Origin of the sequence: Pseudomonas syringae CC1557, assembly GCF_000452705.1 — a bacterium.
GTDB lineage: Bacteria > Pseudomonadota > Gammaproteobacteria > Pseudomonadales > Pseudomonadaceae > Aquipseudomonas > Aquipseudomonas syringae_F.
On the sequence record NZ_CP007014.1, the window covers coordinates 5,203,872 to 5,261,542 of the forward strand.

General features: G+C 58.9%; 35 protein-coding genes and 2 pseudogenes (2 of these 37 cut by a window edge). 15 read left to right on the forward strand and 22 right to left on the reverse strand.

The genetic code is table 11. The annotated features are described in order from the left end of the window. A protein-coding gene (locus tag N018_RS22970; RefSeq protein WP_025390837.1) for a carbamoyltransferase family protein crosses the window boundary here: on the reverse strand, positions 1 to 1,722 show its 5' portion. 36 nt of this gene lie to the left of the window's left edge; the window shows 1,722 of its 1,758 coding nt (coding positions 1-1,722); it begins with the start codon at positions 1,720 to 1,722; the stop codon falls past the left edge of the window. A gap of 303 nt (positions 1,723 to 2,025) precedes the next feature. Here N018_RS22970 and N018_RS22975 point away from each other — a divergent pair, with 303 nt between their 5' ends. Next, positions 2,026 to 8,139 carry a membrane-targeted effector domain-containing toxin gene (locus tag N018_RS22975; protein WP_025390838.1) on the forward strand — a complete coding sequence of 2,038 codons (6,114 nt, stop codon included), beginning with the start codon at positions 2,026 to 2,028 and terminating at the stop codon, positions 8,137 to 8,139. Between the two features lie 18 nt (positions 8,140 to 8,157). Here the strand turns inward: N018_RS22975 and N018_RS22980 are convergent, their stop codons facing one another. From N018_RS22980 to glnE, 8 genes are all read right to left on the reverse strand, one after another. Next, on the reverse strand, positions 8,158 to 9,603 hold the full coding sequence (locus N018_RS22980; RefSeq protein WP_025390839.1) for a lipopolysaccharide kinase InaA family protein: 1,446 nt from the start codon (positions 9,601 to 9,603) through the stop codon (positions 8,158 to 8,160). Next, on the reverse strand, positions 9,603 to 10,382 hold the full coding sequence (locus N018_RS22985) for a lipopolysaccharide kinase InaA family protein (RefSeq protein ID WP_025390840.1): 780 nt from the start codon (positions 10,380 to 10,382) through the stop codon (positions 9,603 to 9,605). The genes N018_RS22980 and N018_RS22985 overlap by 1 nt, the downstream gene beginning before the upstream one ends. Further along, on the reverse strand, positions 10,379 to 11,113 hold the full coding sequence (locus N018_RS22990; protein WP_024644743.1) for a lipopolysaccharide kinase InaA family protein: 735 nt from the start codon (positions 11,111 to 11,113) through the stop codon (positions 10,379 to 10,381). Before N018_RS22990 ends, N018_RS22985 begins: the two co-directional genes overlap by 4 nt. Further along, on the reverse strand, positions 11,113 to 11,919 hold the full coding sequence (gene rfaP / locus N018_RS22995) for a lipopolysaccharide core heptose(I) kinase RfaP (protein ID WP_025390841.1): 807 nt from the start codon (positions 11,917 to 11,919) through the stop codon (positions 11,113 to 11,115). Before rfaP ends, N018_RS22990 begins: the two co-directional genes overlap by 1 nt. Then, entirely contained in the window at positions 11,919 to 13,040 is a 1,122-nt protein-coding gene (locus N018_RS23000; protein WP_025390842.1) for a glycosyltransferase family 4 protein, read from the reverse strand. The genes rfaP and N018_RS23000 overlap by 1 nt, the downstream gene beginning before the upstream one ends. Then, the gene (waaC, locus tag N018_RS23005; protein ID WP_024644740.1) at positions 13,040 to 14,104 is read right to left on the reverse strand and encodes a lipopolysaccharide heptosyltransferase I; all 1,065 of its coding nucleotides are present in this window, start codon (positions 14,102 to 14,104) and stop codon (positions 13,040 to 13,042) included. The genes N018_RS23000 and waaC overlap by 1 nt, the downstream gene beginning before the upstream one ends. A 2-nt stretch (positions 14,105 to 14,106) precedes the next feature. After that, positions 14,107 to 15,141, reverse strand: a complete 1,035-nt coding sequence (gene waaF / locus N018_RS23010; RefSeq protein ID WP_025390843.1) for a lipopolysaccharide heptosyltransferase II — start codon at positions 15,139 to 15,141, stop codon at positions 14,107 to 14,109. Between the two features lie 130 nt (positions 15,142 to 15,271). After that, a complete protein-coding gene (gene glnE / locus N018_RS23015; RefSeq protein ID WP_024644738.1) occupies positions 15,272 to 18,229 on the reverse strand; it encodes a bifunctional [glutamate--ammonia ligase]-adenylyl-L-tyrosine phosphorylase/[glutamate--ammonia-ligase] adenylyltransferase in 2,958 nt (985 codons plus the stop codon). Between the two features lie 384 nt (positions 18,230 to 18,613). Here glnE and aceE point away from each other — a divergent pair, with 384 nt between their 5' ends. The 5 genes from aceE (at position 18,614) to yccS (ending at position 28,482) form a co-directional block, all read left to right on the forward strand. Continuing rightward, complete coding sequence (gene aceE / locus N018_RS23020) at positions 18,614 to 21,259, forward strand: pyruvate dehydrogenase (acetyl-transferring), homodimeric type (protein ID WP_024644737.1); 2,646 nt, start codon at positions 18,614 to 18,616, stop codon at positions 21,257 to 21,259. A 142-nt stretch (positions 21,260 to 21,401) separates the two neighbouring features. After that, a complete protein-coding gene (gene aceF / locus N018_RS23025; protein ID WP_024644736.1) occupies positions 21,402 to 23,042 on the forward strand; it encodes a dihydrolipoyllysine-residue acetyltransferase in 1,641 nt (546 codons plus the stop codon). Positions 23,043 to 23,415: 373 nt separating this feature from the next. After that, entirely contained in the window at positions 23,416 to 24,795 is a 1,380-nt protein-coding gene (dbpA, locus tag N018_RS23030; protein ID WP_007252001.1) for an ATP-dependent RNA helicase DbpA, read from the forward strand. Between the two features lie 175 nt (positions 24,796 to 24,970). Continuing rightward, on the forward strand, positions 24,971 to 26,149 hold the full coding sequence (locus tag N018_RS23035) for an NAD(P)/FAD-dependent oxidoreductase (RefSeq protein ID WP_024645410.1): 1,179 nt from the start codon (positions 24,971 to 24,973) through the stop codon (positions 26,147 to 26,149). A 134-nt stretch (positions 26,150 to 26,283) separates the two neighbouring features. After that, entirely contained in the window at positions 26,284 to 28,482 is a 2,199-nt protein-coding gene (gene yccS / locus N018_RS23040) for a YccS family putative transporter (protein WP_032632815.1), read from the forward strand. On the opposite strand, the gene N018_RS23045 is transcribed toward yccS, so the two are convergent. Next, a complete protein-coding gene (locus N018_RS23045; RefSeq protein ID WP_024645412.1) occupies positions 28,445 to 29,200 on the reverse strand; it encodes a substrate-binding periplasmic protein in 756 nt (251 codons plus the stop codon). The genes yccS and N018_RS23045 overlap by 38 nt on opposite strands. Positions 29,201 to 29,425: 225 nt before the next feature. Here N018_RS23045 and N018_RS23050 point away from each other — a divergent pair, with 225 nt between their 5' ends. The 3 genes from N018_RS23050 (at position 29,426) to N018_RS28225 (ending at position 30,578) form a co-directional block, all read left to right on the forward strand. Beyond that, a complete protein-coding gene (locus N018_RS23050; RefSeq protein WP_024675930.1) occupies positions 29,426 to 29,884 on the forward strand; it encodes a GNAT family N-acetyltransferase in 459 nt (152 codons plus the stop codon). 40 nt (positions 29,885 to 29,924) lie between these two features. Next, positions 29,925 to 30,221 carry a winged helix-turn-helix domain-containing protein gene (locus N018_RS23055; RefSeq protein WP_024645414.1) on the forward strand — a complete coding sequence of 99 codons (297 nt, stop codon included), beginning with the start codon at positions 29,925 to 29,927 and terminating at the stop codon, positions 30,219 to 30,221. 123 nt (positions 30,222 to 30,344) lie between these two features. Beyond that, positions 30,345 to 30,578, forward strand: coding sequence for a DUF2845 domain-containing protein (locus N018_RS28225; protein ID WP_267872196.1), 234 nt, complete (start codon positions 30,345 to 30,347; stop codon positions 30,576 to 30,578). Positions 30,579 to 30,695: 117 nt separating this feature from the next. On the opposite strand, the gene N018_RS23065 is transcribed toward N018_RS28225, so the two are convergent. Both N018_RS23065 and N018_RS23070 read right to left on the reverse strand, forming a co-directional pair. Further along, positions 30,696 to 31,220 carry a M48 metallopeptidase family protein gene (locus N018_RS23065; RefSeq protein WP_024645416.1) on the reverse strand — a complete coding sequence of 175 codons (525 nt, stop codon included), beginning with the start codon at positions 31,218 to 31,220 and terminating at the stop codon, positions 30,696 to 30,698. A 31-nt stretch (positions 31,221 to 31,251) separates the two neighbouring features. Further along, positions 31,252 to 33,390: an EAL domain-containing protein gene (locus N018_RS23070; protein ID WP_025390844.1), complete on the reverse strand. Its 2,139-nt coding sequence runs from the start codon at positions 33,388 to 33,390 to the stop codon at positions 31,252 to 31,254. 320 nt (positions 33,391 to 33,710) lie between these two features. On the opposite strand from N018_RS23070, the gene N018_RS23075 reads away from it, so the two are divergent. Continuing rightward, complete coding sequence (locus N018_RS23075; protein WP_024645418.1) at positions 33,711 to 34,382, forward strand: polysaccharide lyase family 7 protein; 672 nt, start codon at positions 33,711 to 33,713, stop codon at positions 34,380 to 34,382. A gap of 82 nt (positions 34,383 to 34,464) precedes the next feature. Here N018_RS23075 and putP read toward each other — a convergent pair whose 3' ends face one another. Beyond that, positions 34,465 to 35,952, reverse strand: coding sequence for a sodium/proline symporter PutP (putP, locus tag N018_RS23080; protein WP_024645419.1), 1,488 nt, complete (start codon positions 35,950 to 35,952; stop codon positions 34,465 to 34,467). A gap of 145 nt (positions 35,953 to 36,097) precedes the next feature. Here putP and N018_RS23085 point away from each other — a divergent pair, with 145 nt between their 5' ends. The 5 genes from N018_RS23085 (at position 36,098) to mscK (ending at position 47,950) form a co-directional block, all read left to right on the forward strand. After that, on the forward strand, positions 36,098 to 36,289 hold the full coding sequence (locus N018_RS23085; RefSeq protein WP_024645420.1) for a hypothetical protein: 192 nt from the start codon (positions 36,098 to 36,100) through the stop codon (positions 36,287 to 36,289). 93 nt (positions 36,290 to 36,382) lie between these two features. Continuing rightward, on the forward strand, positions 36,383 to 40,336 hold the full coding sequence (putA, locus tag N018_RS23090; RefSeq protein ID WP_025390845.1) for a trifunctional transcriptional regulator/proline dehydrogenase/L-glutamate gamma-semialdehyde dehydrogenase: 3,954 nt from the start codon (positions 36,383 to 36,385) through the stop codon (positions 40,334 to 40,336). A gap of 260 nt (positions 40,337 to 40,596) precedes the next feature. Then, positions 40,597 to 42,399: an acyl-CoA dehydrogenase gene (locus N018_RS23095; protein ID WP_024645422.1), complete on the forward strand. Its 1,803-nt coding sequence runs from the start codon at positions 40,597 to 40,599 to the stop codon at positions 42,397 to 42,399. Between the two features lie 380 nt (positions 42,400 to 42,779). Then, positions 42,780 to 44,522 carry a potassium/proton antiporter gene (locus N018_RS23100; protein ID WP_024645423.1) on the forward strand — a complete coding sequence of 581 codons (1,743 nt, stop codon included), beginning with the start codon at positions 42,780 to 42,782 and terminating at the stop codon, positions 44,520 to 44,522. A 38-nt stretch (positions 44,523 to 44,560) separates the two neighbouring features. Beyond that, entirely contained in the window at positions 44,561 to 47,950 is a 3,390-nt protein-coding gene (gene mscK / locus N018_RS23105) for a mechanosensitive channel MscK (protein WP_025390846.1), read from the forward strand. A gap of 65 nt (positions 47,951 to 48,015) precedes the next feature. Here mscK and N018_RS23110 read toward each other — a convergent pair whose 3' ends face one another. The 9 genes and pseudogenes from N018_RS23110 to N018_RS23150 all read right to left on the reverse strand — a co-directional run. Then, positions 48,016 to 48,399: a hypothetical protein gene (locus tag N018_RS23110; RefSeq protein ID WP_229631190.1), complete on the reverse strand. Its 384-nt coding sequence runs from the start codon at positions 48,397 to 48,399 to the stop codon at positions 48,016 to 48,018. 125 nt (positions 48,400 to 48,524) lie between these two features. Then, a pseudogene (locus N018_RS23115) lies at positions 48,525 to 48,792 on the reverse strand (hypothetical protein). 1,109 nt (positions 48,793 to 49,901) lie between these two features. Further along, positions 49,902 to 50,255, reverse strand: a pseudogene (locus N018_RS28730) (DUF6861 domain-containing protein); the annotation flags it as partial. A gap of 339 nt (positions 50,256 to 50,594) precedes the next feature. Beyond that, the gene (locus N018_RS23125; RefSeq protein WP_025390849.1) at positions 50,595 to 50,921 is read right to left on the reverse strand and encodes an immunity protein Tsi6 family protein; all 327 of its coding nucleotides are present in this window, start codon (positions 50,919 to 50,921) and stop codon (positions 50,595 to 50,597) included. Further along, positions 50,918 to 52,384, reverse strand: a complete 1,467-nt coding sequence (locus N018_RS23130; RefSeq protein ID WP_025390850.1) for a polymorphic toxin type 46 domain-containing protein — start codon at positions 52,382 to 52,384, stop codon at positions 50,918 to 50,920. The genes N018_RS23125 and N018_RS23130 overlap by 4 nt, the downstream gene beginning before the upstream one ends. 780 nt (positions 52,385 to 53,164) lie before the next feature. After that, positions 53,165 to 54,898 (reverse strand): acetyl/propionyl/methylcrotonyl-CoA carboxylase subunit alpha, encoded by a 1,734-nt coding sequence (locus N018_RS23135; protein ID WP_025390851.1) that lies wholly within the window; start codon positions 54,896 to 54,898, stop codon positions 53,165 to 53,167. Next, positions 54,895 to 56,499, reverse strand: a complete 1,605-nt coding sequence (locus N018_RS23140) for a 5-oxoprolinase/urea amidolyase family protein (protein ID WP_025390852.1) — start codon at positions 56,497 to 56,499, stop codon at positions 54,895 to 54,897. Before N018_RS23140 ends, N018_RS23135 begins: the two co-directional genes overlap by 4 nt. 9 nt (positions 56,500 to 56,508) lie before the next feature. Beyond that, on the reverse strand, positions 56,509 to 57,306 hold the full coding sequence (locus N018_RS23145) for a putative hydro-lyase (RefSeq protein ID WP_025390853.1): 798 nt from the start codon (positions 57,304 to 57,306) through the stop codon (positions 56,509 to 56,511). A gap of 2 nt (positions 57,307 to 57,308) precedes the next feature. Further along, on the reverse strand, positions 57,309 to 57,671 hold the 3' portion of the coding sequence (locus N018_RS23150) for a LamB/YcsF family protein (RefSeq protein ID WP_025390854.1). 402 nt of this gene lie beyond the right edge of the window; the window shows 363 of its 765 coding nt (coding positions 403-765); the start codon falls outside the window, past its right edge; its stop codon occupies positions 57,309 to 57,311.

The following is a 57,671-nucleotide window of genomic DNA, read 5'->3' on the forward strand; positions in this document are numbered from 1 at the left end:
GACCACCAGAATGTCTTCCATGATCAGGTACTCCAGATCCGAGCCGAAGAACATGTTCAGGGCATCGGTCGGCGAGCAGATCATCGGTTCGCCACGGCGGTTCAGCGAGGTGTTCAGCGAAACGCCGTTGCCGGTCAGGTTTTCCAGCGCCTTCATCATGTCGTAGTAGCGCGGGTTGTACTCGCGCTTGAGCACCTGGGCACGTGAAGTGCCGTCTTCGTGAACGACTTCCGGCACGCGGGTCTTCCACTCTTCGGCGACTTCGAACGTGAACGTCATGAACGGCGCAGGGTGATCGATCTTGATCATCTGGGGCGCAACGGTGTCGAGCATCGACGGGCAGAAAGGCCTCCAGCGCTCGCGGAACTTGATCTGGTGGTTGATGCGGTCAGCCACGCCGGTAACGCTCGGGCAACCGATGATCGAACGACCGCCCAGCGCGCGCGGACCGAACTCCATACGGCCCTGGAACCAGGCAACCGGGTTGCCCTTGACCATGATCTCGGCAATCCGCTCTGGCGTATTGTCGATCTGGCGCCAGACCGGCTTGCTCGGGTGACGCGCACAGGCTGCAATCACGTCTTCGTTGCTGTAGGAAGGGCCGAGGTAGACGTGTTCCATCTTCTCGACCGGCACACCACGGGCGTGCGATACATAAGCCGCAGCGCCCACTGCCGTGCCGGCATCGCCGGACGCGGGCTGGACGAACAGTTCCTTGACTTCAGGACGGGCGATGATGCGCTGGTTGAGCTTGACGTTCAGCGCACAGCCACCGGCAAAGGCGATCTTGCCGGTTTCCTTGAGGATGTCACCCAGGTAGTGGTCCATCATCTGCAACGCAAGCTTTTCGAACAGCGCCTGCATGCTCGCGGCGTAATGGATGTACGGCTCGTCGGCCACATCGCCGACGCGTTTCGGGCCGAGCCATTCGATCAGCTTCGGCGAGAAGTAGAAGCCCTTGCCGTTCTCTTTATAGCGACGCAGGCCGATCACGTTGGCCAGCTCGGTATTGATGATCAGCTCGCCGTTTTCGAAAGTCGCCAGACGCGAAAAGTCGTACTTGCTGGCATCGCCATACGGCGCCATGCCCATGACCTTGAATTCGCCGTCGAGCATCTCGAAACCGAGAAATTCGGTGATCGCGCCGTACAGGCCGCCCAGCGAATCCGGATCGAAGAATTCCTTGATCTTGTGGATCTTGCCGTTTTCACCGTAGCCGAAGAAGGTCGTGGCGTACTCGCCCTTGCCGTCGATGCCCATGATTGCGGTTTTCTCGGTGAAACCGGAGCAGTGGTAAGCGCTGGACGCGTGGGCCAGGTGATGCTCGACCGGCTCGATCTTGATCTTTCTCGGATCGAAGCCCAGTTGCTCAAGGCACCAGACAATCTTGTTGCGATAGCGCTTGTAACGGCGGTTGCCCATCAGCAGCGCGTCGAGGGCGCGATCCGGGGCATACCAGTAACGCTTGGCATAGTGCCAGCGGGCTTTGCCGAACAGGCTGATAGGGGCGAACGGAATCGCGACCACATCGACATCCGATGGCTTGATGCCTGCCTGCTCCAGACAGAACTTCGCCGACTCGTAGGGCATGCGGTTCTTTGCGTGCTTGTCGCGAACGAAGCGTTCTTCTTCGGCTGCTGCGACCAGCTTGCCGTCGATATAAAGCGCTGCGGAAGGATCATGGCTAAGGGCGCCGGACAGGCCAAGGATCGTCAATGCCACTGGGTCTAGCCTCTTTGTCTGCACACAGGCGCATCGCGCCCGAGAAAAGGTGTGCCCCCGCACAGCAGGCTGAGGGCAGCTAAAGGGCGGGATTATAACGTAATGGCCGAAGATTGGCTCGACGGCCTGAAATGTCCCCACAAGGCGCTCGCCAGACGCTGTAAGAAACGTCTCTTTCACCGCACTCGATAACTATCTATGACGTGTCCCCCGCTGCGTTTGATTAATTGAGGCCCATTAATAGCCGGCCCGAAGGCCGCCGCTCAAACCTCAGCGCCCCGAGCGCGCAATGGGAAAACCCTCATGACACACACACTGCCCCCTGTCCTTATAACCCCCGTACCGTTGGCACCGGCCGACACCTGGCCGGCAGCCTCGGCCGCCCTGGGCAGGCTCGATGAACTGCGCACCTTACTGGCGGACGAACTGCAAGCACTGCCAAGACCCGGCGAAACTCTGCTGACGGCCATCGGCGGAGTCGAGTCGGCCGAGCGAGAGCTGGAGATTTTCAGCCTGCTGCAACAGATTGACGACTTCTGGACTGCCCCCGGAGAAACCGGGGAGAGCCGCCGGGAGCGGCTTGAGCCTGCCTTGCAGCGCGCATTGCGTGATGAAGCCAGCGTCAGGATTCACGAGCGCGATCTGGAAAGTGGCTACCTGGCCTGCCTGCCCGCCTTGTCCGAAGTGCCGCAAGATGCTGCGCTCACTTACCACTCCCTGAGCGTGCAACTGCATGATGACGAGCAACTGGAGCTGGCCGGCGTACTGGCGATATCCCAGGCACAGGACCGCACTCTGCTGCTTCTGCCAGGAATCGGCATCATGGCCTTCGCCAACCAGGCCCTGATGGGCGAAACGCTGGCGCGCTGGCTCAACACGCCGTCGCTGCAAAGCGGTCTTCTGAATACGGTCGAACGGCAACAACAGGAACGACTGGCTGAAATCATCCAGGACGCCGACCTGTACCTTGAGCCCTTCACGGCCGCCGACGTGCAGCTACAGCCCTTGAACACAGCACCCTTCAAGCATGCGCTGGATCGCCTGCTGAACAAACAGCGCAATGACGTTCGCCATGCCTGCGAACGAGCGGACATAGTTGACCAGAAACGGCGTCAGGAGCTGATTCAGGAAGCCATCGACATGCATGGCATGTTCGGCCCCGCGTCCATGCTCGAGCTGCGTGAGCTCAGCAACCGGCAACGTCAGTACCAGCAGAACATGCCGGACTGGATGAAGATCGCCAGTGAGGCCGATCTGAGCATTTATAGCGAGCACTTGCGCCGCTACGACGAGGCGCATGCCGTCATGCTCAGCGTGTTGGGCAGCGCTGCATCACCCGAGCAATTCGCCGAAGCACATCTGCGCAGGCGACTGGCCAATGATCTAGGTCACGACCTGGCCCCGCACGCGCTGACCATCGACACACTGCGCACGCTGCCATCGACCAGCGAGACCTACCGCGTGAGCCGCTCGCTGGTGCAATTGGCGCTCTACGGCCTGCATCCGAATGACGCCGTCGCAGGCTCGGACTTCCTCGACAACACTGTCATCCGCCTGAATGACGCGCCTCTGCCAGCGGCCTGTTCGACGGTAACCCCGGCGTACCTCGCCGGCCTGATCAGCGAGCTGGAGCTGCGCGCAACCTTTGGCGATTTTCAGCGAACGGTCTACCAGAAAGAACACAACCTGCATCTGTTGCGCGTGCTGGCGCGAACCCGCCTCAGCGCGCTGGCCTGGGCAGCGAAGATGCAGGGGCATATTCGCCCTGAAGATTTCGCCATCGTTGCGGCATCGACAACCCCGCCACAGAACACGCCAAACCCCACGTTGCGCGTGCAGCAGATCCGCCTGAACAGACATAACGTGATGGCCAGGCTGCTGGTGTTTCGCAAGCAGGACGCGCAGGGTCAGACAGAACGGCTGATCATGGTCGCGCTGGACGCTCCGGGCCAGCATTTCAAGGCATTCGACACTGAAACCCACCTGCTCCACGAGGTGGTCGGCTGGAGTGCGTCGCCTGCGATGAGTGCCTGGCTGCTTGATCAGGTGGACGTCGCTGCACGCCCTGAACTCGCGCAGCAACTGGCGGCCCTCAGTCAGAAACCCCAACCGAAAGAAGACTTCCTGCAATTCATTGATCACCCCGACTGTGAGGCAGCTTTGCGCAGCTTTACCGACGAACAGACCCTCGTGATGCTTTCCGAGCAGGCCAATCACACCCCGGACTGGTATTTGCGTGCCAGTCGTGAACAGCGCCGCGAACTGCTGGCACTCGAAGAGGCTATCGGAGGCGCACTCGGCAACTACCAGGCCTACACGCAGGTCCAGCCGTTCAAGGACTACGTTCATCAGCGCGCCAGCCAGCAACTCGGCAAGCTGCTGAGTGTGCCGGCCGGCACGCTGGACCCAGATCTGATCGTGATCACCAGCGAGCGCGAAACACTGACCTACACCGACATGCTGCTCAATGGCTACGACGACAGCATCGACCCTGTTCGCACCTCTGCTGACGCACAGGCGACCTTCAGCGGCCCGGAGGGGGTGGACCTCAGCGCCCTGACGCCCGCGGGAGTGGCAGGCTCGGTACGCGGCAAATGGCTGGCGGACGATTACATTGCGCTGATCAGGAACACCTTGCTGAATACTGAAAACGCCGGTTACGCCGAGCGACGTCAGGCCAGCGTGCTGATCACTCAGCTACAGATGAAAGCAGCCGCATTGCGCAGTCTTTTGAAAGGCCACATCGAAGCGGCGCACTATACCTGGCTGCAACAATCGCTGGACAACGCGCACCTGAACAGTCCGGCCGCTCGCGAGCAATACCCGCTGTATCCCTTGCAGTTGCATATCGACAAACCGCTGATCGCTTCCGGGCTGACCGACATCGATCAACTGGTTATTCCGAGCCATCTGCTGACCCATGTTGAAACCGTGCAGGGATGCCTGGTGATTCTGCCGATGCAGATTCGCCACGCTGCATTGCTCTACACACCGCAAGCACCTGACGGCATCGAGTTCCGTCTGTTCAGCGACTTCGCAAGCTCGCTGAACAGCGAAGGCATGATCGATTATTACAAGGATCGCTGCCGGATCAAGGCGCGCCGGACCCTCTCATTTTTCCTGCGCGATATGCGGCAAGGCAATGCCAACAAGCCGCCGGTCATTCCCAAAGCATTCATTTCCGACGTTGCCAGCACCTGCTACAACTGGCCACTCGAATGCAGGCTGCGGGACGTGGAAGAGACCACCACCGGCCGCAACGACATGCTGTCCCATCTGATCTGGATCAGTGTCGAGATCATTGCCACCGCGCTGACCCTGCCCTTCCCTCCCGCAAGCTTTGCGGTTGGCAGCCTGTTGTCCTTGCACGAAAGTGGTCAGGCACTTGTCGCACTGACCGAAGGTGACAAGGACCGCGCCACCGCTTACATCGTGTCGGCACTGTTCAACGGGATCGGCGCAGGCGGCGATCTGCTGACAGGTCTGAAAGGCTTTGGCGGCGTGCTGCATAACCTTGAGCAAGGCCGCGAATCAGCACCCGTGCTGCGCTCACTCCAGCGGCAGTCTTCCCTGCCCCGCTACGAGGACCTGTACCCGGTTGAGCTGCAAGAGCAGGCCTTCCTGCTCGGCAAGCCCAACGCCAACGGCCATGCTGCGGTTTTCCATGCGACTCCTGTCGCTTCAGCGCCGCCGATTGCAACCGGCCAGTTCGCCGCACGAAAAGCCAGTGGTGCCTGGCAGCCGCTGCTCCCTACACCCGCTACTGTGACGCGCGCGCCTTCAGGTGTGCGCACCGATCTGGCCGTCGCTATTTCACTGGATAACCTGCCACATATCACCGACGGTCACGCAAAAGGCGTGTGTCTGGTCAACGGCAAACATTACATCGAGCTCTCCGGCCAAACTTTTGAGGTCCAGTACGACGCCGGTCTGCGCGGCTGGCAAATCATCGATCCGGCCAATCCATTCGCGTTCTTCGGTAATCAGCCGGTGCGCCTGGATGGACAGGGGCAGTGGCTGATCGTCGAGCGGCAGCGACTGCATGGAGGCGGACTGGAGAGCCCGGCAAACTATCGACCATTGCCTGAAGAGGCAGCCGGAGTCTCGACCGACACGTTAAATGACTTCGAGATGCCAAGCACCCTGCGCGCGCACCTGGACATTGTCATCAGCAAGAAACCCTTTGATCCGACCGGGTCAGGTATGGAAGCCTATTTCGAGTTCTATTTCACAGAGGTGCGGCAAACCTTTACCGCGCTTCGGGAAAAACTCTATCAGGACGCTCAGGCTTTTTTTGCCCGATTCCCCCTGCCGCCCAAACTGCCACTACCGACTAATGAACTGCCCGGTAGCGTCGAGACGCTGATCGAGCACGTCTTCACTCACAGCAACGGGCTGGTCTTCAGCGAGGCACCGAAATCGGTAGCCAGCAAGCGTCTGCTCCTGCTCAACATGCCCTTGCTGGCAGAACAGCGCGTCGAAGTTCTGTACATCGAACACCTGCTGACCGACAAACACTTGCCCAAGCTGGCCAAATACCAAGCGCTGGGCAAAAAAAGCCGCACTGGCTCCAAAGAGCTCAAGTACTACCTGCGCGAAACCAATCGCGGGGCCTTGAACAATTCAAGCACCGAGTACGATTACTACCACCTGATCAAGGCAGCCCACCGCTATGGAATCGAGGTGCGCCCGTTCAGCTCATCGATCAGTTATCCGTTTCTCGGTCATCCGGTGCTAGCCGCTGCGGACGACCCGGCGGCTGCCACCAAAATGAGCAACTTCTTCGGGCACAAGCTCATCAGCCACGACATTGCAGCCGATTCCTCAAAGCGCTGGGTAGCGCTGCTCGATCAGAAACTTGCCACGACACATGATCAGATACCCGGTATCGCCGACATGCATGGTGTGCCCAGCGTACACGTCAAAGACCTTCAGGCAGGACGCCCGACCCGCATCAGGCAAGGTGCCTACGCGTCACCACCCGGGCAGTCGTCGATTCGCTGTGACTTCAGCATAGCGTTTGCAGACCCGACACGGACTGCCATCCCGCTGCCCCCCGCCACCCCTCTGGATGAAATGCTTGTCCGCGAACTGGGGAGCCCAACGTCTGTTGTCGATGGCGAGCACTGGGCAGGCCAGTACGGTTTTGTCCGGGCTGAAAGCGATGCATGGCTGCATGTGGACCCAGAAGACTGGACCGCCAACAGCCCGGCAACAGCGATTCAGCAATCCCTGACCGACGCGATCTACGAAATGCCGCTGGACACCCGAACGACCTTTCATACGTTGGCGAACTTCGAAAAGAGGGGCCTTGATATGGAGTACTTTTTCGACGATCCGGAATTCGAAACTGTTCGCGACATCTTCGCCCTGCGCCGCAAAAGACTGCAACAGGATGCCGCCACGATCAGCGTTGCAGAACTGCCGCCTCGTCCGGTGTTACCCGTCATCGCGCCGCAGACAAGTACGTCTGAACTGCTTGAAACGCTATACACGCAGGCTGACGGCATCGTCATCGGCGAGTCGCATTTTTCCGTCGCCAGCAAAAAACTCATCATCGACAACTTGCCGTTGCTGTCAGAGCAAAACGTCAGGACGCTGTACATGGAGCACCTGCTGACCGATATACACCAGGCGGATCTGGATCGTTTCTTTGAAACCGGCCAGATGAGCAAGACCCTGCTTCACGACCTGAAAACGCTGGACCAGGGGCATTACACCGACCCGAACAAGGTTTATACCTTCGAGCAACTGGTCATCAAGGCGCGACAGCAGGGCATTGAAGTGCGAGCCATCGACTGCGCAAGCAGCTACCACCTCAAAGGTATCGCCAGGGAAGAAGCCATTACCCGTCAGCAAATGATGAACTACTTTGCGTCGCGCACCCTGCGCAGGCATCAGGAGGTCATGGGTTCACACAGATGGATCGCGCTGGTTGGCAATAGCCATGCGAATGTCTATCAGGGCGTCGTGCCCGGCATTGCCGAACTGCAGGGCGGAATCGGTCTGCGGGTCGTCGACGTGGCAACAGGACAATCGAGGGGCGTATTTCCAGATCCCGGAGAGCTTGTTTCAGGACGCATCGCAACACACAAAGTACACATCAAAAGCGATTATCGGGTCGAGATTGAAGTGCCGCGCCCTGCCAATGCCGCCCGCCCTACCAGACCGCTGGCCATTGAACAGCGCCTCGCGAAGCCAGGGATGTTTCTGGTGGAGGAAGGCGAAGGCAATTTGCAGACAATTGTGCATCGCGCACGCGACACATTGGTTTACCGCACTCCGGTGCGGGTTAACGGCAAGGGCAAACTGTATGTGGAACGTCTTAGCTGGCCGCGCGTCCACCTCGTGCCCTTTGACGACATGGACGGGTTGCTGGCGGCGTTGCGGGAAATGCAACTGACGCGGGTGGGCTGAATTCCCTGAGGCGCTGGCTCAGGCCAGCGTGATTTTCGGCAGACGCTGCTCCAGCAATTGGTGCAGCGCACTGCTCTGCGGCCAGTTGCGCATGAAACGTGCCCGGTCGCGAGCATAAGCCGAAGCGAAGGACGATTGCGAACTGTGCTGCTGCATGGCATCCAGATCGATCAGCGCCCAGCGATCCTTGTGCCAGAACAGGTTATGGCCCTTGAGATCGCCATGACTGATGCGTTCCCGGATCAGCTGTGCAAACAGTTGATCCAGCGCCAGTAACTCGGCCTCCGGGGCATCGCCGCTTTGCACGTGAGGTGCAAAACGTTCGATGATGTCCGGCCCATCCAGAAACTCGGTGACCAGCCAGGCCTTGCTACGCAGGCCCAGAAAACGCTGTTCCTGCACCGCCAGCGGTTTTGGCGTGGCGATACCGAGAAACATCAGGCGATTACCTTCGCGCCAGGAATGCCAGGCACGACTGGGGCGCCAGAAGCGCTTGAGCCAGTGCGTGAGATTCTTGATGTTGTAGCGCTTGATGACCAGCGTGCGGCCATTGACCTCAATCCGGCCTACGCTCGCAGCGCCACCGGTCTTGTACAGGTGGCACTTGTCGAGCAAGGCATCGGCCCGCTCCAGCACCGGCAGCATGACCGCCTCTTCGTCACGGCGAATTGCACGAAACACTGAAGCGCTGTGTTTGACGCTGAACAGACTGCAATCGCGCACCGTCTTGCCCATGAAATCCCTGAGCCGCCAGCTACGGACCTTGTCGATCTGTTTTTGCAGCGCTTCCATCGGCAAGCCATGCTCGGCGTTGCTCAGCAGGTAATGCACCAGCAGCTCTTCAGTGTACGGCTCAAAGGACCTGGGCAACTGGGCAAAGAACACACCGAGGTTTTCCAGCACTTTCTGCCGCGACAACGGCTGCCCGGCCTGTTCAGCGCGAATGCCGGCACCGTCGATCAGGTACAACTGCCCGTTATGGCGCAGCAGGTTGTCCAGGTGCAGGTCTTCCTGCCATAAGCCTTTCGCGTGCTGCAACGCGATGGCCGTCAGCGCCTCGCCGAGTACCGCCTGCTGCTCATCGGCCAGCGGCGGCAGGTCCTGCACGTCGGCCCAGGCATCTCCCAGGCTGGGGGCTGGCTCCAGAAATTCGAACAGCAACCAGCCACCCTCGCCTTCCTGCAAACCGTCGGCCAGTAACAGCGGGGTCTTCAGGCCTTGCCCGGCCAGCAACCGCACACCCGCCAGTTCACGCTGAAAGTGCCGGGCAGCCTTGTCGCCGACCAGCAGTTTGGCCAGCACCGAACGTCCGCGCCATACACCAGCACCGACGTAACGCTGCCCTGGCAATACGCGCAGCAACGTCAATAATTGCAGCTCGGCAGTACCGGCAGCATCTGCAAGGGTAAGGCTCATCGGTAACGCGGGGGTGCGGCCGGCGTTCTTGAGTTCAGACAAACGCATCAACGGGTCTCTTTATCGTTGCGGTGTTGAAGGTCACGTTTATGAGCGCTGCGCCTGCCCAGACGCGCATGCCAGGCGTCGACCAGCAGGCTGTCCGGGGAGGCTTGCAGGTAAGCCGCCAACAGCTCGCGCAGCTCGGTCTCATTCCATATCGGCGCACGTCGCAGCAACGGCTCCAGATCCCGTGCAAGATCACGCTTGCCAAAGATCACCGGACGGGTTTTTTCAAGGTCGATCAGTTGCGCCCCGTAACCCCTACCCTCTGGTTGAAGGAAAATATGTTTGGGGTAGAAACAGCCGTGGACTTGACCTGCGCTGTGCAACGTATGCGCCAGCCGGCCACAGGCCTGAAGTATGGCCAGACGCTGACCCGCCTCAAGGCTGCCCCATTGCTGCAACAGCTCGTCAAGATCAGTCCAGCCATCCAGCGCACGGGTCATGAGGATCGCGCGGTGCTCGCCGGCGGCTTTTTGCTCGCCATAGAACACCGCTTGCAGTGCAGGAATGCCCAGCTTGCGGTAGCGACTGATGTTGCGAAACTCGCGAGAGAAGGACGGCTCGCCAAACGGACGATGCAAGGTGTACGTCAGGTAGTTGCTCTGGCGCTTGAGGTAAAACCCATGGCCGTCCAGATCAAGGCGAAACACGCTGCTCCAGCCGCCGCGTCCGGTATTGGGCTCGTCGACGGCATCCAGCTGAAGATTCCATAGCGATTCAAAATCGACCAGGCCGTGGCGCTCCAGTAGCGCCCGATCGGCACTGGCAATAAACACGCTCATTCACGGCCCTCGAAAAAGCTGACGATATGTCGAATACGTTTTTTGTCCGAGGCGTTCAAGCGCGCCCGTTGGCGGTACTGCATGTAGAAGCGCAGGCGTTGGGTGGCTGACAGGTGGTACTTGGCAACCTTGTCCAGGCACGCGAGGTCCTTGGTGATCCGGTAGCGCAGCATGAAGCTCCACCAGAATGCACCGTTGGGGCAGTCGATGAAAAACAGCTTGCCCACGTTATCGACCAACAGGTTTCGCCACTTCAGATCGTTATGCGTGAAATGCCTGTCGTGCATGATGCGCGTGTAAGCAGCCAGCTGGCGACTGATGCCTTCTACCCAGTGCCTGTCGGCCAGCAACGGATCGTTGCGCTTGGCCAGCACCGACAGATCGTTGGTATTCGGCAGCTCACGGGTGATCAATGCACCGCGATCATAGGCCGCACCATTGCGCTCCAGCCCCCAGGCCACTACCTCGGCCGTGGGAATGCCCCATTTGGCGAAACGCTTGAGGTTCTGCCACTCGGACTTGACCCGAGGCCTGCCCATGTAACGACGCAGGCCCTTGCCGGCACTTACGTAACGCTTGACGTAATAGTTGACCCCGGAGCGTTCGACGCGGATGACTTCGGACATCGGGTCGCGGGTCAGGCGCTGGCCTTCCAGGGCAAACACCGCGTCCAGGCTGCCAAAGTCACGCTCAAGGAACGCGTACTCGGGTTCGAGCTTCCAGCCCGCCATCAGAGCGCATCCCCATATCGCACTTTACGTTGATACAACTTGTCGGCTTTCTTATCCAGCCACGTCAGCAGCGCCGCTTCCTTGAGCAGTATTTCCCGCAACGGCTTCTGAAAGTAATCCTTGAGAAAACGCAACTTGTCGCGCCGGGTCAGGCCGATGTCCAGCGCCGAGAAATACAGCGCGGCCAGGTCCTTGTTGCGCCAGCGTGGCGTTATGGCCCGCCGTGTCTGAGCACGGTGCAGGTCGATGACCGACAGCCTGAATTCGTCGGCCGTCACCGGTTTGTCGGTGTGCAACAGGAAGTGACAGATGTAACAGTCGCGGTGATTGACGCCGGCCCGATGCATCATCCCGACCAGTCGCGCAACCTCGGCAATGAACGCCCTTTTCAGACGCGGCTCGGGCGGCTCGGTGCGCCAGTTGAGGCTGACGTCCTCAAGGCTGGTGGTGGGTGCCAGTTCTTCAGTCACGATGAAGGAATGCTGCGCGGCGGGATTGCTGCCGCGTTCGCCGTAGGCGACGGCAGTCATGGTCGGCACGCCGACTTCGTGGAGGCGCTCGATGGCGTCCCACTCCTTGCCCGCGCCCAGCACCGGAAGCTTCGCCGTTGCGAGGTTCTTGGCGATCTCGCCCCAGCCAATGCCGCGGTGGATCTTGACGAAATAACCGCGCCCGTCGACTTCAGTGCGCAGCGTACGACGCCCTTCCAGCTCGCGATAAACCTCACCGCTCAGGCCTTCTACCTCGGCGAAGGCATCGCGCCCGGCCCACAGGCTCTTGAACGGTTCAGCAAGGAACAGCTTCATCAGTCGTGCTCCGCCAGAATTACATCCGCAGCGTGTTGCGGCATGCTGTAAAGGTCCGCCGTGTCAGCGAAGGCCAGGCCGTTGCGACTCCAGGCGCTGCGCGCGGCGGCGTCCTGAAGCATGCTGGCCAGATAGCGATTGAGCTGAGCCTGATCAAACGGTTCGTCAAGGACCCGACCGCAATCGGCTTCGGCAATGTAATGCGCATAACCGCAGACCGCGCTGACCAGCACCGGCAAACCGGCCACCAGTGCTTCGAGCAGCACCGTGCCGGTGTTTTCGTTGTAGGCAGGGTGAATCAGCAGATCGGCACCTATCAGGAAACGCGGAATATCGCTGCGCCCTTTCATAAAGGTCACCCGATCGCCCAAGCCAAGCGTGGCGCTCTGCCGCTGGAATAACGTGGGGTCATCCTGACCGATTACAAACAGACGCGTACGTTTCTGCAATTCGGCAGGCAGCGCCGCCAGCGCTTTCAGGCTGCGATCGACGCCCTTTGTCTTGAAACCGGAGCCGATCTGCACCAATAACAGGTCATCGTCAGCCAGACCGAATTCCCCGCGAAAGTCGCCACGAATCTGCGGCGCGTCAGGTGGCGCGCGGCGATCCTGGGAAATGCCCGGCGGTAAAAGATGGAACCGCGACAGCGGCGTGTCGTAATGCTTGATGAACAACGGCTGTTGCACTTCGGAAATCATCAACACCTGAGTGTTCGATTCTTTGGCAAACACCGCTCGTTCGTAATCGGCAAAATGACGATAGCGCCCCCACTTTCGATACAGCGGGCTGCGCAAGTTCTGCGCCTTGTCTTCGAAACACCCGTCGGCGGCGTAATACACATCCAGCCCCGGCATTTTATTGAAGCCGATCAAGCGGTCGACCGGGCGACGGGCCAGATCGGCCTCCATCCAGGCGGTGAGTTTCTCGTTGCGCCGATGGTTGAAGAACGCCTTGACCGGCGCGACCAGCACCTCGAAGCCGGGCGGCACCTCGCCCTCCCAGATCAGCGTGTAGACGCGAGTCTGATGGCCACGCTGCTGGCACTCCAGCGCGATGCGCATGAAGTCGCGTTGCAGGCCGCCAAACGGAAAATATTTGTAGAGTACGAAAGCCAGTTGCATCAGCCAGGTTCCTTTGCCAGCAATAGCGCGCCCAGTTGGCTCGCCACTCGCTCGGGATTCAAACGAGTAAAGCACAACGGCCACTCGCGTTTCAGGTCAAACCGGCGCTGATCGTCGGCGGTCGGTTGGTACGTGCATTTCTTTTGCAGGCAGGGCGCACAGCCCGGGTAGTCACTGGCCAGATGCACCTGCGACTTGCCGTAAGCCCCGGTCAGCCCCGGATTGGTCGGGCCGAACAGGGAAATCGTCGGTACGTCCAGCGCTGCGGCCAGGTGCCCGATACCGGTATCGACCGCGACACAAGCCTGTGCGCTGGCCAATACCCGAGCCACGCCTGCCAGATTCAGTTTCGGCAGCACATGAGCACTGTCCAGCCCCTCGGCGATGCGCTCGGCACGCGCCTTCTCTGTCGGGTTGCCCCATGGCAACTGCACCTGAAAACCGCGCGCGGCCATCAACTCGGCCAGTTGTCGCCAATAGACCTCGGGCCAGTGTTTGGTGTCCCAGGTCGTGCCGTGCAGAAACAGTACAAAAGGCGCTTGCGGCGCGCCGTCAATTGCAGCCAAGGGCTTGAGCCCGTAATCACCCATGCCGACAGGCAACGGATAGTCCAGCGCCTGAGCGAACAATTGGCGCAGCCGTTCGACGGCATGCTGTCCGCGCGCCACAGGCAAGGCCCGATCATAAAAACGGCTGGCAACTGGCTCGCGCGCCGAGTCGCGGTCCAGGCCGACCACCGGCGCGTCGATGTAGCGTGTCAGCCAGGCACTTTTGAACAGGCCCTGAGCGTCAATCACCAGATCATAACGCTGCTCGCGCACTCGATCCTTGAAGCGCTTCCATTCGCCAGAGCGAAAAGTCTGCCAGAGGTTCTTGCGCCAGCGGCGGATCGCCACCGGGATCACCCTGTCGACCGCCGGGTGCCAGGCAGGAATTTCAGCAAAGCCTTCTTCCACAACCCAGTCGAAGCGGATGCCGGGCAGCGCCCGTGCCGCATCGGTCAGCGCGGGCAAGGCGTGGATCACATCGCCCAGCGAGGAAGTCTTGATCAGCAGTACCCGCAAGATCAGGCCACCTCCACCGGTGTGATGTTCAGGCGGGTCAACGCCTGAATCACGGCGCCCGGCTCAAGCAGACGCATGCAGTTGTAATGACCGAAACGGCAGGTGCGGTCAAAGCACGGGCTGCATTCAAGGCCCAGCCGGACCACTTCGACTTGATCGGCCAGCGGCGGTGTAAAGCCCGGCGAGGTGGAGCCGTAAACGGCCACCAGTGGCCGGTTGAGCGCCGCAGCCACATGCATAAGGCCGGAATCGTTGGACACGACCGCATCGGCACAGGACAGCAGATCAATGGCTTCGGCAAGCGAGGTTTCGCCACTGAGGTTGACAGACTCCTCACGCAAGCCGGGAATCAATTCCTGACGAATGCTTTCGCCAACCGGATGGTCTTTCTTCGAACCGAACAGCCAGACCTGCCAGCCTTCACGAATGCTGGCTTCAGCTACCTGCGCGTAATGCTCGGCCGGCCAGCGCTTGGACTCACCGAACTCGGCACCCGGGCACAACGCCAGCACGGGACGGTCCAGGGTCAGGCCAAACTTGCTCAATGCGGCGTCGCGAGTCACGGGGTCAATACGCAGGCTCGGTTTGGGATAAGGACGCGGCAACTCAGCGCCCTTGTCGAAGGCCAGCGCCATGAAGCGCTCGATCATCAGCGGGTAACGCTGTTTGTCGAGGGTACGCACGTCGTTGAGCAGGCCGTAGCGGAATTCGCCGCGCCAGCCGGTGCGTTTCGGGATACCGGCGAAAAACGGCACCAGCGCCGATTTCAGCGAGTTGGGCAGCAGGATTGCCTGATCGTACTGGCCAGCGAGAGACTTGCCGATCCGACGGCGTGTCGCCAGTTCGAGGGCGCCATGGCCAAGCGGAAAACTGAGCGCAGCGCGAACCTCTGGCATGCGCTCCAGAATCGGACGACTCCATTCAGGCGCCAGCACGTCGATTTCGCACTCGGGATGACGCTGTTTCAGGCATTGGAACAGCGTTTGTGCCATCACCATGTCACCGACCCAGCTAGGCCCAACGATCAGAATTTTCATGTTCCATCCAAAAACGACCAGAAACGATCAGGGAGGCCGATCAGACTGCGTGACGTTCCCACACAATCTGTCGCCTCCCTGTCATAGCTTTATAGAATGTTGCACTGTCACAGAGCATTACCTTTCAGGCTCAGCTCAACCCCATCTGCGTCCAGATTCGCATCACTTCACGCCGCTGGGCATGAAACTGATCGCCGCTGACCACACCGGCCTGCTTCTGCAAGGCCTGACGGTGAGCTGCCGAACGATAGGCCTTGTAGGCCTCGCGCAACAGGCTGGCATCTGCATCGGGCAGCAGCCCGGCGCCTTCCAGCCCTTCGAGAATCCGGATGTTGTCGGTGTATTGCAGCAGCGCGGGATGCTCTCTCGACCACGCCAAGGCGGCGTATTGCACCATAAATTCGATATCGACGATACCTCCGGCATCCTGCTTGAGGTCGAACGGCATTGCGGCTTCGAAGGCATTGGCCGCCCTGCCCGCCGCTGTCAGCCGGGTGCCGAGGTTGTCACGCATCTTGGCGCGCATCTCGCTGACTTCGGCACGCAACGTGTCCAGATCGCGCTCACGGCCCAGAACAGCGGCACGCACTTTCTCGAATTCACGGCCGACATCCGGGCTGCCGGTCAGCACCCGGGCGCGCACCAGTGCCTGATGCTCCCAGGTCCAGGCCTCACTGGCCTGATAACGGGCAAACGCGCCAAGCGAGCTGACCAGTAGCCCGGATGCGCCGGACGGCCGCAAACGCATGTCAACGTCATACAACTGACCGGAGTTGGTCTGCGTGGTCAGCAAGTGAATCACCCGCTGCCCCAGCCGGGTGAAGAACTGCGCACTGTCGATGGGTTTGGCACCGTCGGTTTCGGCTTGCAGATCACCGTCATGAATGAACACCAGGTCCAGATCGGAACCGTGCCCCAGTTCGATGCCACCGACCTTGCCGTAACCGACAATCACGAACCCCGGATCGCACAATGTGCCGTCCGGGCGCAGCGGCGTGCCATGGCGGGCTACGCTGTAACGCCAGGCCAGCGCCAGCACCTGATCCAGAATCGCTTCGGCCAGCCAGGTCAGGTAATCACTGACCTTCATCAACGGCAGGCTACCGGAAATTTCCGAAGCCGCTACACGCAGACTGTGCGCCAGCTTGAAATGCCGCAGCGCTTCCATTTGCTGCTCAAGATCGTCCTCGGGAATACGGATCAGCCGCTCACGCAGTTCGGCGGCCAGTTCCGGCGCCAAGGGCGGATTGAACAGGCGACCTTCATTGAGCAGTTCATCGAGCAACAACGGGAAGCGCGCGATCTGCTCCGCGATCCATGGACTCGCCGCGCACAGGGTCAGCAGTTGCCGCAATGCATCCGGGTTTTCGGTCAGCAGCACCAGATACGCCGAGCGCCGGGCGACCGCCTCCACCAGCGGCAGCACGCGCTCCAGCACCAGATCGGGCTTTTCATGCTCTACCGCCTGTGCCAGCAGCCTTGGGATAAAGGCGTCCAGGCGCTCGCGACTGAGGCGCTGCATCGAGCGCAGACTCGGGCTGCTGCGCAGACTGGCCAGACCTTTGAGTGCCTTGTCGGCATTGACGAAACCGGCCTGCTGCAACTGCTGGCCAGCCGCCTGCTCGTTCTGCGACTCTTCCCACAACGGCAGCCACTCGCCGCCGACCACCACTTCACTGTTGTCGTCTTGCTCATCGTCGGGATCGGCGTCAGGGTCAGCGATGACCTGACGGAAGTGCCAGGACACCCGGCCGCGCCAATACATCAGCCGCTCATGAAAGGTGGCCCAGTCGGCGAAGCCCATGATCAGCGCAATACGCGCCTGATCCTGCTCGTTATCCGGCAGCATTTGCGTCTGACGGTCGGCAATGGCCTGAATCGCATGCTCGGTGTAACGCAGAAACTCATAGCCCTCGCGCAGTTCCTCGGTTACCGCGGAGGGTAGATAGCCCTGCCCTTCAAGCGTCTTGAGCACTTTGAACAGCGGACGCTGTTGCAGACTCAGGTCGCGGCCGCCGTGGATCAACTGGAAGGCCTGAGCAATAAATTCCACTTCACGGATGCCACCGGCACCCAACTTGATGTTTGCCGCCATGCCCTTGCGCTTCACTTCCTGCTGAATCAGCTGCTTCATGGTGCGCAGCGCCTCGATGGCCGAGAAGTCCAGGTAACGGCGATACACGAACGGGCGCAGCATCTCCAACAACTCGGCACCTGCTGCCTGATCGCCGCCGACCACCCGCGCCTTGATCATCGCGTAGCGTTCCCAGTCGCGCCCCTGATCCTGGTAATACTGCTCCAGCGCATTGAAACTGAGCACCAGCGCCCCGGATGAACCGTAGGGCCGCAGGCGCATATCGACGCGAAACACAAAACCGTCAACGGTGACCGGGTCCAGCGCCTTGATCAGCCGCTGGCCCAGACGAATGAAGAACTCCTGGTTATCCAGTGCGCGCTTGGTGCCTTGCGTCTCGCCACCCTCGGGATAGGCGAAGATCAGGTCAATGTCCGACGAAAGGTTAAGCTCGACCGCCCCGAGCTTGCCCATGCCAAGGATGACCATGTGCTGCGGCTGCCCTGAATGGCGACCGGTCGGCGTGCCAAACTGCTGGCAATGCCGTGGATACAGCCACTGGTAGGCGAGATCAATCGAAGCATCGGCCATTTCCGAGAGGTCACGGCAGGTCTCGATCAGGTCGGCCTGACGCGTCAGGTCGCGCCAGATAATCCGGACTTGCTGGCGTGCGCGTTGTCGACGTAGATTACGCCCCAACTCGTCTTCGCTGGCGGCACTCTGCAGCGCTTCGGCAATTTGCCCGCGCAGTTCACCGGCAGAGAAGCTACGCTCCAGCTCGCCCGCATCGGCCAGTTGCAGCAGCATCTGCGGGTCACGGCAGACCTGCTCGGTTACAAAATCACTGGCGGCACAGACTCGGTCGAAAGCGTTGCGGCGCGCTTCGGGCCAAGCCTCGAACAACGCAGGTGCTTCGTCCGACACAGCCGCCAGCGCAGTGCGGAAGGATTGCCGGGCACGGGTCATCAATGGCAGCAGAATGGCCGGAAATTCGGCCAGTGAAGGTAGGCTCATGGTCTATCCTTGATCGGCGTGCAAACGGCCGCTCGTCGTGAATGCGAGACGCGTCTGACAGCACCGCTTGTCGAACAAAGGTTATAAATTGCTGGAAAAATCAAATTAGAAGCATAAAAATCCGCTTTTTACCTGCAAGATATTCAATAGCGATCAACAGTAACGTTTTAAGTTACAACACAATAGAAGCGATTGAGTCGCTTCTCTGTAGTTTTACTACTGGGTACGTTACCTGGAGGGCTGAAATCGGCGTCGATTTGTAGTAAAACTACACGCCGCCGGATCCCACCTTCCGGTAATCCAAGAATTTATGTCGTCTGCCCACAAGGCCAGTCGCAAACTCAGGCAACCGATTCTGGAAGCCTTTCCGCCCTGGAGCAAGCCATGCAAGACCTCGATCCCGTCGAAACCCAGGAATGGCTGGACGCCCTGGAATCGGTTCTCGACAAAGAAGGCGAAGACCGTGCTCACTACCTGATGACCCGTATGGGCGAGCTGGCCACCCGTAGTGGTTCGCAGCTGCCGTACGCCATCACCACGCCATACCGCAACACGATTCCTGTCACCCACGAAGCACGCATGCCTGGCGACCTGTTCATGGAACGCCGCATTCGCTCGCTGGTGCGCTGGAACGCCTTGGCCATGGTTGTCAAAACCAACATCGGCGACCCGGATCTGGGCGGCCACATCTCCAGCTTCGCCTCCAGTGCCACGCTGTATGACATCGGTTTCAACTATTTCTTCCAGGCCCCGACCGACGAACACGGCGGCGACCTGATCTACTTCCAGGGCCACGCATCGCCAGGCGTTTACGCCCGTGCATTCATGGAAGGCCGCATCACCGAAGAGCAAATGAACAACTTCCGTCAGGAAGTCGACGGCAACGGCCTGTCGTCTTACCCACACCCGTGGCTGATGAAAGACTTCTGGCAGTTCCCGACTGTATCGATGGGCCTTGGCCCGATCCAGGCGATCTACCAGGCGCGCTTCATGAAGTACCTGGAGCACCGCGGTTATATCCCGGAAGGCAAGCAGAAAGTCTGGTGCTTCCTGGGCGACGGCGAGACCGACGAGCCGGAATCCCTGGGCGCCATCGCCCTGGCCGGTCGCGAGAAGCTCGACAACCTGATCTTCGTCGTCAACTGCAACCTGCAGCGCCTCGACGGCCCGGTTCGCGGCAACGCCAAGATCATCCAGGAACTGGAAGGCGTGTTCCGTGGCGCGCAATGGAACGTCACCAAAGTCATCTGGGGCCGTTTCTGGGACCCGCTGCTGGCCAAGGACGTCGACGGTATCCTGCAACGTCGTATGGACGAAGTCATCGACGGCGAATACCAGAACTACAAGGCCAAGGACGGCGCGTTCGTTCGCGAGCACTTCTTCAATTCGCCTGAACTCAAAGCGATGGTTGCCGATCTGTCCGACGACGAGATCTGGAAGCTCAACCGTGGCGGCCACGACCCGTACAAGGTCTACGCGGCGTACCACGAAGCCGTCAACCACAAGGGTCAACCGACCGTGGTGCTGGCCAAGACCATCAAGGGTTATGGCACCGGCGCTGGCGAAGCGAAAAACACTGCGCACAACACCAAGAAGGTCGATGTCGACAGCCTGCGTCACTTCCGCGACCGTTTCGACATCCCGATCAAGGACGCCGAGCTGGAATCACTGCCGTTCTACAAGCCGGAAGAAGGCAGCGCCGAAGCCCGTTACCTGAGCGAGCGTCGTGCTGCGCTGGGCGGCTTTGTACCGCAGCGTCGCGCACAGAGCTTCAGCCTGCCGACCCCGCCAATCGAGACCCTCAAGGCCATCCTTGATGGCTCGGGCGACCGCGAAATATCCACCACCATGGCCTTCGTGCGCATCCTGACGCAACTGGTCAAGGACAAGGAAATCGGTCAGCGCATCGTGCCGATCATTCCGGACGAAGCCCGTACCTTCGGTATGGAAGGCATGTTCCGCCAGCTGGGCATCTACTCGTCGGTCGGCCAGCTCTACGAGCCAGTCGATAAAGAACAAGTGATGTTCTATCGCGAAGACAAGAAAGGCCAGATTCTCGAAGAAGGCATCAACGAAGCGGGCGCCATGTCCTCCTTCATCGCTGCCGGTACTTCGTATTCCAGCCACAACCAGCCGATGATTCCGTTCTACATCTTCTACTCGATGTTCGGTTTCCAGCGTATCGGCGACCTGGCATGGGCTGCTGGCGACAGCCGCACCCGTGGCTTCCTGATCGGCGGCACCGCCGGCCGTACCACGCTGAACGGCGAAGGTCTGCAGCACGAAGACGGTCACAGCCACATCCTGGCGTCGACCATCCCGAACTGCCGCACCTTCGACCCGACTTACGGTTACGAACTGGCAGTGATCATCCAGGACGGCATGCGCCGGATGTTCGAAGAGCAGCAGGACGTTTTCTACTACCTGACCGTGATGAACGAGTCCTACGCCCAGCCAGCCATGCCGGCCGGTGTGGAAGAAGGCATCGTCAAGGGCATGTACCTGCTCGAAGAAGACACCAGGGAAGCGGCGCACCACGTCCAGTTGCTGGGCTCGGGCACCATCCTGCGTGAAGTTCGCGAAGCGGCGAAGATTCTCCGTGACGAGTTCAACATCGGCGCTGACGTGTGGAGCGTTACCAGCTTCAACGAACTGCGCCGCGACGGTCTGGCGGTAGAGCGCAACAACCGCCTGCACCCTGGCCAGAAGCCGGAACTGAGCTATGTTGAGCAGTGCCTCAATGGTCGTAAAGGCCCGGTCATTGCCTCTACCGACTACATGAAACTGTTCGCTGACCAGATTCGTCAGTGGGTTCCGACCAAGGAATACAAAGTCCTGGGCACCGACGGTTTCGGCCGTAGCGACAGCCGCAAGAAGCTGCGTCACTTCTTTGAAGTCGATCGCCACTTCGTGGTGCTCGCAGCCCTGGAAGCCTTGGCTGATCGTGGCGATATCGAACCTAAAGTCGTGGCGGAAGCCATCGTCAAGTTCGGCATCGATCCTGAAAAACGCAATCCACTGGACTGCTAAGAGTCTGCTTCAAGAGCGCTGATCAGAGCGTAAACAGCCAAGGATGCGGAATTTACTCAGCGTAAATGAGCATCCAAGGCTGTTTCGTTGTAACTGAACCAGCGTATTCGTGAGTGAACAGGTTCTCCCAAGGAGAGACATAGTGAGTGAGTTAATTCGCGTACCCGACATCGGTAACGGTGAAGGTGAAGTCATTGAATTGATGGTCAAGGTTGGCGATCGTATCGAAGCCGACCAGAGCGTCCTGACCCTTGAGTCGGACAAGGCGAGCATGGAAATCCCTGCTCCCAAGGCTGGCGTCATCAAGAGCATGAAGGTCAAGCTTGGCGACCGCCTGAAAGAAGGCGACGAGCTGTTCGAGCTGGAAGTGGAAGGCGAAGCCGCTGCTGCGCCGGCGCCTGCTGCCGAACCTGCTGCTGCGCCTGCACCGGCGGCGGCCGAGAAACCGGCTGAAGCTGCACCGGCTGCTCCCGCTCCTGCTGCCAGCGCTTCGGTTCAGGATATCCACGTGCCGGACATCGGTTCGTCGGGCAAGGCCAAGATCATCGAGCTGATGGTCAAGGTCGGTGATTCGATTCAGGCTGATCAGTCGCTGATCACACTGGAATCCGACAAGGCCAGCATGGAGATCCCGTCTCCAGCCGCAGGCGTTGTGGAAAGCATTGAAGTCAAACTGGATCAGGAAGTCGGCACCGGCGACCTGATTCTGAAGCTGAAAGTCGAAGGCGCTGCGCCTGCTGCTGCCCCGGCTCCGGCCGCCAGCGCACCGGCTGCTGCTCCGGCCAAGGCTGAAGCGGCTGCTCCGGCTGCGGCTCCAGCACCGAAGACCGAAGCTGCACCTGCTCCGGCCGCACCGGCCAAAGACGGCGCCAAGGTTCACGCTGGCCCGGCGGTTCGTCAGCTGGCCCGCGAGTTCGGCGTCGAGCTGAGCGCAGTCAGTGCCACCGGCCCGCACGGTCGTGTGCTGAAAGAAGACGTTCAGGTTTACGTCAAGGCCATGATGCAGAAGGCCAAGGAAGCTCCAGCTGGCGGCGCAAGCGGCGGCTCGGGCATCCCGCCGATCCCGGAAGTCGATTTCAGCCGTTTCGGCGAAATCGAAGAAGTGCCGATGACTCGCCTGATGCAATTGGGCGCGTCGGGCCTGCACCGCAGCTGGCTGAACATCCCGCACGTCACGCAATTCGACCAGGCCGACATTACCGACCTGGAAGCTTTCCGCGTCGCGCAGAAAGGTGCTGCCGAGAAGGCCGGCGTCAAGCTGACCGTGCTGCCGCTACTGCTCAAGTCCTGCGCGCACCTGCTCAAGGAACTGCCGGACTTCAACGCTTCGCTGGCGCCAAGCGGCAAGGCTGTGATCCGCAAGAAGTACGTGCACATCGGCTTTGCCGTGGACACTCCGGACGGTCTGTTGGTCCCGGTCATCCGCGATGTCGATCAGAAGAGCCTGTTGCAACTGGCCGCCGAAGCCGCTGCACTGGCTGAAAAGGCGCGCAACAAGAAGCTGACGGCGAACGACATGCAGGGCGCGTGCTTCACCATTTCCAGCCTGGGTCACATTGGCGGCACCGGCTTCACGCCGATCGTCAACGCGCCGGAAGTCGCGATCCTGGGTGTTTCCAAGGCAACCATCCAGCCAGTCTGGGACGGCAAAGCCTTCCAGCCGAAACTGATGCTGCCACTGTCGCTGTCCTACGATCACCGCGTGATCAACGGCGCAGCTGCTGCCCGCTTCACCAAGCGCTTGAGCGAATTGCTGGCGGACATCCGCACAATTCTGCTGTAAGCCCTGCGAGCCCGTCCCCGGACGGGCCTTGCTGTATACCTTTGCGAGCTGCCACGCTCGAACCTCAACCCCGCCCTCCAGCGGGGATTTTTTTGCCCTGGATATCGTAGCGCGGCGCAAAAGGGTGACGCAGAGCGTCACGAACGGCATTCCCACGCTGGAGCGTAAGGAACGATAGCCGTTCACAAGAACACTAGCGTACCCATGCTGGAGCGTTGGAACGGCAGGCGTCCACGCGAACACTATTGTGCCCATGTTCCGCGTGGCATGCCGCTCTGGACGCTCTGCGTCCGATCTCGCTCTTATCGTCAGTGTGAGGTCTGGCTGGCGGGTGATACACTACGCGACATTTTTGTTTTGCAGGTCCACCGTCGTGACTAACACCGCTTTCAATTCTCTGCCTCTGTCCGCTGCCATGCTGGCTAACCTGGAGTCGCTTGGTTATGCCGAGATGACGCCGATTCAGGCGCAGAGCCTGCCGGTGATCCTCAAGGGCATGGACCTGATTGCCCAGGCCAAGACTGGCAGCGGCAAGACCGCTGCGTTCGGTATCGGCCTGCTCAACCCGATCAACCCGCGCTTCTTCGGCTGCCAGGCACTGGTCATGTGCCCGACCCGCGAGCTGGCCGATCAGGTGGCCAAGGAAATCCGCCGCCTGGCGCGCTCGGAAGACAACATCAAGGTGCTGACGCTCTGCGGCGGCGTGTCTTTCGGCCCGCAGATCGGTTCGCTGGAACACGGCGCGCACATCATCGTCGGCACGCCTGGTCGCATTCAGCAGCACTTGCGCAAGGGTTCGCTGGTGCTGGACGGCTTGAACACGCTGATTCTCGATGAAGCCGACCGCATGCTGGACATGGGTTTCTACGACTCCATCGCCGACATCATCGAGCAGACCCCGCAGCGCCGTCAGACCCTGCTGTTCTCGGCCACTTACCCGGTCGGCATCAAGCAGCTGTCTTCCAAGTTCATGCGCGACCCGCAGACTGTAAAAGTCGAAGCGCTGCATGCCGACAGCCAGATCGAGCAGATTTTCTACGAGATATCCCCGGAGCAGCGTCTGGAAGCGGTGGTCAAGGTACTTGGCCATTTCCGACCGACGTCCTGCGTGGCGTTCTGCTTCACAAAACAGCAGGTTCAGGAAGTGGTCGATCACCTGACCGCCAAAGGCATGTCTGCGGTCGGCCTGCATGGCGATCTGGAGCAGCGTGACCGTGATCAGGTGCTGGCCATGTTTGCCAACCGCAGCACCTCGGTACTGGTCGCTACCGACGTGGCCGCACGGGGTCTGGATATCGATGCACTGGACATGGTGATCAACGTCGAGCTGGCGCGTGACTCGGAAATTCACATTCACCGCGTCGGCCGTACCGGTCGTGCAGGCGAGAAAGGTATCGCGGTCAGCCTCGTGGCACCGTCGGAAAGCCAGCGCGCCCGCGCCATCGAAGAGTTGCAGAAAGCCCCGCTGAACTGGCAGCAATACGACAACCTGAGCATCAAGGAAGGCGGCAAGCTGCTGCCGGCCATGACCACCCTGTGTATCGGTTCAGGCCGCAAGGACAAACTGCGCCCTGGCGACATTCTTGGCGCATTGACCGGCGAAGCCGGGATTCCTGGCACCCAGGTCGGCAAGATCGCAATCTTCGACTTCCAGGCCTATGTCGCCGTCGAACGCAGCATGGCCAAACAGGCGCTGGAGCGTCTGAACAACGGCAAGATCAAAGGCAAGTCGCTGCGCGTGCGGATTCTCTGAGATAGTCGCTATCTGGATTATCGCCCCCATGCTCCGCGTGGGGACGCAGTTCTGGACGCTCTGCGTCCGATTTTGAATATGTGGTGCGGCGCAGGTATGTGACCAGAGCGTCACGAGAGGCATTCCCACGCAGAGCATGGGAACGATCGTGACCTACCGATCGAGGAAACACGCTGTGCCCGTTACTGACGTTGTAATCATTGGCGCTGGCGCCGCAGGTCTGATGTGTGCGTTCACCGCTGCCGCTCGCGGGCGCAAGGTGCTGTTGATTGATCATGCCAACAAGCCCGGCAAAAAGATCCTCATGTCCGGTGGCGGGCGCTGCAACTTCACCAACATGTACACCGAGCCGGCCAACTTCCTGTCGCAAAACCCGCATTTCTGCAAATCGGCACTGGCCCGCTACACCCAATGGGATTTCATCGCGATGGTCGCCAAACATGGCGTGCCGTATCACGAGAAAAAGCTCGGCCAGCTGTTCTGCGACAACAAGTCCAGCGACATTCTGGAAATGCTTCTGGAAGAATGCCGCCAAGCCGGTGTCAGCCTGCACATGGACACTGCTGTGCAGCAGATCGAAAAGACCGACTCCGGCTACAGCCTGCAGACCACGCTGGGCACACTGAACTGCCAGTCACTGGTGATAGCCACCGGCGGGCTGTCGATCCCGACGCTGGGCGCGACCGGCTTCGGCTATCAGGTCGGCAAGCAATTCGGCCACACACTGTTGCCCACCCGCGCCGGGCTGGTGCCCTTCACCATTACCGACCAGCTCAAGGACTTGTGCACCGAGCTGTCCGGCACCTCGGTGGACTGCCTGGTGAGCTGCAACGACACCAGCTTCCGGGAAAACATCCTGTTCACCCACCGCGGCCTCAGCGGCCCGGCCATTTTGCAGATTTCCTCCTTCTGGCAGCCCGGCGACACAGTAGAAATCAACCTGCTGCCTGATCACGATGTGCCCGCCTGGCTCTCGCAGCAACAGGCAGAGCGCCCCAACAGCGAGCTGAAAACCTTGCTGGGCGAAATCTTCACCAAGAAGATGGCCAACCTGATCGCCGAACACTGGTTCGTTTCCAAACCCATGAAGCAGTACACCCACGCCGAGCTGGCCGAGATCGCTGCAAAACTGGCGAGCTGGCAGGTGGTCCCGGCAGGCACCGAGGGCTATCGCACGGCTGAAGTGACACTGGGCGGTATTGATACTCGCGAAGTGTCTTCCAAGACCATGGAGTCGCTGAAATCACCCGGCCTCTATTTCGTTGGCGAAGTGCTGGACGTGAGCGGCCACTTGGGCGGTTTCAATTTCCAGTGGGCCTGGGCATCGGCCTACGCCGCAGCGCAGTACGTCTGACATAACCGTTTGAACCAAGATCGCGACACTGCGAACCGTATAAATTTTGCAAGGCGGATGTACAGCCAGCCATTTGGGCTGTACATATCCTCCTGCACGATCGATCAATTGCGAACAGGGCCGTCAGCTTATCCATGGCATCGAAATCTCTCCGTCATACATTCCGTCGATTGTGGGCGCTGGATAAATTCAGCTATAGCGTTCGTGTCTTCATTGCACTGACCGGCAGCATGCTGCTGTGCTGGTATCAAAACGAGATGGCCCTGCTGATCCCACTGTTTCTGGGAATTATCGCCTGCGCCCTGGCTGAAACCGATGACAGCTGGCAGGGCAGGCTCAACGCCTTGGCCGTGACGCTGGTGTGTTTCAGCATCGCCGCCCTCGCCGTCGAACTGTTATTCCCCTACCCCTGGCTGTTTGTCTGCTCACTGGCGCTGGCCAGCTTTGGCCTGACCATGCTCGGCGCGCTGGGCGAACGCTATGGCGCGATTGCCTATGGCACGCTGATTCTGTCGGTGTACACCATGATCGGGGTCGATCAGCGCGGCGGTCAGGTGACGGACTTCTGGCACGAGCCGATGCTGCTGGTCGCCGGGGCTGCGTGGTACGGCCTGCTGTCGGTAGTGTGGCAGATGCTGTTTTCCAACCAGCCGGTGCAGCAGGCGCTGGCGCGGCTGTTTCGCGAACTGGGGCAGTACCTGAAACTAAAATCGACGCTGTTCGAGCCCATCCGCAACCTCAACGTGGAAGCTCGCCGCCTGGAGCTGGCGCAGCAGAACGGTCGCGTGGTCGCGGCGCTGAACTCGACCAAGGAAATCATCCTGCACCGCGTCGGCAGCGGTCGCCCCGGCTCGAAGGTCAGCCGCTACCTGAAGCTGTATTTCATCGCTCAGGACATTCACGAGCGCGCCAGTTCGTCGCACTACCCTTACAACTCGCTGGCCGACGCGTTTTTCCACAGTGACGTGCTGTTCCGTTGCCAGCGCTTGCTGCGTCAGCAAGGCGTTGCCTGTCAGGCGCTCTCAGAGTCCATCCAGCTGCGTCAGCCGTTCGTGTATGACCCCAGCTTCGCAGAAGCCATGGAAGACCTGCAGGCGTCGCTTGAGCACCTGCGCATCCAGAGCAACCCGGCATGGCGCGGCTTGCTGCGTTCACTGCGCGCACTGGCGACCAACCTCGGCACGCTGGACCGGCTGATCAGCGATGCCAGCAATCCGGACGCCGTCGCCGATGCCACCGACAGCAGCCTGCTGGACCGCTCGCCGCGCAACCTCAAGGATGTCTGGACGCGCCTGCGTCTGCAAATGACTCCGACCTCGTTGCTGTTTCGCCATGCATTGCGTCTGCCGCTGGCGCTGACCATCGGTTACGCGATGGTGCACCTGATTCACCCGTCGCAAGGCTACTGGATCATCCTGACCACGGTGTTTGTCTGCCAGCCCAGCTATGGCGCGACCCGGCGCAAGCTCGGACAGCGGATCATCGGCACCGCGATTGGCCTGACAGTCGGCTGGGTGCTGTTCGATCTGGTCACCAGCCCGATTCTGCAATCGATGTGTGCGGTGCTCGCCGGGGTGGTGTTCTTCGTCAACCGCACCACGCGCTACACCCTGTCGACCGCCGCTATCACCGTGATGGTACTGTTCTGTTTCAATCAGGTCGGCGACGGTTACGGCCTGTTTCTGCCGCGCCTGTTCGACACACTGCTGGGCAGCCTGATCGCCGGCCTTGCGGTGTTCCTGTTCCTGCCGGACTGGCAGGGACGGCGTCTCAACAAAGTGCTGGCCAACACGCTGACCTGCAACAGCATCTATCTGCGCCAGATCATGCAGCAGTACGCCAAAGGCAAGAGCGATGACCTGGCCTATCGACTGGCACGGCGCAACGCCCACAACGCCGATGCCGCGCTGTCCACCACGCTGGCCAACATGCTCATGGAGCCCGGCCATTTCCGCAAGGAAGCCGACGTCGGCTTTCGCTTCCTGGTGCTGTCGCACACGCTGTTGAGTTATCTGTCAGGCCTTGGCGCCCACCGCGACACGCAGTTGCCGAGTGACGTCCACGAGCACCTGATAGATGGCGCCGGTGCGACACTGGCCGCCAGCATTGATGAGATCGCCCAGAGCCTGGCCGAGAAGCAACCGGTTGCCGTGCACAGTGATGCTGAAGAAGCCCTGGCCGCAGAGCTGGAACAATTGCCGGAAGAGATGGATGAAAGTCAGCGCCTGGTGCAGGCGCAACTGGCGTTGATCTGTCGTCAACTGGCACCACTGCGGACCTTGGCCGCGCACCTCATCAAAGCTCCGGAGACTGTTGCAGACCGTGCAGTCTGAGCAACTCTTCGTAAGTGCCGTCGGCTTTCATGGCGGTGATTTCATGATCGAAATCGGCGACGATCTTCGCGTGTAGCGGATTTTTCAGGCTGACCAGAATATGCAGGCTGTTCTCGCTCAATGACCCCGGCATGAATTCGACCCGATTGCGAACCTCGTCAGACTCCAGCGCCAGGTTGTAACGCGCGACGTATTCGTCTTCCAGCGCGAGGTCGACGCGAGCCGCAGCCAGCATGCGCACGGCAGTGGAGAAATTCTGCACCGGGACCTTCTTGAGCAATGTGTCGCTATCGAATGCAGGGGCATACGCGTAACCACGCACCACCGCAATCATGTAGTGATGCAATTGCTCATGGGACAGGCTGCTGATCGCCGAATCCTTGCGCTTGATGAAGCGAATCCGATTGAGCAGGTATTCCGCAGAAAACTCGCCGATTTTCATACGCTCTTCGCTGAACCATGCATTGATCAGCACATCGTGACGCCCTTCGCTCAGCCCCAGCAGCGCCCGTGCCCACGGCACCTGTTCGTAAACAGTGGTGTATCCGGCGCGGCGCAGGGCCGTGTTGACGATGTCAGTGGCCAGCCCGCCATTGAGCAGCAGCGCATCGGTAAAGGGCGGCCAGGGGTCAGCGACAAGCCGCAGTTTCTCCGCTGCGCTGGCGGATGCCATCAGCAAAAAGAACAGCAACCCAACCGCTCGAAGCCACTGCGACATGCTCAGGTTCCTGAAAGGGCGGTATGCCCGATTCAAACCTATCGGCAGCAAAACCGTCACTCATTAGAGCGCCTACACACTTTTATTGAAGACCTGAAGCACTCAATAGACAACCTGAGAGTGGCACGCTTTCTGTAACGCTGCATGCAGATCTTCACGCTGTTTATTGGGAATGGCGCAGGATACGTTTAGACTTCGCTTCTGGTTTCCCTGCGAGTCTGCAACATGTCTATCGAATGGATCTGCAAACATCACACCGAACTGAGCATTCAGCAGCTCTACGCCGTGCTGCAACTGCGTGCCGAGGTGTTTGTGGTCGAGCAGCAATGCGTGTACCTGGACGTCGACGGACAGGACCTGACAGGCGATACCTGCCACCTGATGGCCTGGCAGGGAGACAAGCTGGTGGCTTACCTTCGTTTGCTTGACCCGATCCAGCAAGGCGGCGACGTGACCATCGGCCGCGTCGTGACTGCCCCTTCGATTCGCAGCAGAGGCATCGGCCACGAACTGATGGTACAGGCCCTGGAGAACGCAGAACGCCGATGGCCTGATCAGCCAATCTACCTCTCGGCTCAGGCCCACTTGCAGGGCTATTACAGCCGTTACGGCTTCGACCCGATTGGCGAAATCTACCTCGAAGACGACATCCCCCACATCGGCATGCGCCGCGATCTGGATTAGGGGCAGCTTTGAGCTGCAAGCACTGGAAGAGGATTCGTCGATGGACGTCAGCAAGACCAAAAGCAGTTTCTATCGCCGGCTGTACGTGGCGTATCTGATTGATTCAAAACTTGCCTGCAGCGTACCCGAACTGACCGCAGTGACCGGCATGCCGCGCCGCACTGCGCAGGACACCATCAGCGCGCTCTCTGATCTGGACATCGAGTGCGAATTCGAACAACAGGAAGGCGCGCGCAATCACGCTGGCAGTTACTGCATTCGCAACTGGGGCGCCATCGACAAGACCTGGATCGCCCGCAACCTGACTGGCATCAAAGCGGTGCTTGGGTATCCTTAGGCTCAGTATCAAAAGTATTGTCGCAAGCACGGCTGGCACAGACCAATGAGAAAATCGCTGCACATACTCCTTTTGAGCGCATGTATTATTGCAACTGCGTTTATCAGTACCGCTAATGCGACCATGAGGTGTGGCACGGCGCTCATCAGTGAGGGCGACTCAATGTCAACGGTTCTAGCTAAATGCGGCCCCCCATCAAGAAAGAGCAGCGAGGGCCCTGCCAGGCGTACCAACGGAGTTCCCAGACTTAACGCGGCGACCATAACTGTATTTGTTTATGGCCCTGATGGCGGATCCTATCAATACCTTCGGTTCATAGACGAAAAGTTAATCGAAATTGACATGAGGCGTGAGTGACCGCCGGTGTATATACAGAAAGCCGTATTCCTGGGTTTACGCACAGAGCCTGGGAAAGGCACTTTCAAACTTCAAACTTCAAACTTCAAGCTAAAGGCATGAAGCAAAGCTTCTGGCTTAACGCTTGCCGTTTAAAGCTTGCAGCTCGCTGTATGTCAGATAAACGCGCAGGTCGAATTCCAGCTGGTGGTAGCCGGGCAGCATGTGCTCACACAGCTGGTAAAACGCCTTGTTGTGATCAGACTCCCGAAAATGCGCCAGCTCATGGACAACGATCATTTTCAGAAACTCCGGTGGCGCTTCCTTGAACAAGGCCGCTACACGAATCTCGTTACTGGCCTTGAGCTTGCCGCCCTGCACTCTGGATATCTTGGTGTGCAGCCCGAGCGCACGGTGGGTGAGGTCCAGCCGGTTATCGAACAGGACTTTTCTGATCGCCGGTGCGTTACGCAGATGGTCCTGCTTCAGGGCCAGAGCGTAGGCATACAGCGCCTTGTCGCTCTGAATCTGATGCCGCGCGGGATAGCGCTGTTCCAGGTAGTCCGCCAGTCGCCCCTGATCGATCAATTGCTGCACCTGATCCTGCAACGCCTGCGGATAGGCTTGCAGGTATTTGAGCGGGGCGCGACTGGATGCGGTCATGGGGCCTGACACTGTTCAGAAAAGCGCCATTCTACAGCAATCCCTGGCGTTTCAAGGCCGACACATCGAAGTACCCCGGAAAACTCAGCGCGTCTTCGGCGATCATCGGATGGTCTATCAGAAAGCCTTGCATGACCTGGCAGCCGTTATCAGCCAGCCACTGATATTGCTCATGGGTCTCGACGCCCTCGGCAATCACCAGCATGTCCAGATTACGACACAGGTCGATGATGCTGCTGGCCAGTGCAGACTCGCGCCTTGAACCGACGATATTGGCCACAAAACGCCGGTCGAGCTTGAGCGTATCCAGCTGCAGATTACGCAGATGCGACAGCGAGCAATCACCCGTACCGAAGTCATCCAGCGCGATGCGTATGCCAAAATCATGCAGCAACGCCAGCTGTTTATGGCTGTGCGAGAGGTTGTTGACCAGCGAACTTTCGGTGATTTCCACCTCCAGCTGACCAGGCTCCAGTTCAAAGCGGTCCATGGCCCGCTTGAGTTCCGACGCCAGGTTGGGCATGCAGAACTGCGTGGGGCTGACGCAGACGCTGACCACCACATCCGAGGCAAATACGCGGCTCCACGCCTGACGCTGTTCGGCACCCTGATCGAAGATCCAGCTACCCAGCCTGTTGATCAGCCGCGTCTCTTCCAGCAAAGGGATGAACAGCGCGGGAGGCACCTCGCCTACCGCAGGATGCTGCCAGCGCAGCAGCGCCTCGAAACCGCGCAAGCGACCATCGGCAACATGAATCTGCGGCTGATAGACCACCGAAAAATCCTTGCCGTCGATAGCCGTGCGCACGCTCTCTTCCAGCATCAGTCGCGAGCGCGCGCGTCCATTCATGTTCTGGTCGTAAAACCGGTATTGCTTGCGACCGGCCCGCTTGGCCTCGTACATGGCGATATCTGCCGCACGCAGCAAACCGTCCAGATTCGAGCCGCAGTCAGGGTAAGTGGCAATCCCCACGCTGGCACCCAGGACGATATCGACACCGTCGATCTGGCGCTTGCTGGAAACCCGTTCGATAAGTTTTTCGGCGATTTTTGCCGCTTGTTCCGGGTAGTCGAGACCATCGATGACTACGGTAAATTCGTCGCCCCCGACACGCGCCAGAACATCATAGGGCCGCATGCATTCCTTGAACTGTTGAGCGACCCACAGCAACACCTGATCACCCGCATCGTGGCCCAGTGAATCGTTGATTTGCTTAAAGCCATCCAGGTCCATGAACAGCACAACCAGGTACTTGTCCGCCTGCTCATTGCGCAACAGCATGCCTTCGACCGCCTGGTACAACCCCCGGCGGTTGAGCAACCCGGTCAGGGCATCGGTGACGGCCTGCTTTTCCAGTTGCTGATAAAGATCTCGGACCACCGACATATCGAGCACGGTCAGCACCATGGCCTTCTGTTCGGCCGGCAGCGCCGCACACGATAGCGCAACCGGTAGTTGCGAGCCCTGCACGGTACGCAGCACAGCATCGTGCACGCGATAGGTATCGGCTCTGCGGTAGTGCTTGTAGAAGCCCGACTCCGTCCATTCCCCGACGTGCGGTTCGATAATGTAATCCAGCACCTGAGTTCCGCACAGGTGATCGACCGATGCGTGCAACAGCTGGCAGATCGCAGGGTTGGCAAAACTGATCAGCCCCGACTCATCAACCACCAGAATGCCTTCGGCGACGTTGGCCAGCACCGATGCATTGAACGTGCGCGCCGACTCCAACTCGTGCGAAAGCTGTTGCAGCGCACGACGATTGCGCTGCTGTTCCAGCAGCGTCTGTACCTTGGGCTTGAGGACATTGGGGTCGAAAGGTTTGAACAAGTAATCCGTTGCACCGTTCGCATAGCCTTTCTGTACAGCATCCTGGGTCTGCTCGTTGGCGGTCAGAAAGATAATCGGTGTCAGCCGGGTACGCTGACTACCGCGCATCAGACGTGCGACTTCGAAGCCGTCCATGCCCGGCATCTGTACATCCAGCAAAACCAGATCCACTTCCTGCTCGAGTAGCACTGTCAGCGCTTCGATACCTGAACTCGCCGTTACGATGCGCCAGTCTGTTCTTTGCAGAACAGCGCACATCGTTACCAGATTTTCCGGGTAATCATCTACAACAAGTAAAACTGAAGAGCCATCATCTGGCTGGGGTGGCACGCGTTCCATGCTGCTTCTCTGTGTGGGCATGACGCCTGAGTCTCAGGATGACCGTCATACTTTGGTTCCAACTCTAGCCCCGTCTCGCCAAAAGCAGAAGCAAGGCTCCCCTTCCCCAACGCAAAAGTTCTATCTAACCGACTAACGGTCATCCCCTACAGACCTTTAAAACTCTGCCCTGTAGAAAAAGTGACAGCACTTTGACGTCATTCGTTCGACAATTTTTCGTTAACAAACTGTCCTACAAGCCGTATAAATGGATCCACACCTCTCTCAACCTGCCGGCGGCACTTTTTGTCGGTAGAAAGACATGTCTATAAGGGCCACAAATGATTGATCTTGGATCGTGGAATCTCAGCATCCCGGTCGACTCCCCCCCCAAGACCATCGAAACCTCCCAACTGGTCAAGGGTTATGACGGGAAGTACTTCAAGTCCAAATCCGACTCTATTGTGTTCTGGTCTCCAGTTACCGGTACCAAGACCGAAAACGCCAAATACTCGCGCACAGAACTACGAGAAACGTGGCCGGACGGATCACTGCACAACTGGCTGTACACCGATGCAGACAATTACCTGAACGCCAAACTGGAAGTCGATCAGGTGCCGTCGACAGGCAAGGTCGTAATCGGCCAGATTCATGCCTACGAGAGCACCGAACCGCTCCTGAAAGTCGAATACCAATATGATGAAGACACCAAGGCTGGCGATATCGTTGCGAAAGTTCGCAACCGCTACGATGACGACGACAGCAAGGTCTACACGATTGTCAAAGGCGTGAAGCTGAACGAGACATTCAAGTACGTCATCAACCTGACCAAGGGCGGCAACTTGAGGGTCAGTGTCAATGACACCGACTGGAGCAAGCGGATCAGCAAGACCTGGAGCGACAAGCCGCTGTACTTCAAGGCAGGTGTGTATACCCAGGACAATAAGGGCTATACCTCGGAAGGCGGCAAGGCAACGTTTTACAACCTCGACATTGACCACAACAAAAACTGAGTGACACACAGCGCTCCAGCACAAACGAAAACGGCCCGCTCTTCACTGGAAGGCGGGCCGCTTTCATATCAGCGCAGTTCTGTCAGCGATTAGCCTTGAAGTCCTGCTCGGCTGCGAGGAAGCGAGCCTGCATCGACGCCGATGCAGGCTTGCCCACCAGACTGAACACCACGATGGCGATACTGGCCAGAATGAAACCAGGAATGATTTCATACAGGCCCATGGTGCTGAACTGCTTCCAGAGCACCACGGTAGCTGCACCCACGATCACCCCGGCCAATGCACCGTTGCGCGTCATGCCCTTCCACAGTACCGAGATCAGCACCACAGGGCCGAACGCTGCGCCGAAACCGGCCCAGGCATAACTCACCAGACCCAACACACGGTTTTCGGGGTTGGCGGCCAGCAGAATGGCGATGATTGCGATCAATAACACCATGGCACGACCGACCCAGACCAACTCGACCTGCGAAGCACTTTTGCGCAGGTAAGCTTTATAGAAGTCTTCAGTCAGCGCACTGGAACACACCAGCAACTGGCAGCTCAACGTGCTCATGACCGCAGCCAGAATCGCCGAGAGCAGCACACCTGCAATCCATGGGTTGAACAGCAGCTTGGCCAGTTCGATGAAGACGCGCTCCGGGTTTTCGGTCACGGGCCCGGCAACATCCGGATGCGCCGAGAAGTAGGCAATCCCGAAGAACCCTACTGCTACCGTGCCGCCCAGGCACAGAATCATCCAGGCCATGGAAATGCGTCGGGCGTTGGCTATCGATTTGACCGAATCCGCCGCCATGAAGCGCGCCAGAATATGCGGCTGACCGAAATAGCCCAGCCCCCAGCCGAGCAGGGAAATGATACCGATGAAGGTGGTGTTCTTGAACATGTCAAAGCTGGTCGGATCTTTCGCTTCGATCGCCAGGAACGTGGCATCGACGCCACCGGTCGCCAACAGGACGATGATCGGCGTCAGGATCAGGGCGAAGATCATCAGCGTGGCCTGCACGGTATCTGTCCAGCTGACCGCCAGGAAGCCGCCGACAAAGGTGTAGGCGATGGTCGCAGCGGCACCGGCCCACAGAGCGGTTTCATAGGACATGCCAAAGGTGCTTTCGAACAGACGTGCCCCTGCGACAATGCCGGAGGCGCAATAGATTGTGAAAAACACCAGAATCACGATGGCCGAAATGATGCGCAGCATGCCACTGCTATCTTCGAAGCGGCTGCTGAAGTAGTCCGGCAGGGTCAAGGCGTCGCCGTTGTGCTCGGTCTGCACGCGCAGGCGACCAGCCACCAGCAGCCAGTTCAGGTAGGCACCGATGATCAAACCGACGGCAATCCAGCTTTCCGACAGACCAGACATGTAAATCGCTCCCGGCAAGCCCATCAGCAGCCAGCCGCTCATGTCCGAGGCACCGGCCGAGAGTGCAGTCACCACACTGCCCAGGCTGCGACCACCGAGAATGTAATCCGACAGGTTATTGGTGGAGCGATAGGCCATCAGACCGATCAGTACCATTGCTGCGATATAGATCACGAACGTGATCAAGGTAGGGTTGCTGACACTCATAAGTTCTGCCTTGGCATTGTTTTTATGTTGGCACCTGATGCGCGAGGGACAGCGCATGCAGCGCTGCCTCAACCATGCACCCGGCACCGCGCTGACTGATTCCGTGAGGAATGGCAGTCACGGTTGCACCGAGGGGACGGATCCTATGGAACAAACAGAACAAGGTGCAACCCATTTCGTCATGCAAGTTGCACCTGTTACAAAAAATCAAGCGCAAACACTTTTACGCCCCATTTTAGGGCGCCCTGCCGAAATTCGCAAAAATCAGCGCACCAGCTTCGAGCGCAGCGGCCTTTTTTGCGGTCGTTCGCTGCAAGCGTTACAAAATATTCCTTAAACAGGGTTGCACTCGGTTGCACCCGGCCCCTTTGCAAAGCTAATCTGCGTCAAAGCCGATGCCACCTTCGAGTGGCTATAACGAGGACAAGACATGGCCACCACCACTCTGGGCGTGAAGCTCGACGACCCGACCCGCGAGCGATTGAAAGCTGCCGCCCACTCCATCGACCGCACGCCGCACTGGTTGATCAAGCAGGCGATCTTCAATTACCTGGAAAAGCTGGAGAGTGGTGCAACCTTGCTGGAACTCGACGGTTCGGCTGCCAAAGACAGTGACGACCGTGGTGAATTGGCGGAAGACGCCGGGCTGCAATGTTTTCTGGATTTTGCCGAAAGCATTCAGCCTCAATCTGTGTTGCGTGCAGCGATTACCTCCGCCTACCGTCGCCCAGAACCGGAAGTCGTGCCGATGCTGCTGGAGCAGGCGCGTCTGACCGCGCCGGTCGCGGAAGCCACCAACAAGATGGCGGCATCGATTGCCGAAAAGCTGCGCAACCAGAAAAGTGCAGGCGGCCGCGCCGGTATCGTTCAGGGCCTGCTACAAGAGTTTTCGCTGTCGTCCCAGGAAGGTGTCGCCCTGATGTGTCTGGCCGAAGCGCTGCTGCGCATCCCGGACAAGGGCACACGCGATGCATTGATTCGCGACAAGATCAGCAACGGTAACTGGCAGCCACACCTGGGCAATAGTCCATCGTTGTTTGTCAATGCGGCCACCTGGGGCCTGCTGCTGACCGGCAAGCTGGTCGCCACGCACAATGAAGCAGGCCTGACCTCTTCGCTGAGCCGCATTATCGGCAGAAGCGGCGAGCCGATGATCCGCAAGGGCGTCGACATGGCCATGCGCCTGATGGGCGAGCAGTTTGTCACCGGCGAAACCATCGGCGAAGCGCTGGCCAACGCCAGTCGCTTCGAGGCCAAAGGCTTTCGCTATTCCTACGACATGCTCGGTGAAGCCGCGCTGACTGAACATGACGCTCAGAAATATCTGGCGTCCTACGAGCAGGCCATCCATTCCATCGGCAAAGCGTCGCATGGCCGTGGCATCTACGAAGGCCCGGGCATTTCCATCAAGCTGTCGGCACTGCATCCGCGCTACAGCCGCGCCCAGTACGAACGCGTGATGGAAGAACTGTACCCACGCCTGCTGGCGCTGACGCTGCTGGCCAAGCAGTACGATATTGGCCTGAACATTGATGCCGAAGAAGCCGACCGTCTGGAGCTGTCGCTGGATCTGCTCGAACGGCTGTGCTTCGAGCCGCAACTGACCGGCTGGAACGGCATCGGCTTCGTGATCCAGGCGTATCAGAAACGCTGCCCGTATGTGATCGATTACGTGATCGACCTGGCACGCCGCAGTCGCCATCGCCTGATGATTCGCCTGGTGAAAGGCGCGTACTGGGACAGCGAGATCAAGCGCGCTCAGGTCGAAGGCCTGGAAGGCTATCCGGTCTACACCCGCAAGGTGTATACCGATGTGTCCTACATCGCCTGCGCCCGCAAGCTGCTGGCCGCACCGGAAGTCATCTATCCACAATTCGCTACGCACAACGCCCATACCCTGGCGGCCATCTACCAGATTGCCGGTCAGAACTATTACCCCGGCCAGTACGAATTCCAGTGCCTGCACGGCATGGGCGAACCTCTCTATGAACAGGTTGTAGGCAAAGTCGCCGACGGCAAGCTGAATCGTCCGTGCCGCGTGTACGCGCCGGTCGGCACCCATGAAACCCTGCTGGCTTATCTGGTGCGTCGCCTGCTGGAGAACGGTGCCAACACCTCGTTCGTCAACCGCATTGCCGACCACTCGATCTCCATTCAGGAACTGGTTGCAGATCCGGTTAGCCAGATCGAACGCATGGCAACCCAGGAAGGCGGTTTCGGCCTGCCGCACCCGCGTATTCCGCTGCCACGCGACCTGTACGGCTCAGAGCGCGCCAACTCCAGCGGCATCGACATGGCCAACGAGCATCGTCTCGCTTCGCTGTCTTCGGCGTTGCTGGCGACCGCGCACAACGACTGGAAAGCCGCGCCAATGCTTGGCTGCCCGGCCGGTGCAGGCAGCCTGAGCGCTGCGTTGAACCCCTCGGACTCACGTGACGTCGTGGGCCATGTGCAGGAAGCGTCCTTGCAAGACGTCGATAACGCTATTCAGTGCGCCCTGAGCGCTGGCCCGATCTGGCAAGCCACGCCGCCTGCCGAACGCGCCGCGATTCTGGAGCGCGCTGCCGACCTGATGGAAGGCGAGATTCAACCGTTGATGGGCCTGTTGGTCCGGGAAGCAGGCAAGACATTCGCCAACGCCATCGCCGAAGTGCGTGAAGCCGTGGATTTCCTGCGCTACTACGCTGTGCAGGCACGCAACGACTTTACCAACGACGGCCACCGTCCACTGGGACCAGTGGTGTGCATCAGCCCGTGGAACTTCCCGCTGGCGATCTTCAGCGGTCAGGTCGCTGCTGCGCTGGCCGCGGGCAATCCGGTGCTGGCCAAGCCTGCCGAACAAACCCCATTGATTGCTGCTCAGGCGGTACGTCTGTTGCTCGAAGCCGGCATTCCGGAAGGCGTGCTGCAACTGCTGCCGGGCCGTGGCGAAACCGTAGGTGCCGGTCTGGTGGGCGATGAACGCGTCAAAGGCGTCATGTTCACCGGCTCCACCGAAGTCGCCCGCCTGCTGCAACGCAACGTGGCCGGTCGTCTTGACTCGCAGGGCCGACCCATTCCGCTGATCGCCGAAACCGGTGGTCAGAACGCAATGATCGTCGACTCTTCGGCGCTGACCGAACAAGTGGTCATCGACGTGGTGTCTTCGGCATTCGACAGCGCCGGTCAACGCTGCTCGGCCCTGCGCGTGCTGTGCCTGCAAGAAGATTCTGCTGATCGCGTCATCGAAATGCTCAAGGGCGCGATGGCTGAAAACCGTCTCGGCAACCCGGAGCGCCTGTCGGTGGACATCGGGCCGGTGATCGATGCCGAAGCCAAGGCCGGTATCGAAAAACACATCCAGGGCATGCGCGACAAGGGCCGCACGGTCTATCAGGTTGCCATCGCCGACAGTGTCGAACTCAAGCGCGGCACCTACGTGATGCCAACGCTGATCGAACTGGAAAGTTTTGACGAACTGCAACGTGAAATCTTTGGCCCGGTACTGCACGTGGTGCGCTACAAGCGCAAGGAACTGGACCAGTTGCTCGCGCAGATCAATGCCTCCGGCTACGGCCTGACCCTTGGTGTGCATACCCGCATCGACGAAACCATCGCCAAGGTCGTCGATAACGTCAACGCCGGTAATGTCTATGTGAACCGCAACATTGTCGGTGCGGTGGTTGGTGTTCAGCCGTTTGGCGGCGAGGGTTTGTCCGGCACAGGTCCAAAAGCCGGCGGGCCGCTGTACCTGTATCGCCTGCTGTCGACCCGCCCGCAGGACGCCATCGAGAAATCGTTCGTGCGCAGCGACGCGCTGTCTGCGCCGGATACTCGTCTGCGTGATGCACTAAGCAAGCCGTTGCACGCGCTGAAAACCTGGGCCGCCAGCAATCAGCAGTCGGAACTGGAGGCCTTGTGCAGTCAGTACGCCGAGCAATCGCAAAGTGGCATCACCCGGCAACTGGCCGGCCCGACCGGCGAGCGCAACAGCTACGCCATCCTGCCGCGCGAACATGTGCTGTGCCTGGCTGACGACGAGAACGACCTGCTGATTCAACTGGCTGCGGTGCTGGCAGTCGGTGGCTCGGCCATCTGGCCGGAAAGCGACATCAGCAAACCGCTTCGCGGCCGTTTGCCGAAGGACGTGCAGGCCCGCATCAAACTGATCCCGGACTGGAGCAAGGACGAAGTCGCCATCGACGCCGTCCTGCACCACGGCGACTCCGACCAGTTGCGCGCGATCTGCCAGCAGATCGCCCAGCGCAGCGGCGCAATTGTCGGCGTCAACGGCCTGTCCCACGGTGAAACCAACATCCCGCTGGAGCGCCTGGTGATCGAACGTGCCTTGAGCGTCAACACCGCAGCGGCGGGAGGCAATGCGAGTTTGATGACGATTGGCTGATGCCGCGCTTTAGCAGATAACGCAGAGCGCCACGCAAGGCATTCCCTTGCGGGAGCGTACGGAACGATAACCTCAACTATCGTGCGACGCTCCGCGTCGGCATGCCGTTCCGGACGCTCTGCGTCCGGTTCTTTGGCAGGCAGACCTGCATTCATCTCGATACCCCTTACCCACGCCCGCCCATCACCCGAATCAATCTTGCTACCCTCCTCACGCAACCCGACCTAGACTCGATCCATTCCAAGAACAGGTACGCCATCATGTCCGAGTCGTTGCTCAGTTCCCGAAATCTGGCTTTCGAGCTGTATGAAGTGCTGGACGCCGAGGGGCTGACCAAGCGTGAGCGGTTTGCCGAGCATTCGCGGGAAACCTTCGATGCGGCGCTGGGGACGGCGCGAACCATTGCGCAAAAGTATTTCGCGCCACACAACCGCAAGGCCGACGAGAATGAACCGCGCTACGAGAACGGCGAGGCCATTCTGATTCCGGAGGTCAAGCCGGCAGTCGACGCATTTCTTGAGGCTGGTTTTCTCAACGCATCGCGTGATTTCGAGGCAGGCGGCATGCAGTTGCCCACCTTGCTGTCGCAAGCCTGTTTTGCACATTTCCAGGCGGCCAACGTCGGGACCACGTCGTACCCGTTTCTGACGATGGGTGCCGCCAATCTAATCGAGAGTTTCGGCAACGACGAACAGAAGCAGCGCTTTCTGCAGCCCATGATCGAGGGTCGTTTTTTCGGCACCATGGCGCTGACCGAACCACATGCCGGCTCGTCGCTGTCGGATATTCGCACGCGTGCCGAACCTGCACCCGACGGCACCTATCGGCTGCGCGGCAACAAAATCTTCATTTCCGGAGGCGATCATTCGCTGTCGGAAAACATCGTACACATGGTCCTGGCAAAACTGCCGGATGCGCCCGGCGGGGTCAAAGGCATCTCGCTGTTCATCGTGCCCAAGTTCCTGGTCAATCCGGACGGTAGCCTCGGCAAGCGCAACGATGTACTGCTGGCTGGGCTGTTTCACAAGATGGGCTGGAAAGGCACCACCTCCACAGCGCTCAACTTTGGCGATAATGGTGAGTGTGTCGGCTATCTGATGGGCAAGCCGCACCATGGTCTGAGTTACATGTTCCAGATGATGAACGAAGCGCGCATCGGCGTTGGCCTTGGCGCCGCAATGCTGGGTTACTCGGGTTACCTTTACTCGCTGGAGTACGCCCGCGACCGGCCTCAAGGACGCTTGCCCGACAGCAAAAGCCCGGAAAGCAAACCGGTGCCGATCATCCAGCACGCGGACGTGCGGCGCATGTTGTTGACCCAGAAAGCCTACGTGGAAGGCGCGTTCGACCTCTGCCTGTACGCGTCGCGGCTGTTCGATGATACGCAGACCGGCGAAACTGAAGATGTCCGCAAGCAGGCTTACGAGCTACTCGACCTGCTGACCCCCATCGTCAAATCCTGGCCCTCGGAGTTTTGCCTGAAAGCCAACGAACTGGCAATTCAGGTGCTTGGCGGTCACGGCTATACCCGCGAATACCCGGTCGAGCAATATTACCGGGACAATCGTCTCAATCCGATCCATGAAGGCACGCAGGGTATTCAGTCTCTGGATCTGCTGGGGCGCAAACTGGCGCAGAACGGTGGGACGGGTCTCAAGCAACTGCTGCGCGTGATCTCGGGCACGTGCGGAAAAGCGCTGGTGTACGAATCACTTAATGAGCTGCGCCAACCGCTGGAGCAACTGGTAACACGCTTGCAGGCCGTCACCCTCGGCCTGTTGACGGACCTGGCGCAAGGCAGAATCAGCAGTACGCTCGCCAACTCGGCGCTGTACCTCAAGGTATTCGGGCATACCGTTGTCGGCTGGCGCTGGCTTGAGCAAGCCGTGCGTGCCGAGCAAGGACTGAGCAAAGGCAATCCAGCCGACAGCGACTTCTACAACGGCAAACTGCAAGCGGCACGGTACTTTCTGACCTGGGAAATACCGGGCTGCCATCACGAACTGACCATTCTGGAAAACCGTGATGACACATGCCTCGCAATGCGCGATGACTGGTTCTGATGAAAACCTGGCCGGCTGTTGGTCAGTGAGCGCTGAACAGATCCGTCAGTGAACTCTGCGGGAAAACCGGTCGACCAGTACCCGTACGCCATAGGCCTTGATGCCCTTCGCAGGCAGAACCGGGAATATCCTCACTGGCGAGAGAAAACCGAATGATCGGGTTTCGACTCATCCTTAGTGCGCTCTATACCGACTCAGAACTCCGCTTGATAGCGAAGTTTGCACCTCTAGCAAACGGCAGATCAGCTACGAACCTCGCCTGACCTGAAATTGCACTTTGACAGCCAAGCAATTCAACAGGTTAAATCCCTTGGCACGCGGACTGCATGGTCAGCTTTCGCCCTTCCCGCTTCAATTCAGTTTTCTACGGAGTACCGCCTTTGGACGCCACCACCATCAACAGCCTGTTCCTGATCGGCGCGTTGCTGGTAGCCGCAAGCATCCTGGTCAGTTCTCTTTCGTCACGCCTCGGCATCCCGATTCTGGTCATCATCCTGGCGGTAGGGATGGTGGCAGGCGTCGATGGCGGCGGCATCATCTTCGATAACTACGCGGCGGCTTATCTGGTCGGAAACCTGGCATTGGCGGTGATTCTGCTCGACGGCGGGCTGCGCACGCGGGTGTCCAGTTTCCGGGTAGCGCTATGGCCAGCCTTGTCGCTGGCGACGGTAGGCGTACTGATCACCACCGTACTGACCGGCATGGTGGCCGCCTGGTTGTTCAATCTGAGCATCATTCAAGGCCTGTTGATCGGCGCTATCGTCGGCTCGACAGACGCCGCTGCGGTGTTCTCCCTGCTGGGCGGCAAAGGCCTCAATGAGCGGGTGACTGCCAGCCTGGAAATCGAATCGGGCAGCAACGACCCCATGGCGGTGTTTCTCACCGTGACCCTGATCGGCATGATTGCCAGCGGCCAGACCGGCCTGCATTGGGGCCTGCTGGGGCATCTGATTCAGGAATTCGGCATCGGCAGCTTCATCGGTCTGGGCGGCGGCTGGATTCTGTTGCAACTGGTCAACCGCATCAACCTGGCCGCTGGCCTTTACCCGATTCTGGTGATCGCCGGTGGTCTGGCGATCTTCGCGCTGACCAACGCTATCCACGGCAGCGGCTTCCTGGCGGTGTATCTGTGCGGCCTGGTGCTCGGTAACCGGCCGATCCGCAGCCGCCACGGCATCCTGCACATGCTTGACGGCATGGCCTGGCTGGCGCAGATCGGCATGTTCCTGGTGCTGGGCTTGCTGGTCACGCCGCACGACCTGCTGCCGATCGCCATACCGGCCCTGGGTCTGGCGCTGTGGATGATTCTGGTCGCGCGCCCGTTGTCGGTGATGGTCGGCCTGCTGCCGTTCAAGGCATTCCATGGTCGCGAGAAAGCGTTTATCGCCTGGGTCGGCCTGCGCGGCGCGGTGCCGATCATTCTGGCGGTGTTCCCGCTGATGGCCGGGCTGCCGCATGCCCAGCTGTATTTCAACCTCGCGTTTTTTATCGTGCTGGTCTCGCTGTTGCTGCAGGGTACCAGCCTGCCGTGGATGGCCAAGCTGCTCAAGGTCACGGTTCCGCCCGATCCTGCGCCCATTTCCCGGGCCGCGCTGGAGGTCCACGCCACCAGCGAGTGGGAGCTGTTCGTGTACCGTCTGGGTGCCGAAAAGTGGTGCATCGGCGCCGCGCTGCGCGAATTGAAAATGCCGGAAGGCACCCGCATCGCGGCGTTGTTCCGCGGTCAGCAGCTGCTTCATCCGTCCGGCAGTACGACCCTGGAAGTCGGTGACCTGCTGTGCGTCATCGGCCATGAGCATGACCTTCCGGCGCTCGGCAAACTGTTCAGTCAGGCCCCGCAACGCGGTCTGGACCTGCGTTTCTTCGGCGATTTCGTCCTCGAAGGCGATGCGCGGCTGGGTGAAGTCGCAGCGCTGTACGGCCTGAAACTCGACGGCATTGACCCGAATATGCCGCTCAGTCAGTTCATCGTTCAGAAAAACCGTGGCGAGCCGGTGGTAGGCGACCAGATTGAATGGAATGGAACTATTTGGACGGTTGCCGTGATGGACGGGAACAAGATCCAGAAAGTCGGCGTCAAATTCCCCGAAGGAACCCGCCCGGGCCCCGGACTGTTCCTTTAAACTGCCAATCCACACGTACCATCATGCGACCGGTGTCTATGTTTTCCCTGCGTTCCATTTGTGCTGCCGCACTGTTTGCGCTCTGCCTGTCTACATTTCCGGCGCTGGCCGCCGACCCGCCAACCGCTCAGGCTGTTCAGCAAAGCCTCGACAAGATCGCCGACCGCAAGCTGTCTGACGCGGATCAGAAAGCCTTGCAGCAGGTGCTCGAGCAAACGCTCGGGTTCCTCGCCAGCAAAGAGGACAGCGAGCAGAAGCTCAAGGCACTCAAACAGCAGCTCAATGAAGCCCCGAAACAGACCACCGACAACCAGCGCGAACTGGCCCGTCTGAAGGAAAGCAAGATCGTTCCTGTCACGCAACGCTATGGCGGCCTCGACGTGCCGCAGTTGGAGCAGCTTCTCAGCCAGCGCAGCACCCAGCAAAGCGATCTGCAGAAAGAGCTCAACGACGCCAACAGCCTGACCATTACCGCCCAGACCCGACCGGAGCGAGCGCAGGCTGAAATCAGTGCCAACCAGACGCGTATCCAGCAGATCAACAACATCCTCAAGAACGGCAAGGATAACGGCAAGACGCTGACCGCTGATCAACGCAACCTGCTCAATGCCGAGCTGGCGTCGATCAATGCCTTGAACCTGTTGCGTCGACAGGAGCTGGCAGGCAACAGCCAGTTGCAGGACCTCGGCGGCAGCCAGCATGACCTGCTGACCGAAAAAGTCGCTCGCCAGGAGCAGGAAATTCAGGACCTGCAAACCCTGATCAACGACAAACGCCGCGCCCAGTCGCAGAAGACCGTGGCCGAGCTGTCCCTTGAAGCGCAGAAGTCCGGTGGCAGCAGCCTGCTGGCGACCGAAAGTGCGGAAAACCTCAAGCTCTCCGACTACCTGCTGCGTGGCACCGATCGCCTCAACGAACTGACCCAGCAGAACCTCAAGACCAAACAGCAACTCGACAACCTGACCCAGACTGATCAGGCCTTGAGCGAGCAGATCAACGTCCTGAGCGGCAGCCTGCTGCTGTCGAAAATTCTCTACAAACAGAAACAGTCCCTGCCGCATCTGGAGCTGGACAAAGGCCTGGCTGACGAAATCGCCAACATCCGCCTGTACCAGTTCGACATCAATCAGAAGCGCGAGCAGATGAGCACCCCGAACGCGTACGTTGATCGTCTGCTCGCCACTCAACCGCCCGAAAACGTCACGCCGCAGCTGCGCAGAACGCTGCTGGACCTGGCGATCACCCGCAGCGACCTGCTGGAACGGCTGAACCGCGAACTGAGCGCGCTGCTCAACGAATCCATCACCCTGCAACTGAACCAGAAACAGCTGACCAGCACCGCGCTCAGCCTGCGCTCCACGCTGGACGAACAGATGTTCTGGATCCCCAGCAACAAACCGCTGGATCTGGAGTGGTTCCAGAACATCTGGCCGCGCCTGGAAAAACAGATTGCGACCCTGCCCTGGACGTCCAGCCTCAGCGAACTGTCGGACGGTCTGACCCAGCGCCCGCTGCTGTTTCTGCCCCTGCTGTTGCTGATCGGTGTGCTGACCTGGAGGCGCAAGGCGCTGTACCAGAAGCTCAACCGGCTGCATGCCGACATTGGCCATTTCAAACGTGACAGCCAGTGGAAAACACCGCTGGCCCTGTTGATCAACGTGCTGCTGGCGATGCCGGTTGCCTTGGGGCTGGCCCTATGCGGCTATGCGCTGCAAATCGACGCCCGTGGGCAAAACGCCAATCTGGGCGAGGCCTTGCTGCAAATCGCCCTGGCCTGGCTGGTGTTCTACACCGCGTATCGCGTGCTGGCCCCGCAAGGCGTCGCGCAATTGCACTTCCGCTGGGAAACGGCGCAGGTCGAATTCCTGCGTGGCTGGATTCGTCGTCTGGGCCTGGTGGTGCTGGCGCTGGTGGCGGTGGTCGCGGTTGCCGAACACCAGCCTGCGGCGCTGGCCGACGATGTGCTGGGTATTGGCGTGGTACTGACCTGTTACGCGCTGATGACCTGGCTGCTGGGCCGCCTGTTGATCTCAAGCCCTACGCACCACAACGCTTCGCTGTTCCGCAAGGCCATCGGTGTGGCGTTCACGGCATTGCCCGTCGCGCTGTTTCTGGCGGTGTGCTTCGGCTATTACTACACCGCACTCAAGCTCAGCGACCGGCTGATCGACACCCTGTACCTGATGATGATCTGGCTGATGGTCGAAGCCACCTTCGTCCGCGGTCTCGGCGTTGCGGCACGGCGTCTGGCCTATCAGCGCGCATTGGCCAAACGCCAGGCAGCGAGAGAAAGCGGCGACAGCGATATTCCGGTCGAAGAGCCAAAGCTGGACATCGAACAGGTCAACCAGCAGTCGCTACGTCTGATTCGACTGGCCTTGCTGGCCGGTTTTGTCGGCGCGCTGTACCTGGTCTGGGCCGAGCTGATCACCGTGTTCGCTTACCTCGACAACATCATTCTCTACGAATACACCAGCGGCACCGGCGCCAACATGAGCATGGTGCCGATCAGCCTGAGCGACTTCCTCGGCGCCGGGGTGATCATCGTCACCACCTTCGTGCTGGCGGGCAACCTGCCCGGCCTGCTGGAAGTGCTGGTGCTGTCACGCATGAACCTGGCGCAAGGCAGTGCCTACGCGACGACCACGTTGCTGTCCTACACCATCGCCGGCATCGGTTTCGTGACCACGCTGTCGACGCTGGGCGTGAGCTGGGACAAGTTGCAGTGGCTGGTCGCGGCACTGTCGGTAGGCCTGGGGTTCGGCATGCAGGAGATCTTCGCCAACTTCATTTCCGGCATCATGATCCTCTTCGAGCGCCCGGTACGGATCGGCGACACCATCACCATCGGTGCCCTGTCGGGTACAGTCAGCAAGATTCGCATTCGTGCCACGACCATCACCGACTTCGACCGCAAGGACATCATCGTCCCGAACAAGACCTTCATTACCGGCCAGCTCATCAACTGGTCGCTGACTGACACGATCACCCGCGTGACGCTCAAGCTGGGCGTGGATTACGGCTCTGATCTGGATCTGGTGCGCTCGTTGCTGCTGCAAGCGGCCCGGGAAAATCCTCGGGTGCTCAAGGATCCTGAACCCATCGTCTACTTCCTGAATTTCGGCGAAAGCACCCTCGACCACGAACTGCGCATGCACGTGCGCGACCTGGGCGACCGCAACCCGGTACTGGACGAGATCAACCGCTTCATCAACCGCGAGTTCAAGAAGCAGCACATCAACATCTCGTTCCGCCAGATGGAGATCTACCTCAAGAACACTCAGGGCCTGGAATACAAACTGGTCCCCGCCGAGCCGGCCGAAAAAGGCGACGCTCAGACCGGGAAAACCACCCTGCAACCGGTGGACACCAAAGTCGCCCCGGCGACCAAGGATGCGCCGGAGCCGCCTGAGTTACGGCTAGATTGAGGCTGAATGTGGAATGGCCGGCAGTGTGGGTGGCTGTCGGTTGTTCACGGTTTGCAAGCTGGACGCTATAGCCCCTTTAAGGCCTGTTCAGCTTCAACAATGATCACACCTAGCTTCAAGTCATAGGGCCATTGGTCAACGATGATTCTTGATATACCCAGATCGCGATTTTCTTTTCCTGGAAGATCATTTCGTGCAATAAAATCTAAAACAACTTGAAGTTTTTGTTTGAAATGCTCGAGCTGACTTACGGTGGTCACTGCCAGTACGTTCGGATCGGCTAGGTTGATAGCTTCGCTGATGTAATCGACGGCATGTGTGATCTTTTCGATGCATTTGTTTGGGGGTTTCATGGTTGTGCAGGACCCATGAGCAGGAGTTGGAGCAACCGAGAAAGCAGGCGTCACGGCCTTCATTGATGCAGGCTTTTTGAGCGATTCGCGCAACACTTTCAACGCTCACGACAGGTATCTAAAGCTCGATTGCTGAAGGGCGCCATGTACCTTCGGGAAGCTACTCACTATTGGTGGGACTTTCGGTCCTTAGCCATCTTGGCCGTCAACATTTTTTACGCCTATTTTTGGCGCGCCTCTGTAAGTTCAAGACAAAAATGAGTAGGCCGCCTCCAAATCTCCGTAGGACTGTAAATTTGTCTCGGTGAAAAGCTCGTATCCTGGAATATCTCGGGGCTCAACCATTTCCGTTATCTGGCCTCGCTCTGCTCGGCATAGCAAACTCTCAAGGCTCAACAATAATGTTAAAACGTCAGGGTCGCGCAGCTTATAAAACCCAAGTTTGTCGCGAAGCGTTGTGGCAGCCAATTTCAACGCCTTAGCATTCATATTTATGTTACTCCTAATTATCTATCGTGCCGATTAGCATAGGCGTAGACCATTCACTACGATTAGTTGCTATACTTCAGACCTACTCTAAGCCCCACCGGAATTTTTATGTTAAAACTCTATTACGGCTTTGAGTTTCATAACGACCTACATCAATAAATCTGAACTGATCGTCAATTTAATGCACAAAGTACATTTCACTGCCACTTGCTCACTGAGTTATTTTTGATTTCGCTTTTCACGAAGCATCTTTAGAATCGGAGGTTCGCCCCCCCATAATCTCAATTGAAAATACTGCATATACGTGCTCTAAATCACTATATTTTTGAAGCCCTTTTTCAGTAAAACGATAACGCCCCGGAACTTCTCCCACCTCTAAAGGAGAAAAGATACTTCTCGACTTTGCCAACTCCAGAAGTGGCCTTAAGTCATCATATAGACGTGCAGCTTGAATGTCTTTTTGGGCGTACTCTTTTAATTTATTTTCTAGGTTTTTGCCGCGATTTCAATTTTATCTACATCCATTTTCAGTTTCCTATTGTCCCAATTCTCACAGCTGGAGCCCAGCTTCCACGGTCTGGAACTATGTATTGTATTGCTTCAGAAGAACGCTCAATTACGCCTCCTAGTTCACTCATTGGAGCGATCTCACTAACATAGACCTTAGTAGATTTTAATGGTTTTATTTCATATATACCATACGTTACGCCCTCGCTCTCCAAAGGTAATCCAAAAAAATCGGCTAATGTCTTATCAGACTCAGAGGCTTTCATTAATTCTTTGCGCGTTGTGAAATAAGGTGAATATTCTGGATAGTCACCGCCTTCCACCACGATTTTTACTAATGGCTCATCTATAGTTTTTACAACCGGAAGAGCTTTACCAGATGCTAGTTGCCCCAGCGCTCTGTTATAGAGAGTCTCGCTAGACGCATTGGGCGCTGATCTTGCGAGAGCATCATAATAAGCCTGTCACTCTGGTGTAGCAAGATAAGCATCTATCTCAACTTTTTTAACGCCCAGCATTTTGAATGTAAGAAACTTTTTAATCTGCTGCTCTACTGATATAAATTCTGGATCTTGCTTGGCGTAGTGCTCACGCATGGTCACGGGCTCAACTTTAGCCAACGGTGCCGGCCCATCAACCCGCAACTCAGGCTCAGCCAATAGCCTTCGCTCATTACGCGCCAACCAATTCGCAAACTGCTTGTTCGAAATCTCGGACTGAAGCTTGGCACTGCGTGCTGCGATGCTGTCCATGCTGCCCATCAGGCCTGCCTTGACCTGCCCACGCGTCATATAGGTCACGATGGCCGTAAAGAGCAGCACCACCAGTTGCTCTTGGCCCTTTGCAAATTGACGGGCGGCACGATCAATGCGCTCCTGGATTACGCATGCCGAACCACCGGTAGGATCGAGGCCCTCGGGTTTCAGACCTTCGTCAGCGTGCCAGGCGGTAGCAAAGATTATTATCTTGACAGAAGGATTGAGCATCAAACTTTGAGAACTATCCAATAAATAATTATTTTGGAGGGTCAAATTTCTTCCCTGTCCATACGGCTATAGAGCCTCCAATTATAATTAGCAGCACGGTGGGCGGAGCCATGAGCAGGCAGAGCGCGAGGTAAGGTAAGGATTTTCTACCACAGGTGCATTTTCTATATATAAGCCCATACAGAGGAAGTAGATGCTCCCAGATCCAATAAACTGAAAAAACATCGACCAATAACATGAAGAAAACGAATATTGCCGCCCCCACTCTGAACAGTGTAGGCGACATAGAACGCGCCACTGTCTGAATCATCACCTAACGGGTGGTTCTTGGTATAAGATGCCTGTGGGTAGTTTTACTTTTAGCCCATTAGCTGATTGAGACGCGATATAGCTCACATCCATAATGGCTCGAGCTAGCTCGTAGTCCGTATCTTCAAACTCTTTAGCTCCTAGAGCGCCAAGTGACAAATCATGAAGCCTCGACTTGTCTTTTTCAACGCCTTCGAAAACTGCCTTGACATAGAGGAGCTGATTAATTACCGATGTATACACTGGGAACTGGGGATTACGCGCGCACCGATCCTCAGCAAGTATAAGAGCGTGATTTATATATTCCATTGCAGTATTAAATTTCATAGCTCACCCGAGTCTATCAGTTTGAATAATTCTCGTTGATCCGAGGTCAATTGCCTAGCACCGCCTATAGCATCATAAGGTTCCTTGGGTATAGAAAATTTGTCTAGTATCGGAGCAGCCGTGCTACGAAGCACTGTGACTTTTTCTGTGCTCTGATAAATATTTAAAACTCGTCGCGCCTCATAATTTGTTTTATAAATTAATGAATTAGGATTAATCCCAAGCTCTGTAGGCTTCACATTTGGAGTGAGAGAATACCACATACCCTGCCTTCCTCCTGGAACTTGAAACTGCCATAGCTTCTTGCCTGAGTTGATTGTCTCTAAGGTGACGGGCTTCGTAAAATCTATACCTTCCAAGTACGGCTTGTAGTGCTCTTCAGTAAAACCTCTGGATTCAAAATATCTCGCAGCAATCTCTTTATTTTCTCGGATCGAAATATCCTTTAGTACATCGCCCGTTCGTCCAAATTTTTTATTTAAGTATTCGCGACGTAGCTTTGCCAATTTTTCAGTATCTAGCTCCGGCGGCTCAGGCATGGGTTCCGATTGCGGTTTAGACTTTTCATATGGCCTATCCAAGTCAGGTGATTCTTTTCTAAACTGAGCAGGCCCATCAACCCGCAACTCAGGCTGAGCTAACAACTTCTGCTCATTACGCGCCAGCCAATTCGCAAATTGCTTGTTCGAAATCTCGGACTGAAGCTTGGCACTGCGCGCTGCGATGCTATCCATGCTGCCCATGAGGCCTGCCTTGACCTGTCCACGTGTCATATAGGTCACAATTGCAGTAAAGAGCAGCAGCACGAGCTGCTCTTGGCCCTTTGCAAATTGACGGGCGGCACGATCAATGCGCTCCTGGATTTCGTATGCCGAACCACCGGTAGGGTCGAGACCCTCGGGTTTCAGACCTTCGTCAGCGTGCCAGGCAGTCGCGAAGCCTTCCTGCAAGGTAGAAAGGCACGCAGGCAGACCTTGGTAAAAATATTCAGCGATAGATGAGAGGCCCAGCGCCAGCAGAATCAGATTGCCAACCTGTAGACCGATGCCCGCGCCAGCTGCCGCTACTGGCACAGCGCCGACACCAAAGAAGAACGCCCCGGCAACACCGCCAGCGACTGTCCCGACCGCAACACTGCCGCCCAAAATCATTGCCACTTCTTTGACCAGTTGCAGTAGCACGGGGAGGATCTGTTCGATCTCTATGGAAACCCACTTACGTCTGAGATTTGACTCGATGATGGGATAGGAAAGCCTCATCGCCGCTTTCACCGAGTCAATCCGGTTGCCCCCCATGAATCCGTAAGCTTGAGTCGCGGTGGTATTGACGCGTCGGGTGAAGCCATTCCAGCTGTCATGAGTGCTCTGCAGCCCATCGCTGTAAGCTTGATTCAACGTGTTGAATTTATCATCGAGGTTTCGCTCGATGTCATCCCAGCTTGGAATATTGGCTAAAAGGTCCATTTACAAATCGCAGTCCTTGGATTGAGGAGGCTCGCGTGGCTGGCCCAAAATTGACGCAGCCTGCCCCATGTGCGCGTAGCTTGGTCGAACCTGAGTTCTTGAGTCAGATCTCAAGACAGACTCATTTTTCTCATCTACGAAACAGACCACAACAGTGACAATAAGCCATCATTATAACGAGTTCACGCTTAACGTGACGGAACGTCTGGATATTTACTAACTGAGGGCTCTTTAGTCACTCTGTACTAAAACTCTTCGGCTATGTCGTATCCGACCGAAAATGCGGCGCTGTCACTGTAGTTGAAACGGCGCAACACCCCGGTGTGTCTTCTTTTCTGCTTCCAGGAACTGTAACCGTTTTGACAGATGCATTGGCCGTCTTTATTGGGCCCGAGGCATCTTCATTAGTTTTGGGCGAATGCGTCTGTAGCTTAATTCCTACGGGATTTTTAGAACTTTACGGTTAGTGCGTGTCAGTTGCAGATGTAACAAAAACGCTCTGAGAGGTTGATGCTGCGCACCAGACTCACACCGCGACCTGTCAGCTTTCGCGAATACCGCAGTGCTGGCTCCTCTGCCCCAATAGGTATTTAAAGCATCAGCGTTTGCGGGCGGTTTAGCGTTCGCGACCAGGTTGTCTGATGATGGCAACCCTGAATTGACGCGTGCTTTTTGGAGGTGGTATCTGTCTGTTGCCGTGCCGCAGGTGATCTCTGACTTGCGTTAAAAAGCGCGCATCAACCGAGCTGCAACACCCGGTTGCGCGTGAACGTCCCTGAATCAGCCCTCAACCCGCCCGATCACTGACTTGGCTTCGAAGTAGCCGCCAGGCTCCTTGCCAATCTTCAACTGCCCGGCACACGGCGCCAGAATCGACGTCTCCATCTTCATCGCTTCCATGATCGCGATCACCTGACCTCTCTCTACGGTTGCGCCCTCCTCGACCGCCCACGCGTGCAGATTACCGGCAACCGGCGTCAGCACGGCGTGTGGGTCCGGGGCCTCGGCAGCGGGTTGGCTGGCGTCAGCCGGTGCTGGCGAGTTCAGGCTCATGCCACGCAGCAGCGCAGCAGGCAGCCCCAGCTCATGGCGTTTGCCGTCGATTTCGACGAAGGTGCGCAGCACGCCAGGGTCGGCCGGTGCAGTGTTGCGCGGTGCAATGGTGACCTGTTCGGCGAAGTCGGTTTCGATCCAGCGGGTGTGTACCGCGAAGGTGTCGGCGGCGGTAAAGTCAGCATGGTCCATGACCGCCCTATGGAACGGCAGCACGGTGGCGACGCCTTCCACCTTGAATTCGGCCAGGGCGCGACGGGCGCGGCTGATGGCCTGTTCACGGGTTGCGCCGGTGACGATCAGTTTGGCAATCATCGAATCGAAATTCGGTGATACCCGTGAGCCTTCAGTCACGCCGGTGTCCAGGCGCACGCCCGGCCCGGAGGGTGGCTGGAAGACGTCGATGCTGCCCGGCGTCGGCAGAAAGCCGTTGCCTGCATCTTCGGCATTGATGCGGAATTCAAAGCTGTGGCCGCGTGGCACAGGCGTGCCGTCGAACGACAGCGGCAAGCCGTCGGCCACGCGCAATTGTTCGATGACCAGATCAATGCCGCTGGTTTCTTCAGTGACCGGGTGCTCCACCTGCAAGCGCGTGTTGACCTCCAGAAACGACAGCGTGCCATCGCCACTGAGCAGGAACTCCACGGTTCCGGCACCGACATAACCGGCTTCGGCGCAGACTGCACGGGCTGAGTCGTGGATACGCTGGCGCAAGTCTTCGTTCAGGTAGGGCGCCGGAGCCTCTTCGATCAGCTTCTGGTTGCGACGTTGCAGTGAGCAGTCGCGGGTGCCCACAACGACCACCCGGCCATGACGGTCGGCAATGATCTGCGCTTCGATATGGCGTGGACGGTCCAGAAAGCGCTCGACGAAGCACTCGCCACGGCCAAACGCCGAAACGGCTTCACGCACGGCGGACTCGTAAAGCTCGGCAACTTCATCAAGCTTCCAGGCGACTTTCAGGCCACGACCACCACCGCCGAACGCCGCTTTGATAGCAATCGGCAGGCCGTGCTGTTCGGCAAAGGCGACCACTTCGGAGGCGTCGTTTACCGGGTCTTCAGTACCGGCCACCAGCGGCGCACCGACTTTAAGGGCGATACGTCGGGCCTGAACCTTATCGCCCAGTGCGTCGATGGTCGCAGGATCGGGGCCGATCCAGGTCAGACCGGCGTCGATCACCGCGCGGGCGAATTCGGCGCGCTCCGAGAGGAAGCCATAGCCTGGGTGAACCGCATCGGCACCCGCACGGGCAGCCACCGCCAGCAGTTTCTCGATGTTCAGGTAGGTGTCAGTCGGGCGCTCGCCCTGCAAGCCATATGCTTCATCGGCCTGGCGCACATGCAGCGCATCGATATCAGCATCTGCATACACCGCTACTGAAGCAACGCCATAGTCACGGCAGGCACGGGCAATACGGACGGCAATTTCGCCACGGTTGGCAATCAGAACCTTTTTCATCGGTTATTAGTCTCGTCTGAAGTGGCGGGGCGCACTGGCTCGAAGGCACCCAGCGGGTTGAAGCGAATGCGGGCATTGACCGGAATCTGCCCGGCCTTGTCCAGATGGTAGGTGGCGACAGCGCCGATGACCGGGTAGCCGCCGGTCAGCGGGTGATCGGCCAGAAACAGCACCGGCTGGCCGCTTGGCGGCACCTGAATGGCGCCGACCGTGGTGCCTTCGCTGGGCAGCTCGCCACTGACGGCGCGCTCCAGCGATTGCTCGCCCGCCAGACGGATACCGATCCGGTTCGATTGCGGCGTTACCAACCACGTCTGTTGCGCCAGCAATTGCTGCGCCTCGGCGGTGAACCAGTCGCTGCGCGGGCCCATGACCACATCCAGGGTGATGACCTGATCGGCACGCGGCATGTCGAAGGCCGGTTGCTCAGCCACCGACACCGCCGGGCCGCCGGTCCTGCGCTTGAAGCCCAGCCGGTCACCGGCCGCCAGCGCCGGGGGCCCGACCTGGGCCAGCGTGTCCGTCGACAGGCTGCCGAGCACCTGCTCCTGAACGAAACCACCGCGAACCGCGAGGTAACTGCGCAGCCCGGCAGTCGGTGAACCGACGCTGACCTGATCGCCGGTCTGCAACGAAAAAGGTGCGTAGAGCGACGGCTGTAGCCGTTGACCTTCAGCGGTCAGGACCTCGATCGGTACCTGAGCGCCAGTCACCGCTAGAACGGCTTGCCCCTGACAGGTAAACGTCAGGCCACCCATGAGAATTTCCAGGCAAGCGCTGCCAGGGTCATTGCCGACCGCACGATTGGCAGCGCGCAACGCACCACGGTCCAGCGCGCCAGAGGCAGAAACGCCCTGCCCGGCCTGACCGGGACGGCCCAGGTCCTGAAACAGGGTTTGCAGGCCCGGCGCAATAATGTCCAGATAGTCCTCGGTGAGCGTCGAAGCCTGCTGACGAGCAGGCGCAGCCACCGAGACACGGGTGGCAGGCAGAGGCCCGGCATCAACGAAACGCACGCGATATCCGGGCTGCAGCAAGGCTGGCTCGTCGCGCTGCAAATCCCACATTCTCGATTCGGTGATACCGATGATCTGCCAGCCGCCGGGGCTGGCCTGTGGATAAATCCCGCTGAAACCACCGGCCAGCGCCACCGCCCCCGCCGGAATGCGGGTGCGTGGCGTGCTGCGCCGCGGGACCACGAAACCGGCACCGCCGCTCAGGTACGCAAAGCCCGGCGCGAAGCCGCAGAACGCAACGTTGTAGTCACTGCCGGTATGACGTTTGATCACCTCTTCGACGCTGATATCCAGCTCGCGGGCGACGTCGGCCAGGTCTTCGCCGTTGTAGTGGACCGGAATTTCGATCAGCTTGCCGGGCTCGCGTGCCTGACCGCGAATATCGCGTGACGCTATCTGCGTTGCCAAGGCGTCGAAGTCAATCGCTGCGGGGCGAAAATGCACCAGCAGGGTCCGCGCAGCCGGAACGATTTCTTCAACGCCTGCGATGGGCGTCTGCTGTAGCGATTCGAACAGGGCCAGGGTCTCGTCCAGATTCGACAGTTCAACCAGGAGCGCATCCAGGTTGGCCGGGTAGAAACGCATGAGCCTCTCCTATACGTGGTAGTAGCTGTCCGGAATATCGGTAATGAACATGTGGCCCGGTGCGTGGGAAATCGCAAATGGCACACGGGATGCCATGACCACCGCTTGTGGCGTGACACCGCAGGCCCAGAACACTGGGATCTCGCCGGGTTTGAGGGTCACCGCATCGCCGAAGTCCGGACGCGCAAGGTCCTTGATGCCGAGCAATTCAGGCTCGCCGACATGCACCGGAGCGCCATGCACGCCGGGATAACGACCGGTGATCCGCGCTGCTTCTGCAACCCGATCTGCTGCAATCGGGCGCATCGACACCACCATTTCGCCCTGTAGACGACCGGCAGGCCGACAGATCCGATTGCTGCGGTACATGGGCACGTTGCAGCCTTCGCTGATGTGCCGTACATCGATTCCGGCGTTCATCAGGTCGGTTTCGAAGGTGAAGCTGCAACCGATCAGAAAACTGACCAGATCGCCGTGCTGCGCCCAGGCTTCGCGGGCGTCACTGACTTCTTCGGCCAACTGGCCATCGCGCCAGACCCGATACAACGGCAGGTCGGTACGCAAGTCGGCCTGCTCGGCCAGCAGCGTGGTGTAGCTTCCCGGCTCGGTCACATCCAGCACCGGGCAGGCCTGCGGGTTGCGTTGGGCGAACAGCAGAAAGTCGTAAGCCCAATCACGTGGCAGCGTGATCATGTTGCACTGGGTCAGGCCGGGCGCCTGGCCAGCAGTCGGCGAGACAAACCCCTCACGGTAACGGGCGCGGGCTTCAATGGCTGCCTGGCGGGCGTGTTGCAGTGTGCTGTTCATGATCAGCCTCGACTGAATGCGCGGACGGTGACGCCTGCGTCGTGCAGGCGGCTTTTCAGGATGCGTGCGATGTTCACCGCGCCGGGGCTGTCGCCATGTACGCAGATGGAATCAGCTTGCAGGCTGATCTCGCGACCGTCTTCGGCCTCGATAACCCCGTCGCGCACCAGCCGCAGCATGCGTTCGGCGATCAGTTCGGCATCGTGCAGCACGGCACCGGGCCGCGAACGGGACACCAGCGTGCCCTCAGCGGTGTACGCACGATCGGCAAAGGCTTCGGCCACGCAGGACAATCCCGCTTCACGCGCCCAATCGAGCAGTGGCGAATTGGCCAGACACACCAGCTTCAAGGCCGGATCGACGCG

What these genes read in the sequence shown, in the direction of transcription:
- N018_RS22975 (WP_025390838.1), top strand. Translation starts at nt 2,026, where the DNA reads ATGACACACACACTGCCCCCTGTCCTTATAACCCCCGTACCGTTGGCA.
- N018_RS22980 (WP_025390839.1), bottom strand. Translation starts at nt 9,603, where the DNA reads ATGCGTTTGTCTGAACTCAAGAACGCCGGCCGCACCCCCGCGTTACCG.
- N018_RS22985 (WP_025390840.1), bottom strand. Translation starts at nt 10,382, where the DNA reads ATGAGCGTGTTTATTGCCAGTGCCGATCGGGCGCTACTGGAGCGCCAC.
- N018_RS22990 (WP_024644743.1), bottom strand. Translation starts at nt 11,113, where the DNA reads ATGGCGGGCTGGAAGCTCGAACCCGAGTACGCGTTCCTTGAGCGTGAC.
- rfaP (WP_025390841.1), bottom strand. Translation starts at nt 11,919, where the DNA reads ATGAAGCTGTTCCTTGCTGAACCGTTCAAGAGCCTGTGGGCCGGGCGC.
- N018_RS23000 (WP_025390842.1), bottom strand. Translation starts at nt 13,040, where the DNA reads ATGCAACTGGCTTTCGTACTCTACAAATATTTTCCGTTTGGCGGCCTG.
- waaF (WP_025390843.1), bottom strand. Translation starts at nt 15,141, where the DNA reads ATGAAAATTCTGATCGTTGGGCCTAGCTGGGTCGGTGACATGGTGATG.
- glnE (WP_024644738.1), bottom strand. Translation starts at nt 18,229, where the DNA reads ATGAGCCTACCTTCACTGGCCGAATTTCCGGCCATTCTGCTGCCATTG.
- aceE (WP_024644737.1), top strand. Translation starts at nt 18,614, where the DNA reads ATGCAAGACCTCGATCCCGTCGAAACCCAGGAATGGCTGGACGCCCTG.
- yccS (WP_032632815.1), top strand. Translation starts at nt 26,284, where the DNA reads ATGGCATCGAAATCTCTCCGTCATACATTCCGTCGATTGTGGGCGCTG.
- N018_RS23045 (WP_024645412.1), bottom strand. Translation starts at nt 29,200, where the DNA reads ATGTCGCAGTGGCTTCGAGCGGTTGGGTTGCTGTTCTTTTTGCTGATG.
- N018_RS23050 (WP_024675930.1), top strand. Translation starts at nt 29,426, where the DNA reads ATGTCTATCGAATGGATCTGCAAACATCACACCGAACTGAGCATTCAG.
- N018_RS23055 (WP_024645414.1), top strand. Translation starts at nt 29,925, where the DNA reads ATGGACGTCAGCAAGACCAAAAGCAGTTTCTATCGCCGGCTGTACGTG.
- N018_RS28225 (WP_267872196.1), top strand. Translation starts at nt 30,345, where the DNA reads ATGAGGTGTGGCACGGCGCTCATCAGTGAGGGCGACTCAATGTCAACG.
- N018_RS23065 (WP_024645416.1), bottom strand. Translation starts at nt 31,220, where the DNA reads ATGACCGCATCCAGTCGCGCCCCGCTCAAATACCTGCAAGCCTATCCG.
- N018_RS23070 (WP_025390844.1), bottom strand. Translation starts at nt 33,390, where the DNA reads ATGGAACGCGTGCCACCCCAGCCAGATGATGGCTCTTCAGTTTTACTT.
- N018_RS23075 (WP_024645418.1), top strand. Translation starts at nt 33,711, where the DNA reads ATGATTGATCTTGGATCGTGGAATCTCAGCATCCCGGTCGACTCCCCC.
- putP (WP_024645419.1), bottom strand. Translation starts at nt 35,952, where the DNA reads ATGAGTGTCAGCAACCCTACCTTGATCACGTTCGTGATCTATATCGCA.
- N018_RS23085 (WP_024645420.1), top strand. Translation starts at nt 36,098, where the DNA reads ATGGAACAAACAGAACAAGGTGCAACCCATTTCGTCATGCAAGTTGCA.
- putA (WP_025390845.1), top strand. Translation starts at nt 36,383, where the DNA reads ATGGCCACCACCACTCTGGGCGTGAAGCTCGACGACCCGACCCGCGAG.
- N018_RS23095 (WP_024645422.1), top strand. Translation starts at nt 40,597, where the DNA reads ATGTCCGAGTCGTTGCTCAGTTCCCGAAATCTGGCTTTCGAGCTGTAT.
- mscK (WP_025390846.1), top strand. Translation starts at nt 44,561, where the DNA reads ATGTTTTCCCTGCGTTCCATTTGTGCTGCCGCACTGTTTGCGCTCTGC.
- N018_RS23125 (WP_025390849.1), bottom strand. Translation starts at nt 50,921, where the DNA reads ATGAAATTTAATACTGCAATGGAATATATAAATCACGCTCTTATACTT.
- N018_RS23130 (WP_025390850.1), bottom strand. Translation starts at nt 52,384, where the DNA reads ATGGACCTTTTAGCCAATATTCCAAGCTGGGATGACATCGAGCGAAAC.
- N018_RS23135 (WP_025390851.1), bottom strand. Translation starts at nt 54,898, where the DNA reads ATGAAAAAGGTTCTGATTGCCAACCGTGGCGAAATTGCCGTCCGTATT.
- N018_RS23140 (WP_025390852.1), bottom strand. Translation starts at nt 56,499, where the DNA reads ATGCGTTTCTACCCGGCCAACCTGGATGCGCTCCTGGTTGAACTGTCG.
- N018_RS23145 (WP_025390853.1), bottom strand. Translation starts at nt 57,306, where the DNA reads ATGAACAGCACACTGCAACACGCCCGCCAGGCAGCCATTGAAGCCCGC.